The organism is Pseudovibrio exalbescens, from assembly GCF_028737195.1.
Lineage (GTDB): Bacteria > Pseudomonadota > Alphaproteobacteria > Rhizobiales > Stappiaceae > Pseudovibrio > Pseudovibrio zosterae.
The window spans coordinates 114,558-172,228 of sequence record NZ_JAQZAJ010000007.1 but is presented as its reverse complement, the minus strand read 5'-3'; the positions used below and the strand labels follow the sequence as shown (position 1 = coordinate 172,228).

Sequence of the window (57,671 nt, the reverse complement as noted above, 5' to 3'; positions counted from 1 at the left end):
GCCCCTTGTGCCGGTTCTTGAGGAGGCGATCCGAACCGCCCTGTCCGCGCAGATCGTAGGTTAGAACGAAAAAACCTCGAGAACGCAGCTCTTCAATTGTTTCAAAGTACTTCTCAATGAACTCTGCACGGCCCTGAACAAGGGTCACCGTTCCCTTAATGCCGTTGCCGGTGGGTGCCCACCTGGCCCATCGCAGCTGGATGCCATCATCCATCTTCAAAAGGCCCGAAGTCGCCCCTTCCGGCACTGCAATGCCGTCAATCGAGTAAAGCTGCATAAATGCCCCGCCACACCACACGTGAAGTTTAGGTGATAGCCCCGCTACGAGCGCAGGTGCAACCCATAATCAATAGGGATGCACCCTCTTTAGCGCATACATCCATGGGTTTCAGCGCCACCGCCCGCGTACCTTGTAGCGCAGAATTTCGCCATGGTAGGCACTCACGACAAGGCGGACTTTTTGACGGTGGTGGTTACGCGCAAAAAACACATACCTGTCTCCGCGATCGCGGACGAACTCAATTTTCCGAAACCCTTTATGGCGTAGGCTGCGGCGTACTTCCTTCCGGCTCATCCGGCATCCGTAGGGGTTATGCACCTTGTGTACCTGATGGATCAGGTGCTGCGGCGCTGCATATCCGGCCGGGCCGTTCCCCGTGGTGACAACCCAGTTTCCTGCCTGTGCTGAGGCGCCAGAAAAAGCCAGCCCCATCAAGAGTGCACCAGCAGCTACGGTCATTTTGGTCTTAAGCATGGCGATCCTCCGATCCGTTGTTGATCAATGATGGAATCACCATAGCCAGGTCCGCCTGAACCCGTTCCGAAGCGCTTGTTCATGGATCATTCACCTAATTGGCAAGGCGCGTTCACTACGAATCTGAAAGGTATGAAGTCCCCCTCTTGAAACCCAATTGTGCCTAACTATCTCTAGTTCACAGGCGCCAATACGGGCCTGCATTAAACCGCAGTCATCGCCATAACGGGTTGATTGCAAATATGAAACGCGGATCGTGCGCGCATGCGGCGACCCATGTCCGTTGCTCGAAAGAGGACAAGATTATGCGTCATTTTGATTTGAGCCCACTCTATCGTTCCACCGTCGGTTTTGACCGCCTGTTTTCCATGCTGGACACAGCGACAGGTGAACAGAGCTCAGCCTATCCCCCATACAACATTGAGCGCACCGGCGAGAACGCCTACCGGATTACTATGGCCGTCGCGGGCTTCACTGAGGAAGAACTCAGCATCGAAGCCAAGGAGCACGCACTCACCATCTCTGGTGAAAAAGCACCAGAAGCTGATGATCGGGAAGTTCTATATCGGGGCATCGCCTCGCGCGCTTTTGAACGTCGCTTCCAAATTGCTGAGTATGTGAAAGTAGTCGGCGCTTCTTTGGAACACGGCCTTTTGCATATCGATCTTGTTCGTGAGCTCCCAGAGGCGATGAAGCCACGAAAGATCGACATCAAGACAGCTCCGCGCGATGAAGTGAAGCAGATCGAAGGCAGTCCTGCGAACACATCGCACTAACAACCGTTCCCAAGTCTGACTTCCTCCCCCAATTGGTCAGACCTCTCCGAAGCGCCCCGTATTCTCCCCTGCGGGGCGCTTTCCCCCTCCCGACTTTCCAACAAAAAACGGCCCCATAAGGGACCGTTTTTTTGCGTAACGAATGCAATCCGCTACAGCAAGCTGATGAACTCGTCGACCATACCGGTCGTTGTCGCAAAGCTTGTTACCAGGCGGATCATCTGGCGGTCCTCCGGCAAGCCTTCCGCTGGCCACTCATAGAATCCCGCGCCAGCCTTTTGAAGCTCAGCGGCTTTGGCTCGGCTTATGATTGGGAACACCTCGTTCGCTTGTGGCCAAACCGGCAGATCAACACCGTCTGCAGCCTTCAGGCCTTCAGCAAGACGCGCGGCCATAGCGTTGGCATGGCGCGCTGTTTGTAACCAGTTGTCGTCCTCGAAATAACCTTCAAACTGTGCGGAGATAAAGCGGCTCTTTGAGAAAAGCTGGGCCGACCGCTTACGCAGATACTCAAAACCTGCGCCATCCTGCGGATTGAAAAACACCACCGCTTCAGCGCACCAACACCCGTTCTTGGTTGCGCCGAAAGAGAGCACATCCACGCCCTGCTTCCAGGTCATTTCCGCTGGGCTGATGTCCAATGACACCAGTGCATTGGCAAAGCGGGCACCATCCATGTGTAAAGGCAGACCGCGGCTCTTGGCCACTTCATTAATCGCAGCGATTTCCGACGGGGTATATAGCGTTCCGATTTCGGTCGCCTGGGTAATGGAAACCGCAGAGGCCTGACCGTGGTGCACCACGCCCTCAGGAATGGCTGTCAGCGCCTTTGCTAAAGAGGCCGCATTGATCTTGCCATGTTCACCTGCAATGCCGAACAGCTTGTTGCCACCAGTCGTGAACTCAGGGGCCCCGCACTCATCCACCACGATATGCGATTCCTCGTGGCAGAAAACGGCTCCACCCGGCTTGGCATAATTAGCCAAGGCAAGAGAGTTGGCTGCTGTTCCGGTGGAAACCAGAAAAACGGCCACTTCGCGCTCAAAAACCTCGTTGAACTTCGCTTCAATGGAGCGGCTCAGCGGATCCACACCGTAAGCAGGCGCAAATCCACTCGTATGGCGGGCCAAAGCCGCCATCACGGCGTCCGTGGCACCAGCCCAGTTATCACTCGAAAAGATCATGACCTACGCATACCAGCGTTGGTGCGCGAGGCAAGCCAAATCTTGCACTCTGAGGCCATCATTAGGCCAGTTTTTCAGTAGGTTGCGTCCGTTTGCCCAGTAGGCCATCAACAGACAACAAACCCGGGCCGCGAATGACGAGATAAAGCAGCAGGAAGCCCCACATGACACGCTGATCGGCAATCACGCTGTTTGGCGCGTTGTCAAAGAAACCGCCAATGGTGCCCATGTCCACATGATGGCCCGTGATGTCCACATAGGTCATCACAATAAGGAACCCGATCATGGCCAGACTGGCTCCGCGCGTGAAGAGCCCGATCACCACCAGCACTGGCAGGACAAACTCGGCCCACGTTCCCATGAGGACGATCAGACCATATGGAAAGAAAGCAATCTGGCTCACATCATATCCGGCTGCTTCGGTGATTTGAGGCAGGATCTGCGCATAAGCCCCCGTTGTGGGAGTGAGAAACCCGAGAAGACCATCACTGATCTTGGTCAGTGCAGAGTTCCAGAAGTAGCCAAACAGCACACTGGCAAACACCACACGCGCCAAAAGCCCAAGGAACCAATCGCCTGCAGCGCGCTCAATCGCACCAAAAATACCCGTGTAGATGCTCACCAAGGGTGAGATGATTCCAGACATAATGCCCTCCTGCGATTATGCGTTAAGTATCAGCCATCAGGACCTGAGCGAGCGCGCCCGTCTGAAGTAGTGACGACAGACAACTTCCGAGATCAAACCCCGGAAACTGTGAGAGACCGGCTTCTGCGGCTGCACCAAGGGAAACGCCTTGTTTCAACTGCTCAAAAAGAAAGAGGGTCTCAGGTGAAACCTGCTCAACAACAACATGCATGCCGGGGCGCACCACAAGCACGCCTTGGCCGCCGCCCGCCACCGGGGTGGCAGCAGCCCCATCACGGTTCACCTTGAAGATTTCATAGATTGGAAACTGTGAGATCACCGAGGACGCGGTTGGATGCACCTTAAATCTCACTTCATTGAGGCGTTCACCTGCCACCTCTTTCAACTGCTCGGCAGCGGTCACCGCCAGTTCTGCGCCATGGTAGGCCTTCAGCCATACCCACTCCAAAGAGGCAACATCACCAAGATAGGGGTAGTCAGCCAAAGGCGGGAAACTCCGCACGAACTCTGGAAAGTCTGCTCCATACTCAGAAAGAACAGGCTGGGTGGGCGGCGATTGCCGAACAAACTCCACCGCAAGTGCCTTGAAGTATTCCTCACCTAGCAAACGTTGAATCGCGGGGAAATTAGCGGCAAGCGCGGCACTCAGGCTGCTCAAGACGTTGTTTCTGTAAACCTCAAACCGGCGTTGCGACGTTTCACCGTCCCGTCCAACAAGGCCGGTTGGCACCAAGAAGTCTGAACGCGTCAAATTTCCGGAGAAGGACGCAAGCACCTGCTCAGCTGACCTGGGCATAGGACGCTCCCTGCTTCTGGCGCTGGGTCAAAATGGCTTGAGCCCGTTGGGCTTCGGCATAAAGCACTTCCCAAGCGGGCACCTCGGCATCCCACTCGATCAAGGTCGGCACGGCACCAACGCGGTCGATCACAGCACGGTAGAGATGCCAAACCGGATCGGCAACTTCGCGGTCATGTGCATCTATGAGCAGAGGATGGCCTTGCTCATCTTCATCCGGGGCGTGACCGCCCAGATGTATTTCGCCCACATGTTCAACGGGAAACGACGCCAGATACTCCGAAGCGGATCGGCCCGAGTTGGTGGCCGACACAAAAACATTGTTTACATCAAGCAGCAAACCGCAGCCGGTCTTGTCGACCACGCGCATCAGGAAGTCGGTTTCCTCTATGACGCTGTCTTCAAAAAGGACATAGGTGGATGGATTTTCCAGCAGCATTTGTCGGCCCAGCACCTGCTGTACCTCATCAATGTGGTCAGCAACACGCTGAAAGGTCTCTTCCGTGTAAGGCAGCGGCAACAAGTCATTGTAATAGGCTGGCTGATGCGAAGACCAAGCCAGATGCTCACTGAACAAGCCCGGCTGATAACGGTCGTGAACCTGCTTCACCCGTTGCAAATGGTCTTTGTTGAGGGGCTGCATGCCGCCAATGGACAGACCAACACCGTGAAGCGAGATCGGGTAGCGCGCACGGATGGCCTCCAGATAGGCGTGCGGAGGTCCGCCAGCCCCCATGTAGTTCTCGGCATGGACCTCAAAGAAACCCAGGGCCGGTTTCGTCTCCAGAATCTGGGCATAGTGGTCGGCTTTCAAGCCGAGCCCCGCGCCCGCAGGAACTGTCGCGCTGATTCTTTCGCTCTGAGACATGAGACCCTCCGGTGTTCAAAGAGGCTCCGGAGGCAGCCGCCCATCATCACGACAACCGCCTCGAAGCATCGCTAGTGACTATGCCTCTGGATTATCGCGATCCAACTCGGTCAGTGACCCCTGGCGGCCGCCCGGCAGTTCCATGGTTTCGCAAGTGCCCTTTGGAACCAGCGTCCATGCATTGCCTTGGTAGTCAACGGTGGATGTCCCTGCGCAGGTGGTACCAGCACCGGCCTTACAGTCGTTTTCGCCAGCCAAAGAAACGCCGTAGCACTTTTCTTTTGCCTGAGCATACGCCGCAGTCGGCGCGTTTACGGAAATGACGGCAGCAGCAACCGCGCCAGCCAGAACTGCTGCGGATACACCTTTATTGCTCATGGGGGTTCTCCTAGTTAATCTTGTCGGATCGCAGGAAGATCTTTCCCGCTCGCAACTGGACTGTGACGAAGTTCCCGCTCAACAGGAAATCAAAGGCCCGTTACAATCACTTGAGCGGACGCAGAAAAGAAAGTTCTTCGCACGCGTGAGCAGCCTTTAGAAAGATTGTTGCGATTATCTTTAGCCGCCAATGCGAATTCGACAAATTCGGCAAAAACATTGAAAGAACTGCAACCTTTGGGCAGAACTTCTTGCTTGCTCTAGATTAAGAAATCTGGCATCTTTCGCCAGCTTCGGATAGGACAGGACTACTGTCCCTTATAATGTAGCGTCACACGCTGCTCACGTTTTCTTGAGAAAACTGAATGCGCTATATTTAATGAAGCATAAAACCAGAGAGGGAACTGAGAAAAAGTTCCTGCAGGCCGACATATCGCAATGCGTTATAGTTGGCTAAGCGTTAAGAGGTCGGAGGCAACTCCGTATCAGGGTGTCCCTACAACAGCGTAGAGGAACGCTCTTCATTCGACAGATCCGTGGCACAAGTGCCTGGGCTTCGAACGAGCCGCGTCATTGGAGTACGCGACCCGAACGATAGACCTGACTCTGCTTGCGCAGAGAGTGACTGAAAGTGAGGCCGATTATGGCGAGGACAGGAGGACAGACGGTGCATATTAGTGGGGGCCAGAAAACAGTGACCCGTGCCACAACAGGCACAGTTAAGGACACTCTCCGCACTGCCGCCGAGAAGGGCCTTTATAACCCAGCCAAGGAACACGACGCCTGCGGTGTTGGCTTCATTGCCAACATGAAGGGTGTGAAGTCCCATCACGTTGTAAAGAGCGGTCTTCAGATCGTTGAGAACTTGACCCACCGTGGCGCTGTAGGTGCCGATCCGCTCATGGGCGACGGTGCAGGTATGCTCACACAGATCCCGCACGACTTTTTCAAGGAAGAAGCAGAAAAGCTCGGCTTCAAGCTACCAGACGCAGATAAATACGGCGTTGGCTTCTTCTTCCTGCCGCAAGATGATGCTCTGCGCGCCAAGTGCGAGGGAATTATTGCCGACTGCGCAGCCAAGGAAGGACTGACGATCCTCGGGTGGCGCGATGTTCCGGTCGACAACTCTTCTCTTTCCAAAGCGCCAGACATTGCCGCAACAGAGCCGGTCTCCCGCCAGCTGTTCGTCACCTCCGAGGATGTTGACACAGACGACATGGCTCTGGAGCGTCGCCTGTTCATTGCCCGAAAGGTGATCTCCAACCAGGTGCGCGCCCAATCCGATGCTGTAGACAAAGGCTTCTACATTGTGTCGTTCTCTAGCCGCACCATCGTTTATAAGGGCATGTTCCTGGCCTACCAGCTGGGCGCTTACTATGATGACCTGCGCGATGAGCGTTTCACGTCTGCTCTCGCACTGGTGCACCAACGTTTTTCAACCAATACCTTCCCGTCTTGGGATCTGGCCCACCCATACCGGATGGTTGCCCACAACGGTGAAATCAACACCTTGCGTGGCAACGTAAACTGGATGGCAGCGCGTCAGGCTTCCGTGTCATCGCCCAAGTTCGGTGACGACATTTCCAAGCTCTGGCCGATCTCCTACGAGGGTCAGTCCGATACGGCGTGCTTTGACAACGCGCTCGAGTTCCTCGTGATGGGTGGCTACTCCCTGTCTCATGCAGCGATGATGCTGATCCCTGAGGCTTGGGCTGGCAATCCGTTGATGGACGAGAACCGCCGCTCGTTCTACCAGTACCACGCGGCACTGATGGAGCCATGGGATGGCCCTGCCGCTGTTGCATTTACCGATGGCCGCCAGATCGGCGCCATGCTGGACCGTAACGGCCTGCGCCCTGCTCGCTATATCGTGACTGATGACGATTTTGTTGTGATGTCCTCAGAGGTTGGCGTACTGGACATTCCTGAAGAAAAGGTCGTTCAGAAATGGCGGCTTCAGCCAGGCAAGATGCTGCTGATCGACCTTGAAAAAGGTTGCATCATCTCTGATGAAGACATCAAGCGCGAGCTTTCTACGGCGAACCCGTATAAAGACTGGGTTCACCGCACGCAGATCGTACTAGAGGACCTGCCAGCAGTACGCGAACGCGCCCCTGTCGCGGGTGAAACCCTGCTCGATCGTCAGCAAGCTTTCGGCTACACGCAGGAAGACATCAAGCTGCTCATGCAGCCGATGGCGACAGTCGGTCAGGAAGCGCTTGGCTCCATGGGCACGGACACACCCGTCTCTGTGCTCTCTGACAAGTCAAAACTGCTTTACACCTATTTCAAGCAGAACTTCGCGCAGGTGACCAACCCGCCGATCGACCCGATCCGTGAAGAACTGGTGATGAGCCTAGTCTCGTTCATTGGCCCGCGCCCGAATCTGTTCGATCTGGAAGGCCTTGCCACCTCCAAGCGCTTGGAAGTGCGTCAGCCGATCCTCACCAATGCAGATCTTGAAAAGATCCGTGCCATTGGCGACATGGCCGACAATCAGTTCCAAACCAAAACGCTGGACATCACCTACTCCACCGACAACGGTGCGGAAGGGATGGAAAAGGCGCTGGAGCGCCTTTGTGAGCGCGCTGAAGAAGCCGTTCACAACGGCTACAACATCATCATTCTGTCAGACCGTGTGGTTTCACGCGCGCGTCTGGCAATCCCAGCCCTGCTCGCAACCGCAGCGGTTCATAACCACCTGATCCGCAAGGGTCTGCGCACTTCCGTTGGCATTGTGGTGGAAACCGGTGAAGCACGTGAAGTACACCACTTCTGCGTTCTGGCTGGCTACGGTGCAGAGGCAATCAACCCTTACCTCGCCTTCGAAACTCTGCGCTCCATGCACTCCGAGATGCATTTCCCGGAAGAGGTGGACGAGTTCGAAGTCGTTGAACGCTATATCAAGTCCATCAACAAAGGCATGCTGAAAGTCATGTCGAAGATGGGCATCTCCACCTATCAGTCCTACTGCGGCGCGCAGATCTTTGACGCCGTTGGCCTGAACTCTGCTTTCGTCGAAAAGTACTTCTTCGGCACCGCCACCACCATCGAAGGCATCGGCCTTCAGGAAGTGGCTGAAGAAACCGTCATGCGTCAGCGCGCTGCGTTCGATGACATTCCGGTTCTGCGCCGTTCTCTGGACGTTGGCGGGGACTACAACTATCGCGTTCGCGGTGAAAACCACATGTGGACCCCAGACAGCATCGCAACGTTGCAGCATGCGGTTCGCAACAACTTGCCGGAAAAGTACCTCGAGTTTGCAAAGCAGATTAACGAGGAAACCGGCCGCTACACCATTCGCGGCATGTTCCGCATCAAGACCGCTGAGGAGCTGGGCCGTCGCCCAATCAACGTTGACGAGGTGGAAGCTGCCCACGACATCGTTAAGCGTTTCTCCACCGGTGCCATGTCGTTCGGCTCCATCTCCCGCGAAGCACACAGCTCGCTGGCAGTGGCCATGAACAGGCTAGGCGGCAAGTCAAACACCGGTGAAGGCGGCGAAGAGCCTGAGCGCTTCACCCCACTGCCGGACGGCTCTCCAAACCCAGAGCGCTCTGCCATCAAGCAGGTCGCTTCCGGCCGCTTTGGCGTGACCGCCGAATATCTGGTCAACTCCGACATGATCCAGATCAAGGTGGCGCAAGGCGCGAAGCCGGGTGAAGGTGGGCAGTTGCCGGGCCACAAGGTCGATGCTGTCATTGCGAAGGTGCGTCACTCAACACCTGGCGTTGGTCTGATTTCCCCACCACCGCACCACGACATTTATTCGATCGAAGATCTGGCTCAGCTGATTTACGACCTCAAGAACGTGAATCCGACTGCAGACATCTCGGTCAAGCTGGTTTCAGAAGTGGGTGTCGGCACCGTTGCAGCAGGTGTGGCAAAGGCACGTGCGGACCACATCACCGTTTCCGGTTATGACGGCGGTACAGGAGCATCCCCGCTGACCTCCATCAAACATGCCGGTTCGCCATGGGAAATGGGCCTTGCAGAAACCCAGCAGACACTGGTTCTGAACGGCCTGCGCTCTCGTGTGGCCCTTCAGGTGGATGGCGGTCTGCGCACTGGCCGAGACGTTCTCATTGGTGCTCTTCTCGGTGCTGATGAGTACGGTTTCTCCACGGCACCGCTTATCGCAGCAGGCTGCTTGATGATGCGCAAGTGTCATCTCAACACCTGTCCGGTCGGCATTGCAACGCAGGACCCCGTTCTGCGCAAGCGCTTCAAGGGCACTCCAGAGCACGTGATCAATTACTTCTTCTACGTTGCAGAAGAGTTGCGTTCCCTGCTTGCTGCCCTCGGCTATCGCTCGCTCGACGAGATCATCGGTCGTTCCGATATTCTCGACAAGCGCGATGCCATTGACCATTGGAAGGCAAAGGGCCTCGACTTCTCACGCCTGTTCTACCGTCCTGATGCGACACCGGAACAGAGCCGTTGGAGCGAAACCCAGAGCCACCCGATTGAGGACATTCTGGACCGCAAGCTGATCGCCAATGCAGCCGCGGCGCTGGAAACAAAGGAAGCCGTCAGCTTCCCGGCCGAAATCCGCAGTGTAGACCGCTCAGCTGGCGCAATGCTCTCCGGTGAAGTGGCCAAGCGCTATGGTGCGAAGGGTCTGAAGGACGACACCATTCACATTTCCCTGTCAGGTACGGCTGGCCAGGCATTTGGTGCATTCCTGTCTAAAGGCATAACCATGGATCTGCAGGGCGATGCCAATGACTACGTTGGCAAGGGCCTGTGTGGTGGCCGCATCATTGTACGCCCACCAGAAGATACACGCATCATTCCTGAAAACTCCATCATCGTGGGCAACACTGTGCTCTACGGTGCAACTGGAGGCGAGGTATACTTCCGGGGTGTTGCCGGTGAGCGTTTTGCGGTTCGAAACTCCGGCGCGACCGCCGTTGTGGAGGGCGTTGGCGACCACGGCTGTGAGTACATGACCGGCGGTGTGGTTGTCGTTCTTGGTCAGACCGGCCGCAACTTCGCTGCGGGCATGTCCGGCGGCGTGGCCTATGTTCTGGACGAAGACAACGCCTTCGCTTCGCGCTGTAATCTGGCGATGGTCGACATCGAACCAGTGACAGAGGAAGACGACCTGCTTGAAAAACTCCACCATCACGGCGGTGACATCGAGCACAAGGGCCGGGTGGACATTTCAGCGGACATGACGCGTCACGACGATGAGCGTCTGCGCGGCGTCCTTGAGAACCACGTGAAGTACACCGGTTCATCCAAAGCCAAGGAGATCCTCGACAACTGGCAGGAATGGCGTCCAAAATTTGTGAAGGTCATGCCTGTTGAATACCGCCGCGCGCTCAAGGAAATGGAAGCAGCGCGTATGGGTCTGGCAGCAGCGGAATAAGGGAAGACAATGGGAAAAGTAACTGGCTTTTTGGAGATCGATCGGCAGGAGCAAAAGTACCAGCCGGCATCGGACCGCATTCGTCACTTCCGCGAATTCACCGTTCCACTTCCTGAACAGGAAGTGGGCCGTCAGGCTGCGCGCTGCATGGATTGCGGTATTCCGTTCTGTCACGGCCCCACCGGCTGCCCTGTAAACAACCAGATTCCGGACTGGAACGACCTTGTTTACAACGGTGAGTGGGAAGAGGCAGCTCGCAACCTGCATTCCACCAACAACTTCCCGGAGTTCACCGGTCGCATCTGTCCGGCACCTTGCGAAGAAGCGTGCACCTTGAACCTTGAAGACGTCCCGGTCTCAATCAAGACCGTGGAACAGGCCATCGCCGACCGTGCCTACAAGGAAGGCTGGATCAAGCCAGAACCGGCAGCCCACAAGACCGGCAAGACTGTCGCCATCATCGGCTCCGGTCCTGCAGGTATGGCCGCAGGTCAACAGCTTGCACGTGCAGGCCACACCGTGCACATTTATGAACGCGAGCCCCGCGCAGGCGGCCTGATGCGCTACGGTATTCCTGACTTCAAGATGGAAAAGCACTACATCGATCGCCGTGTCGAGCAGATGGAAGCGGAAGGCGTTGTCTTCCACTACAACTGCGAGATCGGCAAGGATGTAACGCTCGAAGAACTCCACGACCGTCATGATGCAACCTTGCTGTGTGCCGGTGCAGAGCGCCCACGTGACCCACAGATTCCTGGAATGGATCTGAACGGGGCCATGTACGCAATGCCATTCCTCGTTCAGCAGAACCGCCGTGTTGGTGGTGAGGACGTCTCCCACGAGACCCCGTACTGGGCTGGCGGCAAGCATGTGGTGGTTGTCGGTGGTGGTGATACCGCATCAGACTGTGTGGGCACCTCTTTCCGACAGGGCGCCCTGTCAGTAACGCAAATGGACATCCGCCCGGTTCCTCCGGTCAAGGAAGACAAGTTTGCGTTCTGGCCGTACTGGCCGACCAAGTTCCGCACCTCCTCCTCTCAGGCGGAAGGCGCAGAACGTGAGTTTCAGGCCGCAACGCTGGAGATCATCGGCGATGAGGATGGCAACGTCACCGGTGTAAAGTGCGCCCGCGTTGACGAAAAGCGCGCGCCAATTGAAGGCACTGAATTCATCCTCAAGGCAGACCTTGTGCTGGCAGCGATCGGCTTCTCAGGACCTGAGCTGAACACCTACATCAAGGAAGCCGGAGACAAGTTGGAGCTGGATGCACGCACCAACGTGAAAGCCAACACGGAAGACTACAAGACCAGCATTCCGGGTCTGTTCGCCGCTGGCGATGTCCGCAAAGGACAGTCTTTGGTGGTTTGGGCGATCCGCGAAGGCCGCCAGGCTGCTCGCTCCATCGACGAGTTCCTGACAGGATCATCCGATCTGCCGCGCTGAGCACGGCACCAGACCAGACATGCAAAAAAGGGCGCTTGGGTTCTTCCCAGCGCCCTTTTCAATTGCCGAAGCGTCGACGACTGTCAGACCGCCTAAGCCGCCTTCACTGTTTGCAAAAAGTTTGAGACCGCGCCGCGCAGCTCCTGCGAAACAGAGCCGAGCTGGCCTGCAACGACATGCAGATCAGAAGACGCACTCTTGGTGCCATTGTAGCTTTCACCCAAGCCATCCATGTCATGGGCGACACGGCGCGCGGTATCGTGAGCGCTGCCAAGGTTGCGAGAAATGTCTTCCGTCGCCTGCCGTTGGCCATGAACAGATGCGTTGATGTTCTCGGAAATGCGGCTGATCTTCTTGATCGTCTCACCAATGGAACCAATAGCCCCAACGGCCTGATCTGCCACCGCTTGGACAGATTCCACCTGGCTCGCAATTTCTTCCGTCGCCTTTGAGGTTTGACCAGCAAGCGTTTTCACCTCACTGGCGACCACGGCAAAGCCTCGTCCAGCCTCTCCGGCTCGAGCAGCCTCTATGGTCGCGTTCAAGGCAAGAAGATTGGTCTGCCCTGCGATCTGATCGATCAACGCGATCACTTCGCCAATCGCTTTCCCGCTTTCTGCAAGTCGGCGTACAATTTCGTCAGTCGCTTCCACATGGTTCACCGCTTCGCGGGCAAAGCCTGCTGCCTGCTCCATCTCGGTACCGATGCTGTTCGACGAAGTGGAGATCTCACTTGCGGCTTCAACGATGTCACTCACTGAGTCCTGCGTTGTCTTTGCGGCCACCCGAGACGAAGACATGATCTCTGCTGCATGATGAACGCTTTCATCGAGTTCCTTGGAGCGCTGCTCCACAGTGGTGCTGATCTCGAGCAGCTCAGAGATGACCCCGCCAACCGTCTGCTCGAAGTTTACCGCAACGGACGCCAACGCCTGCTGACGCTCTTCGGCAACTTTCAGCTCGTGCTCCATATGTGCTTTGGCATCCGCCTCAGCCTTTTCACGCAGGATCACGCGGAAAGTTGCCACAGAGCGCGCGATATCGCCAATCTCATCACCGCGCTTGGTGCCCGAGATCGGCGTGTCCAGCTTGCCATCAGCCAACCCGTCCAGATCATGTTGCAGCTGATTGAGCGAGGTCATGATACCTCGGCCCAGCCAGACAGCCAGCGCCATGAACGCAAGTCCAACAGGCGTACAGGCAGCTGCAATGAACAACAGCTGGTCGATGATGAGAGCACTTGCCTCATCGGGCCCACCAAGGCCTCTTCCATCACTCGAAAATTCAGTCAGCGCACTGTAGATGTTGTGAAAGGAAAACAGAGTACCACCCGCCATAATGGCCAGAGCAAGCAGTACGATCAAAACGAACTTTCCAACAATCGAAAACTGAAAAACGCTCGATTCTTCGGCCGGCATTTCGCGCATTCCTGATATTTTAAGATCACTGCCCCGGATCATGCGCGAAATAACGTAAACGCTCCATTTATTTAGGTTGGTAAAATGGACTTACGTACAACTACTTTTGGATTAATTCCAATCAGCAATCTTAGAAAATGGGCCAACGGTTCTCGTCAACACGTCCCGGAACGTTAGGAAGGTCGGCACCAGATACCGTCAGCTTGTGTTGCGCTGTTCCGGGAACAGGTTTCTGTTTTTCATCAGAATTGGAAATTAGCTTTGTTTCCGGGGAAGTTAGCCGACCCGTAAGCACCATGAAGTTGGGGTCATCCTTGACCCCCTCGAAGATGAAGGCACTCGCGCTGCCGAACACCCGCGCAATCTCCCGCTCCACGAAGAAGGCCATCTTCCGGTAGCCGTCCCATGTAAAAAATACACCATCGCGGGAACGGAGCCGGGTCCGCTTGCCGTTAATATCCGGCCCGTGGCTCGTGTAGACCCCATTTTCATCCAGATATGCATCCCAGATATCCACAAAGATACCACCGGACGGCTCAACCTGTTCCATGTAAAGGTCATTTATGAGGCTGTAATTCGCTGTTTTTAAATAGTCTTCGGCTGGAGCGAGTCCCACCCAGATCATGGGAAGCTGCTCGTTGCGAATTGAAGCGACCAGCGAAGCAACGCGAAAGCGATACTGCTTCATCCACTCGGGAGACTGGAAAGCAACCTCCTGCTCACCAAAGCGAATACCCGCGTCGTCCTTGGCACCAAGCGAGACAACAACCAGCCCCACATCTTCCAGCGCCAATGTCTTGGAAACATCCTCCGGCCAATCTGGCGACTTGTCTTGCACAAGTCCGGTGCTGGGATAAACCAGCTTCTTGACGCGAATGGACGGCGTCTTGGCGTATACAGCCCGCAGGCCATCTGCCAACCCTCCCGCCAGATCATCTCCGACAACAAGCAACACCTTGGCGTCGTCGTTTTTCGGTTCCTCATTGATCTGAGGGGCAACCGGGGCCGCCCTTTGGGTTGGCCGGGTGCTGCGCCGTTTGGTTGTTCGGGAAGGTGAGCGCTGTTTTATCTTGCGCTCTCTGGTCTGCTGCTTCGGCTTGAAGATCCCGCCAAACAGCTTGGAGAAGAAGCCCCCACCCGAAGACCCGCGTTCGCGGCTTTGAGCGTAGGCGTGATGCGCCTCGGTTATCAAAATGGGTTCTGCAACGGCAAAGCACAGGGCCAATGCAAGAACTTTAAACACCACGCTATGACGCATCACAACAAATCCAGCCAACTTCTACAGGTTCCTTCGGCCCCGCCGAAACGGTGGCCGGAGCAAGTCCTATCAGAAGTCTCGTTTCAAGCGACTTAACAAGTCAAGCGAAACGTATCCATCCGGGGTCATGCCCCGCGACTTTTGGTAGGCCATCACACCTCTCTTGGTGTTGGGGCCAATTTTGCCATCAACTTTTCCAACAGAGTAGCCGCCACGGTTCAAAAGGCGTTGCACTTCCGAGCGTTCTTGAAGATTCAGCGGGCGATCTCCGCGTGGCCAAGAAGAGGAGAACTCCCCAAAGCCCATCAGTCGGTCACTCAAGTGGCCCACTGCCAAAGCATAGGCATTGGCGTTGTTGTAGCGCTTGATGACCCGGAAGTTATCCAGCATCAAGAAGGCTGGCCCCTTGGCGCCTGCAGGCAGATACAACATCGCCTTGTCAGACGGCCGAGGAAAGGCTCGGCCACCAACACGTTGCACGCCAAGTTGGGACCACTGTGCCAGTGTCCGCTTGGTCTTCATATCCGCCAGCGTGTAGTTGAAGCCGCGAGCAAGCTTGACCTCATAGCCCCATGTTTTACCTGTGTTCCATCCTGAATCGCGCAGATAAGCCGCCGTCGATCCCAAAGCATCGGGAATGGTATTCCAGATGTCGCGGCGTCCATCACCTGTCACATCTACAGCATGCGCAAGATAAGTGGTTGGAATGAACTGGGTGTGCCCCATCGCACCGGCCCAGGAACCCACCATATCGCCGTGGGTGACATCCCCATTCTGCAAGATCTTGAGCGCAGCAATCAGCTGGGTACGGCCAAAGCGGGAGCGTTTGCCGCCCTTGTAGGCCAGTGTCGCCAACGAGCGGATCGTATGCTTGACGATTTTCGGGTTATCAAGCACCTGACCGTAGGAGCTTTCCATGCCCCAAATGGCCACCACAACGTAACGGCTGACACCATACCGAGCTTCGATCTGATCAAGCCATCCGCCCCACTCGTCGAGCATACGCTGGCCGTTTTCGATACGCTTGTCGGATACGGCTGAGTCCAGATACTGCCAAATGGCGCGGGTAAACTCGGGCTGGTCTTCCGCCTTGCGGATCACGTCCGGATCAGGCGTCATGCCACGGAACACGTCCACATAGAGGTTCTGGGAAATCCCGGCCTTGCGGGCCTCCGGCCAGAAGCCCTGAACCCAGCGATCAAAACCCGCATCAGCCCAGGCTGACCCGGCGTTTACAGTGAATAGCAGTGTTAGGCCGATCAGCGCCTTGCGAATTAGTCGCCTCACTAAAGTCTCCGTTTTGGTTTCATCAGATTTAAGCGAAACTTTACGCCAAACTCGTGTCGAAAATTGGCCCATAAAGCTTGGCTAAAACATGTCACCGCATATTTGTTTAAGTGGAAAACCTCTGGTTTTCAGAGTTTTCATGGAACAACCAGAAGAATAAGAGACAGATCTTCAGGCAAAACTACCGCCTTAATCTCAAGCCCGCCTCAATGGTGCTGCTGTCATAATCGCGCCCCGGTTCAGAGCTTCGAAACGCTTCGAAGGTGTACCGGGTTTCAAGCGCTGCAAAATCCGAGAACGCCCAGGTCAGTCCAACGGTGGAACTGAAATCTCGCTCATCAAGAGCAATGCCCTCGTACTCACGATAGGAAAATGCCGCACCGACGTCCCCTACCAGATCCTCCGTGAACTGATGGGCATAGGCCAGAGATCCGGAGTAGAGCAATGATCCCGTCGCGCCATCAAGACTGGAGGCTTCAAAGCCTGTTTGGGCGCCAAAGGTGACTGTATCGCGTCGGCTCGGCGACCAAACCAGAGAGCCATCTACCAGCAGCCCCTTCAAATCACTTAGCTGATCGTCCTCCGGCGTCTCCCGTCGCCACCCGAGACCGAGTTCTCCGGCAAGCTTTGGGCCGCGGTCAATCATGATGCCGCCTCGGATCTGGTAGCCATGAGCGTCACGGTCCACACAATCGATTGAACCCGGTGCGCACTCATCGTCATAGCGGCGCAGGAGCCCGCCCGCTTCAACAAAGGTTCCCAGAACCCCTCCGCCCTGACTTTCCAGCCTCAAGGTGCTGCTGAAAACGGTGTTGTTTCGGGTGCTGTCATCAGAGCTCGCCTCGGCACCATACAAAGTGCGGTCCACTTCAATTGAGGCGGTAGCACCAACAACGCCAACACGGCGCTGCACACCAATTGAACCGCCAAACTCCTGCCGACTGGCTGTTCGTCCAGTCGTCACCGTGTTTTCTGCTGAGGAACGGGCCTCACGTGTGAAACTGTAAGTGCCTCGCGTCAGGATCTGTGTCTGTTCCGAAAGATCCGCCCTGCCATCCGTAGCAGCATAAAATTGCGGCGTGTTGTTATCACCATCCTCGAAAAACGCCTGATAACTTCCGCGCAGGCTCAAGGCCAACTCATGGCGTGACCAGTCTGACCGAGCATCCAAACCGCCCTCAACAGAGTAGAAGCCGTCGGCCTCCCCTCCTGCGGTCTTGGCGGCGTTGTCGGTCCAGCCCGTCCCTGAGGTCAGGTTCGGAACCACGACAAATCGTCCGACTCGCTGGCGCTCCGGCCGGTCCCGCTGTGTTTCGCCATCAAATATCCCAGACTGTGGATCTTCTGTGGCACCACCACCTGCACGTGCTTGCGCTGCAGAAAGCCGCTCGGAGAATCGGGGAGCACGGGCGCCAACGCGAGCCTTGGCCAGCGCACCCTCCCGGGAAGTCGGGCGCAGAGCGCTGACATCCCCTTGAGCGCCACCCGCTGCTGCCGCCGGATTCAATTCCTGTTCAGAACCAATGACCTCAGCATCGGCAGAAAGTGAACCGCGCAGCGGATCGCTCGCACTCTGCGCCAAAGCCGCAGGCGTTGAAACACCAAAACAGAGAGTATAGATCAACGCGACCCAGCACCGATGCATTCAAACCATCCACAGCCGCAGCTGCGCTTCCTAAAAAACCACATACAACTTTTGCGGCATTATGGTTAACGCTCCCTTGAAAACTCAGTAGTCACTCCATTTGTTTTCCCGTTTATTTTTTGGTAATGAAACTCCGGCCTTGAACATATCAGCGCGAAGGTGCGATATTTCAGGCCTTGCTGCACGTTCCCAAAATTTCGATGCCTAAGCGTTTGCCTGAGGGGCCTATAAACCATGCACATGCCTTCTTTTCAAAAGCACGAAGAGCGAATTGTAACGCCCTCCGAAGACTGGCTGCTCTCCGCTGAGCGCACCATCCAAACCGAAATCACAGGACTGCAGGCGCTAAGCGCTGCACTTGGCAATGGTCTGTCCGCGCCTTTTACGCGCGCCATTGAGACCATCGCCAAGTCCACCGGTCGCGTCATCATTTCAGGCATCGGCAAGAGCGGGATTATCGGCACCAAAATTGCCGCCACACTGGCATCCACTGGCACACCAGCCTTTTTTGTGCATGCCAGCGAAGCCAGCCACGGCGACCTCGGCATGATTACTGAGGATGATGTGGTCATCGCCATCTCCTGGTCGGGCGAGACACAGGAATTGGCAAGCCTCATTGCCTTTACACGCCGCTTCCGCGTGCCGCTGATCTCCATCACGTCGAAGAAGGACAGTGCGCTCGGCAAGGCAAGCGACATTGTTCTGGCGCTTCCAAGAGTTGAAGAAGCCTGCCCGCATGGGCTCGCACCAACCACATCCACGCTGCTGCAGCTTGCCATTGGCGATGCCCTGTCCATCGCTCTGCTCGAAGCACGTGGCTTCACCGCACAGGACTTCAAGGTCTACCATCCAGGTGGCCGCCTAGGGGCCAGCCTGCAGCATGCACGCGATGTCATGCATGGCGGCGACACCATGCCACTAGCCAAGCTCGGCACCTCCATGCGTGAAGCGATTGTGCTCATGACGCAAAAAGGCTTCGGCGTGCTTGGCATCGTCAATGAACTTGGTCAGCTCAAGGGCATCATCACAGATGGTGACTTGCGCCGCCACATCTCCTCTGACTTCCTCGACAAGGCCGTAGAGGAAATCATGACAGAAGATCCCAAGACCATCACGGGTGATCTGCTGGTGGCCTCTGCCGTGGAGATGATCAACTCCATGGCCATCACCGCCTTGTTTGTGGTCGAGGATTCTCGCCCGGTGGGCATCGTCCACTTGCACGATTTGCTGCGCATTGGCGCTGCGTGATCACAATGAGTGTTCGAAAGGCCGGGACATGTTCCCGGCTTTTTTTTGTGCGCACAACAGCGCTATCCAACAGGGCGCGCCCCTCTTTCCGACCTTCTACACAGATGTGAATTGGTAAACTTCGCAAGCAATAATTCTAGTTTCATTAGGAATTGATTAGTCATAAATCGCGTAGTCTGAGCCGAAGTAGACAAGCACAGGTCTCAACAGGGCTCACGAATGGATCTCGCAACCATAATCGGCATCATTGCTGCAGGCGCGGTTATTGCTATCGCGATCTTTATCGGCGGCAGTTTTTCCCAGTTCATTGACCTGCCCTCGATCCTCATCGTGATTGGTGGCGGCATGGCAGCGACACTGGTGCGTTTTCCGCTGTCCGGCATCGCCCGTGCCTTCGTGCTTGGCGGCAAGGAAGCGTTCACGCACAAGAACGTGCAGCCCCGCGACCTGATCGAAGAAATTGCCAATCTGGCGGATATCGTGCGCAAGCAAGGCCCACTCGGTCTTGAAACCGCTGAAGTTTCAGATCCCTATCTCACCAAAGGCATTCAGTTCATCGCGGATGGCTATGAGCATGATCACATTCGCAGCTCCATGGAACGAGAGCGCGATCTGTACCTGACACGTCTTCAAGAAGGCAAACGCGTTTACAAGGCACTCGGGGAAGCCGCCCCAGCCTTTGGCATGATCGGCACCCTGGTTGGCCTCGTGCAGATGCTGGCAACCATGGACGATCCGTCGACCATTGGCCCATCCATGGCAATCGCGCTTCTTACAACACTTTATGGCTCCGTGATCGCAAACGTCTTCTGCTTGCCAATCGTGGACAAGCTGGACGCGAAGTTCGATATGGAAGAGCTGAACCAGACGCTCATCATAGACGGTGTACTGCAGATCCGGGACAACAAGAGCCCAACCCTGATCCGCGAAATGCTGCTGGCCTACATGCCAGAACATCACCGCGAAGAGTTTATGGAACAGGCCGCCTAACGCGGGAAGGATCAGGCTTTCATGGCACGCAGAAAGAAAGCAGAAGACGGCGGCGCCCCTTCATGGTTGCTTACCTTTGCTGACCTCATGTCCCTGCTTGTCTGCTTCTTCGTGCTTATCATCTCATTCTCGGTGCAGGACCAACAAAAGCTGCAAGTGGTTGCTGGCTCCATCCGCGATGCCTTCGGCATCAAGCAGGAGTCCAAGCGTACCGGCATCATCGAACTCGATGGTGTTCCGCTTCGTGATTACATGAAGGACGCCTCTCTTCTGGAAGAGCTGCGTGATGCGGATTTTGCCACGGTCTCCCACATGCAACGCAGAAAGCAGGGGCCGGAAGCGAACACCCACAGTGTAGAAGAAACGGACGTGGAAAAGCCGCGCCAGTTTGCTACCGCGGCGGTTTCACTGCGCCAAGCATTTCAGGAAATGCCTGAAATCACTGAGCTTTCCAGCAATATTATCATGGAAGAGACCGAAGAAGGCTTGAACATCCTGATTGTCGATCAGGAAGGCCGCTCCATGTTCCCGGAGGGCTCCAAGTACCCCTATGAGATCACGCGCCGTCTGCTTGCCAAGATGGCCCCGGTCCTGTCGCAGATGCCAAACCGCATCCGCGTCACAGGTCACACCACGTCCGGCTACACCGCCCGCTCCAACGCGGCAAGCCTTTGGGATCTGTCCACTGGTCGCGCCAATGCGGCTCAGCACATCTTGACTGAGAGTGGTCTGCCATCAGATCGCATTCACTCGGTCGTTGGCAAAGCGGATACCGAGCCCCTCTTTCCCAACGACCCCTTTCTGGCCGCAAACCGTCGTATTTCCGTGCTGTTGATGGCAGAAGAACCGCCTTTGCCTCAGGATTATCAGCCCTGATCAGACCTCAGGTCGCTTTGGGTTCCTCCACGACCAGAGAAACGCCTTCAATGCGCACCACCTTGACCAAGGTGCCCTCTGGCAAGTCCGGTCCGCGCACCCGCCACACCGTATCATCGATGTTGAGTGAGCCTTGCCCCTGCTCGATCGGCGCGCGCAAGATGAAGGTGCGCCCAATATAGCGGCTGCCCCTTTGATTGAGCATCTCATCGCCTTCATTCTTGGAGCGGCTTGAAGCCCACTTACGGCCGACAATCAACGTTGTCAGCGAAAGAACGCCGAACAGAAACACCATCCACTGCCAGGTCAGGTCCACGAACATGGCGAGCACGCCAACCATCATGGCAGCAATGGCGAACCACAAGAACACGAACCCCGGGGCTATGATTTCCAGCCCCAGGAGGATCAACCCAAGAACCCACCAAGTGTAGGGTCCAAGATAGTCAACGATATCACGCATGAGCTTCTTTATTCCTCGGAGGAACCGACATTCGGCACAGAGCGTGCGCGGCGGCGTTCCTCACGTGCTTGCTCATTAAAGATGTCCTTGCTGATCTCTGCAATACCGCCAAGAGAACCAATCAGCGAAGAGGCCTCCATTGGCATCATGATGGTCTTTTGGTTTGGAGACTTGGCAAGTTCACCAAAGGCTTCAACATACTTGGTGGCAATGAAGTAGTTCACGGCACCCATGTCACCCTCGGCAATCGCCTTGGATACCAGCTCTGTTGCCTTTGCTTCGGCTTCCGCAAGACGTTCACGCGCTTCAGCATCCCGGAACGCAGCTTGCTGGCGACCTTCAGCTTCAAGGATGAGTGACTGCTTCACACCTTCCGCCTTGTTGATCTCGGCCTGACGGTCACCTTCAGCTTCCAGAATAGCCGCGCGTTTTTCACGTTCGGCCTTCATTTGGCGTCCCATCGCTTCCACGAGATCAGCAGGCGGATTGATATCCTTGATCTCGATGCGCGTCACCTTAACGCCCCATGGCTCAGCCGCAGCGTCTACAACGCGCAAAAGCTGAGCGTTGATCGTGTCACGGTTGGACAACAGCTCATCAAGATCCATGGATCCCATAACGCTACGGATATTGGTCATGGTCAGGTTCAAGATTGCATTCTGCAGACCAAGAACCTCGTAGGCCGCGCGCGCTGCGTCCACAACCTGATAGAATGTCACGCCATCTGCCGTGATCGTAGCATTGTCCCTTGTGATGACTTCCTGTGCAGGCACGTCCAGCACCTGTTCCATCATGTTCAGCTTGTGACCGATGCGATCCAGGAACGGGATGATCAGGTTTAGGCCGGGCTTCAACGTCGTGCGATACTTACCAAAACGCTCAACTGTATAGTTGAAGCCCTGCGGCACAGTCTTCACACCCGCCAAAATTACGAGGATGATCAACCCAACCAGAATAAGGAGGGTTATGTTAATTCCAAGAACGTCCATTGTAGCTTGCCCCTAACGCAGCGTATTTTTCCGGAGGCACCCTACACGCAATTCAAGACAAAAAAAACGCCTGCAACCGCTTTCCGATTGCAGACGCCACAACTTGGTAAATACGCTGGTTCAGGCCCAGCCTTGCAGCTCCCGCCGCACAACTGTCTCGATCACCTTCATGCCCAAATCGCTGTCATTGAGGCATGGGATATGGGTGAATTCCTCACCGCCATTTTCCTCAAAGATTTCCGCAGCCTCGCCGGCAATTTCCTCAAGCGTTTCCAAACAATCGGAGACGAAACCCGGCTCCATCACCGCAATGCGCTTGACGCCATCCTGGGCCAGCTTCTCGACCGTCTTGTCCGTGTAAGGCTGCAACCACTCTTCCGGCCCAAAACGGGACTGGAATGTCACTCGAAGTTTGTCCTTGTCCCAGCCCAGCTTCTCACGCATCAACCGCGTGGTCTTCATGCAGTGGCAGTGATAGGGGTCGCCCTTCTTGAAATAGCTCTGCGGAATGCCGTGGTACGAAGTCAGAACCACATCCGGCTCGTGTTCCAGCTCAGAAAGCTTGCGCTTCACCGATTCCGCTAGGGCATCCACATAGGTTTCGTCGTCATGGTACGGCGGCACCGTGCGGATCGCGGGTTGCCAGCGCATTTCCATAAGCGCGCGGAACACTTCGTCGTTCACCGTCGCCGTTGTGGACGCTGCATACTGCGGGTAAAGCGGAAACACCAGAATGCGGTCACAGCCCTGTTCTTTCAGGTTGGCAAGCCGTGATTTGATGGAGGGGTTGCCATAGCGCATGGCCCAATCCACAACCACATTGGGAAACTCTTTTCCAAAGCTCTCAGCCAGTTGGTCAGATTGGCTGCGTGTGATGGTTCGCAGCGGACTTTCGTCCAGCTCCTTGTTCCAGATTTCCTCATAGGCCTTACCGGACTTTTGCGGCCTCTTGGACAGCACGATCCCGTAAAGGATTGGGTACCACAGCAGCTTGGGCCACTCGATGACGCGTTTGTCGGTCAAAAACTCGGCCAGATAGCGCCGCATCGGCCAATAGGAAGTCCCGTCAGGAGTACCCAAATTCACCAGCAGCACACCAACCTGGCCGAACTTTACAGGCGGATGGTCCTTCACATGCGGAATTTGCCCCTCAGCGGGCCGTTCTTTTTCTAATGCTTCCATCTCAGCGACCATTGTGCACCCATCATCATAAAAACACGTAGCTTACATAGGCTTAAATGCTTTTTTGACGAGAGCACAACCGGTCGCAAGTCAGAAAAACTTATTGGTAACCCGCTAAAACTAATGACTGGTGTAAAACGGAGCAGCGCTCCGCCTCACCAACTCAGTTGTCTATGGGGCGCTCGTCTGCAATCACTTTGCCATCGTTGGGCAAAGACCCGACGTCAACCAGCTTCACGCTGCCAGAAAGGCCGGTATGCTCACGCAGCGACGCCTGAATGCGCGCATCCAGCCCGCCATCAGCCTGTTCTGTTTCCACGGAAAGCTCCATGTGGTCCTGTTCCCCTTGGCGCAACACCGTAAGGCGCACCCTGCGAATCTCCGCATGGGCGTTTTTCACCCGCGCCACCTGTGCCGGGTCAACAAACATGCCCTTCACCTTGGTGCGTTGGTCGGCCCGGCCCATCCAGCCTTTGATACGCATGTTGGTGCGCCCACAAGATGATACGCCCGGCAGCACGGCGGAAAGATCTCCGGTCGCAAACCGGATCAAGGGGTAGTCCTTGTTGAGCGTGGTCACAACCAGTTCCCCCACTTCCCCTTGTGCGACAGGATCGTCTGTTCCCGGACGCACGATTTCAACGATGTAATCCTCGTTGATCACCATGCCTTCCATGGCCTCACTTTCATAGGCAATCACTCCAAGATCTGCGGTCGCGTAGCACTGGCTCACCTTAACGCCGCGGCGGGCATACTCCTCACGTAAGGATGGATAAAGCGCACCACCGGACACCAGGCCCAGCTTCAAAAAGCCAAGCTCAACACCCAGCTCCTCAGCTCGGTCCATGATGACCTTCAGATAGTCCGGTGTGCCCGTGTAGGCTTTTGGCTTCAGCGCTGCCATGGCCTGCACCTGCAAATCCGTGTTGCCAATGCCCGCTGGAAACACGGTGCAGCCCATCGCGCGGGCGCTGTAATCCAGAATGAACCCGCCGGGCGTCATGTGATAGGACAGGGCGTTGTGGACCAGATCCCCCGGGCGCACACCTGCTGCAAAAAGCGCGCGGGCGCCAGCCCATGGGTCGCTCCCGCCCGCTTGCGGCTCCCAAATCGGGCCGGGCGACATGAAAACACGCTCAAAGGCGGTTGGCGCAACGGTGGTATACCCTCCGAGCGGCGGACGCTTTTCCTGCGCTTCAAGGAGCGACGACTTGCGCAAAACCGGCAGGCTTCCAAGCGCTTCACGGCTCGTTACAGAAGCAGGGTCAATGCCTGCCAAATGCTCTTGCCAACCCTCTGCCGTTTCCAAGGCATGGGCGATCAATTCAGGTAACCGCGCGAAAAGCTCGGCTTCTCGTGCCTCGGGACTGCGTGTTTCACGCTCATCGAAGTGCTGTGGGTTCATCATCCCCTCCTGGCCTTTTCAGTCTCATCGGGGGCAGAAAGCTCCGCCCCCAGGGGATGATGAGAAGAGCTGTTTTACTGCAGCCCCACGACGTCGACCACGCCGCCATCACATCCCGGTTTTGCCTTTGGCGCCGCTTTCAGCAAGTCTCTCAGCGGCATGCCGAACTCCAGATCACCAGCAAGGTTGACCCGCAGTTCCGTGATCAAGGTGCGCCCACCATCTTCAGCGCAGACCAGAGACACGCGGTCTCCAGCCCCCGGACCAAAGGCGGTGTCAAACGCCCGGCGGACTTCATCTCCGCCCACATAGTCACCCAGATTGCGAACAAACAAATCCCGCACACCGGACAGGTTCACCTGCGCCAGCAAGTTGATGGACTCGCGATAGTAAGCTTCCGCATCCGGACCGAAACAGGTGCCGTGCTTTACCCACTCATACCGATCGAGATGAGAGGCAACACCGGGCATGATGTGGCCAAGGGTGCGCGCTGTATCCTCACTCAGCTCCAGTGAGGGCAGCTCATCCCAATGGCCTTGTTCTGCCAACCGACGATAGCCTCTTGGCACATCGCAGTAGACGTTGCTGCGTGGCTGTGGCCACAAGCCATGCAGCGAGAAATTCTCCGCATCAATCCGCATGCTTGTCTGCGTCTGACACTCCAGTTTGTCAGGCCGTGTTTCGCAAAAACCCGGCTGCCAGCTCACCGCCAGCACATAGTCCGATTTCCCGGTTGCCGGGCCGGAGATCGGCGTAAACCGTCCGTCATCCTCAACAACCACCGTTCGAATGCCACAGGCCACCGGAACCCAGCGCTGTTCGGGGTCAGCGCCCTCGATGCGCACCAGAAAATGGGTCGCCTCAGCCTTGTTCTTGGCCACCACATGGTAGGCCCGTCCCTGCTCCACATAAACGGAACCCGGATTGGTTTCCTTGCGAAGCGATTGGTAAGCAGGACACACATCTTCCGCGATGAAATAGCCATCCAACGGGATTTGTGCCCCGGCCTGTGCGGCCATCAGACTCGTGCTTGTCGCCATTGCGATCTGCGTGAGTATTTTCATCGAAATCTCCGATCTGTCCCTCTGCCAGAGAGTCTCTGAGCTTTCCGATTGAACCTCAATACAGACACAAGCGTCATCCGGTTTAAAACGTGGATTACTTCCCTTAGGCGAGCCAGCGCTTGCGGCGTTTATAGTGCTTCACATCGCGGAAAGACCTGCGCCCTTCCCCGCCGACACCAAGGTAAAACTCCTTCACGTCCTCGTTTTCCCGCAAGGCTGATGCCTCACCGTCCAGCACGATCCGACCGGCCTCCATGATGTAGCCGTAGGTGGCGTACTTCAGCGCCACGTTGGTGTTCTGCTCCGCCAGAAGGAAGGACACACCCTCGTTCTTGTTGAGCTTCTTCACAATCTCGAAGATTTCCTCCACCAGCTGCGGTGCCAACCCCATGGAAGGCTCGTCCAGAAGGATCATCTCCGGGCGGCTCATCAGGGCACGGCCCACCGCACACATTTGCTGCTCGCCGCCGGATGTGTAGCCCGCCTGCGAAGATCGGCGCTCTTTCAAGCGCGGGAAGTACTCATAGACCATCTCCAGATCACGGCGCACCTCGTGGTAACCGTCTTTTCGGGTGTAAGCTCCGGTCAATAGATTGTCTTCAATGGAGAGGTGGCCAAAACAGTGGCGTCCTTCCATCACCTGAATGCAGCCCCGCCGCACCAGCGCGTTGGGCGAAAGCGCCTGCACCTGTTCGCCATGGAACTCGATGGAGCCTTTGGTCACTTCACCGCGTTCGGCCTGCAACAGGTTGGAAATGGCTTTCAGTGTCGTCGTCTTGCCCGCGCCGTTGGCACCCAGCAGCGCCACGATGCCGCCTTTGGGCACTGTCAGGGAAACGCCTTTGAGCACCAGAACCACGTGATCATAAATCACTTCGATGTTGTTCACGGACAGAATGGTCTCTGTCACATCCTGTTGTCCCGCCGGTGTCTGCGTCGCGTGTGCGCTTGCTGTCATCTTCCTGTTCCCGACCTGCCCTGTGTTGCTTTGGGTTATGGGCACCGGGTGAAAACCACCCGGTGCAGCTGTCGCTAAGTGTGCCTTATTCGCAAGGCAGACTGTCACGCGTCGGCCAAGGCGCGTTGTTCTGCGCGTATTCAGCGGCCTTTTCCTTTTCAAGAGGCTCAATGGAGGCCCGGTCAGGCTTCAGGAGATCACTCGCCTGAACGAACTTCGCGCCATCCCACTCAAGCATCCAAGCACCGCCGTGACCGGTATGGTTGGTGCAGCTCATCTGGAATGGAGCAACCATGCCACTCATGCCAATCTCACTGAGCAGCTCCTCAGTGATGTTGAGGTTCTCAAGACCCCAACGCAGCTGCTCGGCGTTGACGGCACCCACATCGAAATGCTTCTGCGCCGTCTTGATCGCTTCAGTCAGGAACATCGACATCACAACACCGCGTTGATAGAAGATCTTGTCCATGTCAGACGCGTCTTCGATCATGGAGTTACCGGCATCAACCACATGGGTTTTGATCTCGTCGATGACAGGGAAATTGCCCGGTGCATTCCAGCTGATGGACTTGTACCCCTTGGCCTTGTCGCCCAGCGCAAGCAGGTCATCATCAGAGCCGGACCACCACACGCCCACGAACTTATCCATCGGGAAGCGGGTTTTCGCTGCCTCTGTCAGAGCGCCGGCATTCATTGCGCCCCAGCCCCACATAACAACCCAATCCGGGCGTTCGCGGCGGATCTGCAGCCATTGGGCTGACTGGTTCTGCATTTCCTTCAGACCAACCGGCACCGGCACCAGCTCAAAGCCGTACTGCTCAGCGTACTTCTCAAGCAGCGGCAGCGGCTCTTTGCCGAATGGATGGTCCAGGTGCAGCAGCACGATCTTCTGGCCTTCCAGCGAGTTCATGTCACCATCGCTGATGTAGTTCATGATCATGGACGCCCCGTCCCAATAGGACACCGGCGGATTGAAGGCCCATGCAAAGGTCTCACCGTCAGACATTGGCGAGAAGCCATAGCCCGGAGCCAGAATTGGAATACGATCCACATTGGTACGCGGCAGCACCTGCAGAGTGATACCGGTAGACCATGGTTGGGTCACAATGGCGTTTGCCTTGGTCTTCTCGTAGCACTCAACACCCTTGTTGGTGTTGTAGCCGGTCTCGCACTCTTCAAAGTCAACCATGACACCGCCAACACCACCGTCTCGGGCGTTGAGCATGTTCACATAGTCCCGCTGGCCGTTCATCAGCGGAATGCCAGTCGCTGCAAACGGTCCGGTGCGATAGGACATGTTCGGGGTATACATGGTCTCTGCAGCGACGCTTGTCACGCCAACGCCAAGAGCCAGACCTCCAGCGGCGAGCATGGCGCCGATTTTGGAAAATTTAGTCATTCTCTCCTCCACTTTTCCGATCCTCCAACCGGAGATGCCATTCCGTCAGATCCTGCGTTTTCGCGTTTTAGATCAGTGCGGATAAGGCCAAATGATGAGCTTCTCGCGGATCAGCGCCCAGAAGCGCGCCAGCCCGTGCGGCTCAACAATCAAGAACATGATGATCAGCGCGCCCACGATCATGTCGTTCACATGTTCCATGGTCGCAGAGTTGATGCTGATGCCGAGGGTCTCCGGCAGCACGTTCAACACCACCGGCAGCGCCACAATCAGGATCGCTCCGAGGAAGTTGCCCAGAATGCTGCCCAGGCCGCCAATGATGGCGATGAACAGGATCTGGAAGCTCAGCGGAATATCGAAAAGGTTTGGTTCCGCCGCGCCTTTCCAGAAGAACACCAGCAGTGCGCCCGCAATGCCAACCACATAGGAGCTCACGGCAAAGGCGGTCAGCTTGGCGCGCATCAGGTTGATACCCACCAGTTCCGCTGCAATGTCCATGTCACGCACAGCCTTCCACATGCGGCCATAGCGGCCCCGCGTCAGGTTGATCATGGCAAAGCAGATGATGGTCACCACAGCCAGCACGAAGTAGTACTGCGTCACGGGTGAAGCGGTAGGGCCGGTCACCACGATCCCGAAGAACTCCATGGTCCGCACTTCAATGGCGCCGGAGGCGTTGTAGTTGTAAAGCCATGCCCACTTCTCGAAGAGCCACACCAGAAAGAACTGCGAGGCCAGCGTGGCAATCGCCAGATAGAAGCCTTTGATCCGTAGCGATGGAAGCCCAAACGCGACCCCCACCGCGGCCGAGAACAAACCCGACAGCGCCAGTGCCACAAGCACGTTCATCTCCGGAAAGATGGTTGTAAGCTTGTAGCAAGCATAAGCACCAACCCCCATGAAGCCTGCAGTGCCCAATGAAAGCTGTCCCGCAAAGCCAGTGAGGATGTTGAGCCCCATGGCCGCGAGTGAGTAGATCAGCACCGGCACAAGCAGGGCCTTGAAAGTAAATTCCGAAGCGGTCAGCGGGAACACCACGTAGGCCGCCACCAGAATGACCATCAAGAGCCAGGCATCCTGTTTGACAGGAAACAGCGCCTGATCGCTTTCGTAAGAGGTCTTGAACTGCCCTGAAGTTCTGTAAAGCATTGTCAGCCCTCCTTACACGCGCTCAATGATGCGCTCGCCGAACAGCCCTTGCGGACGGAACAACAGCACAAGCAGCGCAAGAATGAAGGCAAACCAAGTCTCCGTGTTGCCACCAAGGAACGGCTGCCCCCAGTAGATCTCGAAGAGCTTTTCCAGAATGCCAATGGCCAAACCACCCACGATGGCACCTGCGACGGATTCCAGGCCTCCCAGCATGAGAACCGGCAGAGCCTTGTAGGCAATCACTTCCAGTGCGAACGAGACCCCCGCACGGGCACCCCAGACCACCCCGGTCGCAAGCGCAATCACCCCGGCAATAAACCAGACAATTACCCAGATGGTTGAGAGGGAAATCCCGACGGAAAGGGCCGCCTGGTGGTCATCCCCCAGTGCACGGATCGCACGGCCCATAGACGAACGGTTCAGGAACGTGATCAGCGCAATCACCAGCAGAACTGCCATGATCACAGCCGTCAGGTCCTTTTGCTCAATCAGCAAGAAACCATCAAACGGGTAGAACTCGAAAGCACCTGTAGGAATGCCCAGCGCTTCGGTGATCATCACCTTGTTCTCACCGCCAAAGACGAATTCGCCAAAGCCGATCAGGAACAGGGTCACACCAATGGTCGCCATGAACAAGATGATGTCCGGCTGGCCCACCAGCGGGCGCAGCACAACGCGTTCCACGCCAACGGCAAGCACATACATCACCCCAAGGGTCAAGGGCACGGCCAACCACGCAGGCACACCATTTTCATGAAGGCCTACAAGGGTCAGCGCGGCGAACACCACCATGATGCCTTGGGCAAAGTTGAAGATGCGCGAGGATTTGAAGATCAACACGAAACCCAGTGCGATTAGGGCGTAAAGCACCCCTGAAACAAGTCCCTCCCACAAGACCTGCAACAGAAAATCCGGCGCTTCCACCATCTGCACGAACGGGTCAATCAGTACATCGTAAAAAATTTCCACGGTTCCCCCCAGGCCTCAGTGCGAAACGCCCAAATAGGCATCAATAACTTCTTGATTACTTTGAACTTCTTCCGGAGGTCCGTCGGCAATCTTGCGACCGTAGTCCAGCACCACAACGCGGTCGGAAAGATCCATCACCACGCCCATGTCATGCTCGATCAGCGCAATCGTGGTGCCAAGCTGGTCATTCACATCCAGAATGAAGCGGCTCATGTCCTCCTTCTCTTCCAGGTTCATGCCCGCCATGGGCTCATCCAGAAGCAGAAGGTCCGGCTCCATTGCCAGCGCACGCGCCAGCTCCACCCGCTTTTGCAGGCCATAGGGCAGCTTGCCCACGGGCGTGCGGCGAATATGCTGGATTTCGAGGAAGTCGATGATTTCCTCCACCTTCTTGCGGTGCTCAATCTCTTCGTTGCGCGCCGGACCGTAGTAGAGGATCTGCCAGAACATGCTGCTCTTCATGCGCGTCGCGCGACCGGCCATGATGTTGTCCAGCGTCGACATGCCCTTGAACAGCGCCACGTTTTGGAACGTGCGTGCAATGCCCTGAGACACTGCCAGATGCGGCTTCATGGACCGGCGGGTCTTGCCGTTGAAGGTGATTTTGCCTTCCTGTGGCTGGTAGAACCCGTTGATCACGTTGAGCATTGAGGTCTTGCCAGCACCGTTCGGGCCAATGATGGCGCGGATTTCCCCCTTCATGATGTTGAAGGAGATGTTTGTGATCGCCTTCACACCGCCGAAGGACAAGGACACGTTCTCAAGGTCGAGAAGAACCTCAGGTTCTTTTGCCGTGGTCGCCGCGTTGGAACGTGTTTCAGGTGTTACGAGCATGTTCATTCTGCTGCCTCCTGATAGGCTCCAGCGCCCTCTGGCGGATAAACGGCCAGATCCCGGATCTCCACATCCGCCTTGATCGTGCCTTTGCGGCCGTCTTCAAAGCTCATTTCCGTCACCACGTGCTTGTGAGTGGAGCCGTCGTAGAACGCTTCGATAAGCGGCGCATAGCGGTCAGCGATGAAAGTGCGGCGCACTTTCTGTGTCCGGGTCAGTTCGCCATCGTCCGCATCCAGCTCTTTGTGCAGCACAAGGAAACGGGAGATCTGCGATCCGGCCATCATGGGCTCTTTCGCCAAATCCCGGTTCACCTGCTCCACATTCTCCTTGATCATGTCATAGACCTTGGGGTGGGCGGCCAGCTCCTGATAGGAGGCATAGGCAATGTTGTTGCGCTCCGCCCAGTTGCCAACGGCAATCAGGTCGATGTTGATGAACGCACACACGAAGTCGCGCTCATGACCAAAGGCCACCGCTTCCTTGATGTTTGGGAAAAACTTGAGCTTGTTCTCCAGGTACTTGGGCGCAAACATCGCCCCATTGGTCAGTTTGCCAACATCCTTCGCACGGTCGATGATCTTCAGGTGACCGTTCTCAAGAAAGATGCCCGCGTCCCCGGTCTTCACCCAGCCCTCGGCATCCTTTGTGCTGGCGGTTGCTTCCTCATTCTTGAAGTACGCCTTGAACGAGCCCGGCGACCGGTAAAGCACCTCGCCATTTTCGGCGATCTTGATCTCCACATCCTTGAACGGCACGCCCACCGTGTCCGGATAGATCTCCCCATCCGGCTGGCTGGTGATGTAAACAGACGATTCCGTCTGGCCGTAAAGCTGCTTCAGATTAAGGCCCATGGAACGGTAGAACTTGAAGATCTCCGGCCCAATCGCCTCACCGGCCGTGTAAGCCACCTTGATGCGCGAAAAGCCCATCTGGTTCTTCAGCGGCCCATAGACGAAGAACTCACCCAGCACATAAAGCAGGCGATCCTTTAAGCTCACCTTCTCGCCGTTCAAGATGTCTTCACCCACCCGGTTTGCAACGCCAAGGAAGTACTCGAACATCTTTTTCTTGGTCTTGCTGGCATCTTCCATGCGCACCATCACGTGGGTCAAAAGCCCCTCAAAAACGCGAGGTGGCGCGAAGAAGTATGTCGGTGAGATTTCCTTGCGGTCCGTCAGCACGGTTTCCATGCTTTCCGGACAGTTCACGCAATAGCCAGCACAATAAGCCTGCGCCAACGAGAACACGTGGTCGCCTACCCATGCCATCGGCAGATACGCCAGCACATCTTCAGTATGGTCCAGATGGTCGAACTCGTTGGCATTCCGCGCGGAAATGATGAGATTGTCATAGGTCAGCATCACGCCCTTCGGGCGACCGGTGGTCCCGGAGGTGTAAAGCATGACGCCCACATCCCCGCCAGCGACCTGTTCTGCCTCCTCACGCCACCTTTGTTCCAGCAGCGGGTCTGCTGCCAGCATCTGAGCGCCGATTTCTTGAACATGCTTGATGGAACTCAGGCGTTTGCGGTCATAGTCACGCAGGCCCTTTGGATCATCGTAGAGGATGTGCTCCATCTGGTTCAGTTCGCCGGAGATTTCCAGAACCTTGTCGACCTGTTCCTGATCCTCGACGACGGCAAATCTGGCCTCAGCGTGGTTGAGCACATACGCCATCTCTTCAGCGATCGAGTCCGCATAAAGCGGAACAGGCACCCCTCCCAGGGCCTGCACGGCCACCATGGACCAATAGAGCTGCGGCCGGTTGGCGCCGATCACGGCAACCTTGTCGCCCGCAACGCAGCCCAATTGCTTCAACCCTAAGGACAGGGCGCGCACTTCCTCCAGCACATCAGCCCAAGTCCAGGTTTGCCAGATGCCGAAGTCCTTCTCACGCACGGCAGGGCGTTGGCCATACACGCGGGCGTTGTAGAACAAGATCTTCGGAAAGGTGTCCCCACCATTGACAGGCGGCTCAGCCATCGTTCCTCCCAGAATGCTTCAGCTGTTTGCCAGCTTTTCAGTTCTTCTAATCCTCTAGGGAAGCCGCCGCCCATTGGCGTTTTTTGCAAGTCTCCCTCTTGCAAAGTGGCCTCCGATCAAATGTTTAGCATAAAGGCTAGTAGTCTTTCATTTCGCCAATATGAGAAGATTATTACGAATTGTTTCAGCTGCACCGCAACAACCAAAGAATGCAATAACTTAATTCATCCGCCGGTAGACTAACGTATGACGAATTCTAGAAGAGTGAGCGACTGCACAACGGAAGTCTCGCAGTTAGACCTGCTTCAGGCATCTCTGGACCACATCAACCAGGGTTTCAGTGTGTTTGATGCAGATCTGCGCCTCGTGGCCGCAAACAGCATCCTCTTCGAGATGCTGGACTTCCCCGACAGGCTTCAAGCAAGAGGAACGCATCTCTCTGAATTCCTAAGGGTAAATGCGGAGAGAGGCGAATACGGTGACGGCGATATCGAAGCGCAAATCTCGCGGCGTGTCGAACGAGCTGCCCGGTTCGAGCCCCATGCGTTTGAACGCAAACGCCCCAGCGGGCAGATCATTTCGATTCGGGGCGGCCCGCTTCCTAATGGTGGGTTCGTCACCACCTACACCGACGTCACGCGCGAACGACAGCACCAGCAGCAACTGGAACGCACCGTTCAAGAGCGCACCCGCGCCTTGCAGCAGAGTGAGGACTGGCTGCGCCTCGTCACAGACAACATCCCCGCGCTGGTTTGTTACATCGCGCCCGGACCGGTTTACCGCTTCGCCAACGCCCCCTACGCCGTGTGGTTTGACCACACCCCCGCTTCAATCATGGGCAAGTCCGTCGAAACTGTCGTTGGTACCGATCTTTTTGCCCGCATGGGCCCGATCATCGAAAAGGCCCTGTCCGGTCAGGTGGTCAACTTCGAGTACGCCCGCACCAACCGCAAGGGCGAGCATATCACCATGCGCTCCACCTTGGTGCCGGACCGCACAGCGGATGGCCGTTGCCTGGGCTGTTTTGTGCTGTCCATTGATGCTTCAGAACAAAAGGAAAGCGAAAACCGGCTGTTGCAATCCCAGCGCATGGAAGCCGTTGGCCAGCTTACGGGCGGGCTCTCTCATGACTTCAACAATCTGCTTTCCATCATCATCGGCAACGGCCTCAGTTTGAACCGCAAGGCGGCGCAAGGTCCGTTGGCCCATGACGAGGTCGAGCGCTATACACGGCCCATCCTGCAAGCGGCCAACCGGGGGGCCGACCTCACCAAGCGCTTGCTTGCCTTCGCCCGCGGCGGTTCCCAAGAACATCAACCCACGCAGCTGTGCAGGGCCTTGCAGCACGCTCAACAACTGGTAGAGGGCTCTCTGCCCAAAGGCATCAAGGTGCAGTTCAACCTGCCTTCTGAGCCGCTGATGGCTGCTGTCGACCCGACACTCTTCGACAACGCTGTGGTCAACTTGGCCCTCAACGCACGGGATGCCATGCCCGGCGGCGGAGCGCTGACGGTCACCTTAAGCGCGGTTAATCTGAGCGGCGAAACAGCGAAAGTCCTCAACCTCCCCGCCGGCGACTATGCGGAGCTGGAGGTTCTGGATGAAGGCGCGGGCCTTTCCGACGGCGCGCTGAAGCAGGCCTTCGAGCCGTTTTTCACCACCAAGACCTTCGGCAACTCCAGCGGCCTTGGGCTCTCCATGGTCTATGGCTTTGCAAAACAGGCAGGCGGCACTGTTCGCATCAGCAACCGGGAGGATCGCAGCGGCGCCCGCGTCCAGATCCTGTTGCCCCTTCTTGCCAAGACCACCGACCAACCGCTCCCCCGGCCCACCGGCACGACAGCCCGGCGTGTGGGGCATGGCGAGCTTATCATCATCGTGGAGGACGAGCCGGATCTCGCCGCCATTCTCACCGAGCAAGTCTCAGCCCTCGGTTTTTCTGCGATCCTTGCAGAAGATGGCCGGGATGCCTTGGAACTGGTGCGCACCCTTCCAGAAGTGCGCGGCCTTCTTTCCGATATCATCATGCCCGAAGGCTTGAACGGAATTGAACTGGCTAACCAGATAGCCAACGAGAAGTCAGGCATAGGAATCATACTGATGACCGGGTACAATACTGAAACACCAGTAAAAATTCCCCGCAACCTCAGAATTTTGAGAAAGCCTTTTGATGAGGCCACTTTGAGCTCAGCCCTTTTGGAGATCCTGTCATGATGGCCGAAGACGCCGCAAAGACCCGCCAGCTCTCAAGGGGCCAGCCGCTCGTCTACCTGGTGGATGACGAGGTAGAGATTTGCGCCCTTCTCAGCGACACCTTGCAATCCTATGGGTTCCAGACGGCCATCTTCCATGCGGGGCATGAGGCTTACAACGCCATTGCGGACACCCCCCCGGCAATGCTCATCATTGACCTGGGTCTGCCCGATATTGATGGCATGGCGCTGATCGAGCGCATCCGCGAAAAGACCTCTGTCCCGATCCTCGTCCTGTCTGCCCGCACCCATGCGTCTGACCGCGTCATAGGCCTGGAACTCGGCGCAGATGACTATGTGTGCAAGCCTTTCGACCCACGGGAGATTGTCGCCAGAGCCCGGTCCTTGCTGCGCCGCGCAACCCCGACCGCGCCCAAAACGGAGGCTGGCAAACGCCGGGCGCAATTTGCAGGCTGGCAGTTTGAGCCAGACTCCCACCTGCTCCGCACCCCGCAGGGCGAAGAGAGCTTTCTCTCCACCGGTGAGTCCGTTCTCCTGCAGGCGCTGCTCTCCGCTCCCCGCCGGGTCCTTTCCCGGGATCAACTGCTGGAATACGGCGGCAACGATGAAAGCATGGACCGCTCTATCGACGTCCGCATCTCCCGCATCCGAAAAAAACTCAACAGCAGTGACACCGGCGCACTCATTCGCACCGTTTACGGTTCAGGATACATGCTTACCGCAGATGTGCGATGGATCACCTAGCTGATCTATGCACGTCCATCATGCCTGTCATACATAATAGAAGCTACTCACCCTCTTAAAAAGCAAGTAAACACACCCCATATACGCAGCGCTTCAAATCACCTGCGCGTGAAGACTTCGTTTCAGATCAATCCCTAAAATAAAAACCGGATTTATCGTGACACGGATCACAGCAGATGCCTGCGGTTTTCTTATTATGGTTCTCATAGCCCAGCAGAAAGGAGCGAACAATGAGACGGTCCAGCATCCCGCTCTTCAAAACAGCTCTCCCCTCTGCTGTCCGCACACTCGGTTCTCCCCTGATCGGTTGTGCACTGCTCCTCACTGCCGGGCTAGTTGTTGCGAAAGCAGGCACCGCCACCCCAGAGTTGCCTGTCCATAACGCCAAATACGAGCTGAAGGTCGAAAGCACTGCGCATTCCCCGTCCTCCCAAAAGCAGGATCGGCCTTTCAGCTTCAACCCAGCTTCTGGTGCCTCGGCTTCCGTTACCGAGGTGAGGCATGAAGCCAAACAACTCTCTGTCCTGCTGCAACAGGGCATGTAGAGGCAATCAAGAACAGACCTCCAAGTCTCCCAACCAAGCTGGGCCCCGTTTTTTCGGGGCCCTTTTCTTTTGTCCGCACTGATCAGAAGAAATCGGGCACCAGACAAGCCAATGCGCCAAGCAAAAGCACTGTAAATGTGCCCACCATTCCAAGCACACGAAAGGCATTAACGTCTTTCTCCCGGCTCAAGCCGATGAAATGCAGCGTTCGGGACACGATCAGCAATCCGCCCAGCGCATGAACGTTCCAATCTGGCATCTCGCTCAACTCCACCAGCAAGATCAAAAGCAACGCAAAGGGCACGTATTCCGCGAAATTCCCGTGAATGCGCAGCCGCCTTAGAAGCTGCTTGCTGTTGCCCTCCCCCAGAGATACCCGCGCCTTCTGGCGCATTTGAATGACGCGCATGGAAAGCCACACATAAAACAGGGCCAGTATTGCAGCATATATCGGTGTAATCATCACAAGGCCTCCTCTGGAAGCACAAGCCCTCGCGCATTATCGGCTTAGGGCAGATATGAAAAAGGCGCGGAGCTACCCCCACGCCTTTTCTCAGGTATTTCGGCGGCTCGCGCTACCCATAGATAACCTGTGGCAACCACGTGGCAATCGCAGGCACAAACCACAGCAGAACCAGCATCAGGATCTGAATGAACACGAATGGGATGATACCCCAATAGATGTCCGAGGTCTTCACCGTCGCCGGAGCCACACCGCGCAGATAAAACAACGCAAACCCGAACGGCGGCGTCAAAAACGACGTCTGCAGGTTCACAGCCATCATCACCCCAAGCCATGCAGGGCTCATGGGATCGCCGTTTGGCATTGGCAACTGCAACAGCACCGGCGCCACAAGCGGCACCACCACGAACACAATTTCAAGAAAGTCCAGGAAGAAGCCAAGAACAAACATCATCAGCATGACAGCGATGATCGCCCCCAGTGAGCCCCCTGGAATGCCCGTGAGCAGCTCGTGCACCATTTCCTCACCGCCAAGATCACGGAAGATCAGGGAGAAGAAAGTGGCACCAATCAGGATGACAAAAACCATGCAGGTAATCTGCGTGGTGGATTGCATGACGGGGACCAGAACCTTGTCCCGAAGCACGCGTGCAAGGGAGACGACCACGCCGAAGGTCAGCGTCGCCGTCAAAATGCCTGCCACCACGATGCCCACCATGTCAGTCGTCGGAATCTGGTTCCGGGCAATGCGAAGGTCCATTGTGCTCGTCAAGACGAGCAGCGCAATCAGTGCCAGAACGGCAGCATAAATTGGCCATGGCTTTTCCTCGTGCAAACGATACCCGGCGAGCAGAATTGAACCGATAGCGCCCACCGCTGCGGCTTCGGTCGGCGTGGCGATACCCGCCAGAATAGAGCCGAGCACGGCAACGATCAGGCCGATCGGCGGGATCAGGGCGTGCAGAACCTGACTGAGTGACGGCGCATTGTCCGCATCCACCTTCATAGGCGGTGACTTGTGCGGCTGGGTAAACGCAACAAAAAGCTGGTAGGTGATGTAAAGGCCCACGAGCGCAAGACCCGGCAAGAGCGCCCCTGCGAACAGGTCACCCACGGAAAAGGGTTCCGGAGACCAGTTGCCCATTTCGCGCTGCGCGGTCTGATAGGCGTTGGAAAGCTGATCAGCCAGAAAAACAAGCACGATTGAAGGCGGGATGATCTGCCCCAAGGTGCCTGAAGCCGCAATGGACCCACAGGCAAGACGCGGGCTGTAGCCGTTGCGCAACATGGTAGGCAGCGACAAAAGCCCCATCGTTACCACGGTCGCGCCAACGATACCGGTGGAAGCGGCAAGCAACGCGCCCACCACCGACACTGCAATACCAAGACCACCCGGCATGCGGCCAAACAAACGCCCCATGGTCTCCAGCAGTTCTTCCGCAACCTTAGACCGCTCCAGCATCACGCCCATGAAAATGAACAGGGGAACCGCGATCAGCGTTTCATTGGTCATCGTGCCGAAGATGCGGCTCGGAATGGCACCAAGCGTCATCGAACCGCCGAACATGGTGCCGATCAGGCCAAATACCAGTGCAACACCGGCTAGCGTGAACGCGACCGGAAAACCCGCCATGAGCAAGATACAGGCGGCAGCAAACATGAAAATATCAAGAGTGTGCAGCAAACCGTCCATTATGTTTTATTCCACTCCCACACTCTTGAAACTCTTGAGCGCGACCTTGTCGCCTCCAATGGCCAGTAAAGATCGGCAGATAATTGCAATACCCTGCAACCCCATCATCACCGCAAACGCAATGATGGCGCTCTTCAAGAGATAGCGCCCTTGAATTCCGGAGGTTTCCTGCGAGCCTTCAAGGATCGCCCAGGATGCAGCAACATAGTCCCAAGAAACAAAGATGATCGTTGCGCACACCGGCAACAACAGAAACAGCGACCCGAGCAGGTCCACCCACGCCTTCTTGCGCGGGTCGGCCTCGCGATAAAAGATGTCCACCCGCACATGGCCATCCACGCTCAAGGTGTAGGCCGCAGCCAGCATGAACATGAAGCCGTGCATGTAAGTAATGGATTCCTGCATCCAGATGGAGCCGATGCCAAACACATACCGCATCACCACAACGGTGAACTGGACCAGCACAATACCCAAGGTCAGCCAGGCGCTTGCCCGGCCAATGCCACTATTTAATGAGGTAATTATATTGAGTAGGGCGCGCATTTCCGCCTCTTGTTAGCCGCTGCCCATGGAATGCGTCCGACCCGTCCCCGAACGTGCCCCCGGACAACTCGTGAATTGTTAGGGCCTCCCCCCTGGAGGACAAGGCTCCCCACCCTGCGGCGGGAAGCCTCAAATTCAACAGAAGCTGAAGGAACTAGCCAGTCACGCGCTCGCGGGCATCAAGGTAAGAACCTTCAGAGATCTTCACCCAGCCACCAATGTCCTTGCGGGCCTTGATGTAGCTGTCGTAAATGCGCTGAGACAGCTCATCTTCCTTAGCCACTTCAGCAACCACTTCTTCACAGACACCGGCAATGGCGTCAAACACTTCTGGTGTAAACTGCTTGAGCTGCACGTTGTGCTTGTTGATGAGCGTGTCGAGAGCCGCACCGTTGTTGTAGTTGAACTCGGAGAACATGTAGTTGTTCTCTGCAAGACACGCATCGCGTACCAGTGCCTGATCTGCTTCAGAGAAGCTGTTCCAGACATCGCCGTTGATGCCGCAGGACAAACCAGAGCCTGGCTCGTGGAAGCCTGGGTAGTAGTAGAACTTGGCAATCTTGTAGAAGCCGAATGCCAGATCGTTCCATGGACCCACCCATTCGGTTGCGTCAATCGCACCAGACTGAAGCGCTGGGAAGATTTCACCACCTGGCAATGCAACAGCAGTGGCACCCAGACGACGAAGCACTTCGCCTCCAAGACCCGGCATACGCATCTTCAGACCCTTCAGGTCTTCCAGTGTGTTGATTTCCTTGTTGAACCAGCCGCCCATCTGGAGGCCGGTGTTGCCTGCCATGAATGGCTTCACATTGAAGCGACCAGCAAGCTCATCCCACAGAGCCTGACCATCGCCAATGTTGATCCAGGCATCCAGTTCGTTCGCTGTCAGTCCCATAGGAACGGCAGTGAAGAAATTGAAAGCCTTGTGCTTGCCTTGCCAGTAGTAGTCGGCGCCGTGATACATGTCGGCAGTGCCACTGGAAACGGCGTCAAAGCTCTCGAATGCCGGAACCAACTCACCAGCTGCAAACAGCTTTACGGTAAGGCGGCCGTCGGATGCGGCGGTGATGCGGTCAGCCACGCGCTGTGCCCCGGTTCCCAGACCTGGAAAGTTCTTTGGCCAGGTGGTGACCATGGTCAGCTCACGCTTGTCCTGTGCAAGTGCTGGAGCGGCTAGTGTAGCAGCACCAGCGGTTGCACCGGCGGCAAGACCTGCATTTTTAAGAAAACTACGGCGGTCCATAAATACTCCTCCCACGAAGTCAATCAAACAGTTCGTTCGATAGTTGACGCGTGCCCACCTCCCTCAAGCGACCCGGTTAGGCACTATGTCATTTTCCTTATAAACCCCATGATGCAGGGCGGCACAAGGAAAACCAATCCCCATTGGCCAAATTAATTACTCATCCGGGCGCACTTCCCCCACCCAACTTTGGTCGCATTAAAGTATCATAACTAATTGATATTTATAGGCTACGCAGGAGGAAGACAATAGTTAACGCTACGGCATCAATTGTAATTATTGAAATGATAAATTCGATTTTTCGTTATTATTGTTTCAATCAGCAAAATGAAAAGCCTAACAATATGATCGTCTTCACCCTACTTCGCGCAACTATCAAAAACATTCCACTACGGTAAAAATATGATATATTTCAGATAGATGACCCAGCCACACGGAAGACCTAAACAGTGATCCGGCTAAAGCAAGGGCAAAAATCGACCAACCTCAGGCGGCGTGGAAAAGTCAAAACAAAATGACAAACACAACCCAGCCCCTTATCTGATATATTAATCCTAGTTTTTCTCGGTTTTCTTAGCGTTTCATCTATGAATTGTTCCGAGTTATAGTTTTCGCATCAAGTTGATCGTCGCTTCTGCTCATTCCATTTTACTAGGGCAAAAAATAAAGCCGCGCAGAAATCTACGCGGCTCCATGTTTTGATGATTCTGCAAAGCGCCCCTGAAACAATGAGTACTTCAGAGTACGGGCCGGCCAACCGGCGTCAATACCACCCCACGCTTGCAAAGAACAATGCCCCGCCAATACCGCAGACAAACAGCGAACCAGCCACCTCGAAACTGCGTCGCACCACCGCGCCGGAACGCGAAGAGCTGCCCCAGATCCGATAGGCCGTATCTCTTGCAAGTACCGCGAGGCTGGCGATCACAGCAACGGTAATGCCGGTCCCCACACCCATTACAAGCGTGGAAGCAATACCAGCCCAGATCATGCCTTGTGACAGCGCAAAGGCCAGCACGATCAAGGCACCGGTGCATGGGCGCAGCCCGATGGCTACGATAATGGACCAGGCACTCCAAATGTTCAGCTTCACGTCTTTCAACTCGGAAGGATCCGCCGCATGGGAATGGCCGCAACAGTCATCACCGTGATCGTGGTGATGATGTGCATGATGATGATCATGGTGGTGGTGCTCATGCCCACAACTGTGAGGCTTGTGATCATGGCTATGGCCTTGCCCATGGTGATGGGTGTGCCCATGGTCAGGGGCAGCATGAGACTGTTCCGCACCTTCCAGTTCCAGCTCCTTGGTGGCCGTGGTGGCCTGCGCCGGCTTGGCATGGCTACGGCGGTATTCCTCGTAGTCGAAGTCTTTGGTTTCAAACTGGCCGCAACCGCAGCTCGTCTCTGTCAGGGCCTGGCGGACATCCGCAGGGATCAAGGGGCGCAAGATGCGGGTCCACACCATCCATAGGCCCAGACCAAACACCAGCGCGTATGAGCCAACTTCGAACCATCTGGTGGTTTGCGTCATGGCGATACTGGTCAGGCTCAAGGCGACACCTGCGCCGCCCACCAGCACAATCGCGGTAACGGCCTGCGCCATGGAAGAAAGGAACGACAGGATGATGCCCTTCTTCAACGTCTGCTCATCCGCCACCACATAAGAAGAGATGATGGCCTTGCCATGCCCGGGGCCTGCTGCATGGAACACGCCATAGGCAAAGCTGATCAGCATCAGCCACAAGCCCGCCTCAGGTGAAGACCGGAACTGACGCAGGTAGCTTGTAAGCTCGCGATAAAAAACGTTCTGCCAATGGGCAATCGCCCCCATGGCCTGTGACCACAACCCAGTGCCGTGGCCATTGACACCCGGCGCTGTGCCATCCGCTACAGCCGCATCAACGTTGGCCTCGGAAGGGGCTGTGGGCGTGGCCGCCTCAGCCTCCGCTGCAAGTTCGGTGAGAGAAACGGAAGGGCTGCCGGACATCATGGAGGAGATCGCCTCCTGTCCGTCAAGCAGCTCGGTCGCGGTCTTTGGCGCTTCAGCCACCGCCGCTGCGGCATCACCACAGGTAACGATCACCTGGTTCACCAGCGTTTCCGTCAGGCTGCGCAGCTCCGGCGGAACGTTTCGCACATCCGCGCCGATGGCAGCCAGTTGGGCCGCCGCCGCCATGTCCAGCTCAGGTGGATGCACCAGCTCCACATCACATGCGCCCGGAGCGTTCTTCAGTGTCACCGCAGTGCCCGGCGCCCATTGGTAGTCGACGTAGTATGTCGGATCATACACATCAATCGTCAGCACGTTTTCGGAGGACAGGGGCTCTTTCAGGGGCAGTGTGAAATTCAACTCCACCATGGAAACCGTGTCCGGCACCTGCACATCGCGCCCGGCGGCAATGTCTTCGGCAATCGCCCGCTTTTCTTCCTCGGAGATCAGCCAATAGGTGTCAAAGGCCTCTGTTTGCATGCGCATCCATTCCGAATGCGGCTGCACAAAGTCCATCTCCACCTTGGTGTCATCGCCAAACGTGAAGTAACCAAACTCTTCCAGACCCTGCACATTGACCGAAGCAAGTTCGCTCAGTTCATCCTGGTCCAGTTTGCCATCGCCATTGGCATCAAGCCCTTGAATGGCAAAGGCTGTGTAGAGGTCATCAAAGAGCCATTTGTGATTGATTGCCGTCAGATAGCCCGCATCGTCAAACACGAGTTCGGATTTGGCCTGCACAAACACGTGCGGGTGCGCCAGAGCCACCCCCGGCGCCACCAAACAGGAGGAAACAAGCGCGGGCAGTGCCCATCGCAGCAGTGAGTTCACGGTACCGTTGCCCCAAGTATTTTCGTTACAACATTACTCACTCAAAAACGCGGCAAGAACAAGACGCGTCTTCTCGCAAACAGGAAGATATATAATTCCCCTTACGCGTAAACACGGGAATCTTTTATTCGACCAAATCTAAACAAAGCGGAAATTCGACCGAATTTTGCTAGTCGCTTGCATTACCATTCTCACATAGCATTCCAGTTCATTTTCGGGAGGAAAAAATGAACGCCCCTTTGGCACAATCTGTAACACTGGACGAGTCATCAACCACCTTTGATCACCCGGAGTTTTCCGGCCATGAGCAGGTGGTTTTCGCGCATGATGCCGCCTCAGGCCTGCGCGCCATCATCGCTGTTCACGACACCCGCCTCGGCCCGGCACTGGGAGGCTGCCGCATGTGGGGGTATCATTCGAACCGTGAAGCCCTGACCGATGCGCTCCGCCTTTCCAAAGGCATGACGTATAAGAACGCGCTTGCCGGTCTGCCGCTGGGGGGCGGCAAGTCGGTCATCATCGCAGATCCAAAGACGCAAAAAACGCCGGAACTGCTCAGCGCGTTTGGCAAGCATGTCGACCGCCTTGCAGGTGGTTACATCACCGCTGAAGATGTGGGCATTACAGCAAGCGACATGGAAATCATCGCCGCCGAGACAGACCATGCCCGCGGCACCAAGGCAAGAGGCCTTGGCGATCCCTCCCCTTACACCGCTCTTGGTGTTTTCGTCGGCCTTCAAGCGGCGGTCCGGCACCAGCTGAAAACCGACAGTCTCAAAGGTCTGCGCGTCTCTGTTCAGGGCCTTGGCAACGTCGGCTACGGTCTGTGCCGCCACCTGCATGCCCACGGTGCCCAGCTCATTGTCTCCGACATTCACAAACCCAATGTGGAGCGCGCTGTTGCTGAGTTTGGCGCAACCCCCATCGACCCGCGCCATGCCCATTCCGCTGACGCAGATGTGTATGCACCCTGCGCATTAGGTGCCACGCTCAACGTGCTCACCATTCCGGAGCTCAAGGCGACCGTCATCGCTGGCGCGGCCAACAACCAGCTCAAGACACCGACTGATGGCATCGCGCTCATGGACCGTGGGGTGCTCTACGCGCCCGACTACGTCATCAATGCAGGCGGTGTCATTTCCGTTGCAATCGCCAAAGCCGGGGACGACGATACCGAGGTCCGTGCCAAGACGCTTGCCATTGGCGACACGTTGACAGCCATCTTCAATCGCGCCGATGAGGAACAGCGCCCAACCAGCGTTGTTGCGGATGAGATCGCACTGGAGCGCTTGAACGCAGCTGGCTAACCTCCGGCATCACGCCGTGGTCTGCTCCTCAGCCGCTACCGGTTGGGGAGCATTTTTCTTGTCGTAGTCCTTGAACCACTTCACCAGATAATCCACGAAGGCCCGCACTTTGCCGGAAAGGTGACGTCGGTGCGGATACACCGCGTAGATGCCCAGATCGCCGCGCAGGTAGTCTTCAAGCACCGGAACAAGTTCCCCAGTCTGCAGCTGCTTGCCAACGAACAGCTCCGGCGTGCGCAAGAACCCAAGCCCCGCCAGCGCTGCTTGACGGGCAGTCACGGCGCTGTTCACCTCGATCGGCCCTTTCACCGCAACTGACAGTTTCCCGTCCGGCCCCTCAAAGCCCCAGTTTGACTTGTTGCGGTAGTTGGTGTCGATGACACATGGCACCTTGGCAAGCTCAGAGGGGTGCTGCGGCTCGCCATACCTTTCCAAAAGGTCAGGACGCACACACACCACTGTCTTGAAGTCACGCACCTTACGGGCGATCAGACTGGAATCTGTCAGCTCCGTCACGCGAATGGCAACATCAAAGCCCTCTTCCACGATGTCCACGAAGCGGTCATCCAGATGCAGCTCCACGCGAACCTCCGGGTGTTCAGCAAGGAAGTCGATCATCGCTTGCGTCACCAGAAAGTCACCCATGGAGCGCGGGGCAGATACGCGCAGCAAGCCACGCGCCTCTTGATGGTCCTGCTGAATGGAGTTCTTCAGGTCATCAAACCGCTGCAATAACTCGCCCGCCTCGCGGTAGTAGGCCTGCCCCACTTCGGTCAGAGAAATCTGGCGCGTTGTGCGGTTCAAAAGGCGGGCACCCAGTTCATCTTCCAGCTCACCAACGTACTTGGAAACCAGCGCTTTCGACCGCCCCATGTCACGCGCTGCCGAAGAGAAGCCTCCCTTTTCGACAACCTTCAAGAAGCAACGAATGCGGGTAATCGAGTCCATTCCAATCTCCAAGTGTCCCCTGGGCTTTCGCCTCAGGCTGCAACTGCGGCGCCGTCAGACCGCGGGTCATGTGCGCCCCGCATCTCACCATTGGCCCCACGCAGGATCAAGCCCGCATGTCCCATCACGTCAGAATACGGCTCTTCAAGAATTTCAATGTCATGCCCCAAACGCCGCAGCGCAAGCAGAACATCTTCATCAAACCGCTTTTCAACTCTTACCGAGGTCACATCCGAGCCCCAGGTGCGCCCCAACAACCAACGGGGTGCGTCCAGCGCCTCAGCCGGATCCATTTTGCCGTGGATCGCGCGGGTAAAGATAGCAGCTTGCGTTTGCGGCTGGCCGTCGCCGCCCATGGTGCCATAAACAAGCGTTCGGCCGTCATCAAGCCGGGCCATGGCCGGGTTCAGCGTGTGGAATGGCAAGCGACCCGGTTTCAACGCCCGCAGCGCTTCCGGATGAAGGCTGAAGCTCGCCCCCCTGTTTTGCCAGAGGATGCCCGTTTGCGGCAGCACGCAGCCAGACCCGAACTCCCAGAACACAGACTGGATGTAGGAGACACTGCGCCCCTTGGCATCCATCGCCCCAAGCCAGACCGTATCTCCCGCCCCCGCTTCATGTGGCCAGTGCAACGCGCGTTTGCGGTCAATCTCGAAGGCCGTTTTGTCCAGCCACTCCGGCTTGAGGTAGTCCTTCGGATCAGCAGACATTATCCACGGATCCGCTATGTGTTCATCACGCACAATGAAGGCCCGTTTTGTCGCCTCGATCAAGGCATGAAAATACTCCGGGCTCTCCAGACGATCCACATTCATGCGCTCATAAAGGCCCAGGATCAAAAGCGAAGCCAATCCCTGCGTGGGCGGCGGCGCGTTAAACAGCGTGCCGTCTTTTGTCTTCAGAGAAAGCGGGCTCTTCAGACGCGCCTCATAGCTGCGCAGGTCGTCATGCACCACGGGCGATCCAATTTTCTCGAGGTCCGCCGCGATAGCCTGTCCAACGTCTCCTTTGTAGAACTCATGCAATCCACTGTTGGCCAGATAGTCCAGCGTCTGCGCCAGTTGCCGCTGTTTCTGCAAGGAACCCACTTCAGGCGGCTTGCCGTCCTCCAGGAACACATCGGCAAAACCGGGCTGATCTTTAAGCTCTCCAAGCTTTTCTCGGGTCAGCGCCGCTTGAGATTTGGAAACCGCATAGCCGGACTTGGCGTGATCAATGGCAAAGGCCAGCAGATCGCGCAGCGGCAACCCGCCGCCCAGTTCAGCCGCGATTTCATGCGCCAGCTGCCAACCGCCTACAGCGCCCGCAACGGTAAGGGCGGCATGGGGGCCACGCGCCGGTATCTCGCCATAGCCCTTGGCGTTGTAGGCTGCAATGGTTGCCCGGCTACCTGCAGCACCGCATGCCTCGATGATCTTCGGCGGGCGGCCCGGCTCGGCAATCAGCCAGAACCCGTCCCCTCCAAGGTGGTTCATATGCGGGTAGACAACAGCAATGGTGGAAGCGGCGGCAATCATGGCATCCAGTGCCGTGCCTCCAGCCTTCAAGACTTCACTGCCCGCTTCCGACGCCAGTTTGTGGGGGGCCGTCACCATCCCATGCATTGATGCAACTGTTTCCAACATACTCGTTCCAACTTTCGCGGCTGCTCCGCCCGGTGCTTAAACTCACGCCGCCTGTTTCACCTTGCGGCGCTTCAAGCGTTTGCGGCCTGCCTTGCCAAGGCCAACGCCGCCATAAAACAGGCTATAGCCTATGAGAAATCCAAAACCACCAATGATAAGCGCTTCTTGAGTGACGGGGATAGCCGGCTCGAAATCAGACCAGGCCGAGGAGGATAACTCGGGATCGTGGGAACGGACCAAAACCAGAATGCGTTGCAAGCTCCCAGCTTCCTGCATGGCCGCCTGTTGTGCTTTCAGGCTCTCGAGCCGGTCAAAGGCCTGCTCCATGCTCTGCGCCCGCGCCACCACAAACGCATCGCCGTTTTCGCGCATCTGCGCCAAGGCTGCTTGAACCGTCATCCCAAATGCGTTGGCATCTTCATAAAATGACAGTTTTATTCGTTCCAACGCATCGATCGCGCCACCCAAACGCTGGCGGTATTGCTGAGAAAATTCTGGCAATTGGGAGGTAGCGGTCGCGCTGAACAACGCCACCGCAAGTGCCATTGTTCGAGCTATCCCCATCTATCCCCCTTCGCCAGAATGTTCTGGCACTAGTCGTTGATCGTGATGACCCCGGCAGCGCCCTCTTCCGTGCCAAATGCCAGACGCAGACCTGCCTTGTCCCAGCTCAGCGCCGAAATTGCCCCTTGGCCGGGGCGGCGGAGCAACACTTCCGCGCCATCAGAAAACCGGACCGCCAGCACCATGCCGTCCTTGTAGCCAATCGCCAGCATGTCTTCCTTGGGATGGCAACACACCACCGACACCGCCGTGTCCGCTCGCGCGCCAAGCTGCAAAGGCTGCTGACCCATTGGGCCATTCTTGCCCGTAAACGGCCACAGGATCGCAGCAGACGCACCGGAAGACGCCAGGTATTTTGTCTTGGCGGACCAACTTATGCTTTTGATCTTATTCGGATATCCGCTCATGCGCATATCCTGATTATCACTAAGCCGCCACCCGTGCAGGGCGTTCTCTTGCATGGTGGTTACGATGTACTTGCCATCCGGCGAATAGCAAACCCCGCTATGCGCCCCCTTCCAGAACAGCTCTTGCGGATCACCTTGTGCGTTCACCCACCACAGCGTAACGCCATCATAGCGGGCCGTGGCCAACCGCATGCCCTTCGGTGCAAAGGCCAATCCGCCCACCGCACGTTGGTGGACGAACTCCTTCTCCTCACCGTTCTTGAGGCGCACCCACGCCGTCCGGCCAGAGGCAAAGGCCACCGCATCCTGCGGACCGGTGGCAATCATGTCTATCCACTTGCGCGGCCGCTCGGTCAGCTGTTCCACAGCGCCATCTGCGGTCACACGGCAGATCTTGCCATCACCGCCACCGGTAACCAGCGCTTTGCCGTCCTGCGTCAGCGCAGCACACAGCAAACCATCCTTGTGAACCGGGGAGGCGGTTTCGGCCCCGCCTTGAAAATAAACAGTACCGTCACCAGCGGCGAACAGCGCAACATCCCCGATGAAAGCCGTTGAAACAACAAAGCTTTCCAAATCAACAGGAGCAATTACAGGCACATCTCACCTCATGCCTTGCAAGAGAGGAAGCTCTCTTCAAGAGCCTTTTCATCAAGATCTCGCCCAATGAACACAAGCCGGCTTTCGCGCGCCTCGTCCTCTTTCCAGTCCCGCTGGTGGTTGCCCTCAATGATCATGTGCACACCCTGCACCACATAGCGCTGCGGGTCATCCTTAAACGCCAGAATGCCTTTCAAACGCAGGATCTTGGGTCCTTCGATCTGCGTCACGTCACCAATCCAGCGCAGGAACGTCTGCGCATTCAGCTCCCCGGCGCGCAGCGAAATGGAACGCACAGAGTGAGTGTCTTCTTCATTGTGGTGGTGGTGGTGGTGTTGATGATGATCGTGATCGCAGTCCGGGCCGCACTCATGGTCATGGTGGTGGTGCTCGTGGTCGCAATCCGGGCCACACTCATGGTCATGAGCGTGGTGATGGCTGTCCTTCAAGAACTCTGGTTCCAACTCCAGAATTCGGTCCAGATCAAAGGAGCCACGGTTCAGCACGTCGGTCAGCTCGACAGAGCAACGCTCGGTCTTGTGCAGCTTTGCATAAGGATTGATCTTGCGAACCCGGCGCTCGACCTTGGCCAGCTGCTCTTCATTCACCAGGTCCGTCTTGTTCAGCAAAATGACATCTGCAAAAGCAATCTGATCCTCCGCCTCATCGGTGTCCTTCAGCCGGTCCAGCACATGGCGAGCATCCACCACGGCCACGACGGCATCAAGCTGGGCGGCAGCCTGCACGTCCTCGTCCATGAAGAAGGTCTGCGCGACAGGAGCCGGATCTGCAATGCCGGTTGTCTCAACGATGATTGCGTCAAACGAGCCCTTGCGCTTCATCAGGTTTTCAACCGTGCGGATCAGGTCACCACGCACCGTGCAGCAGATGCAGCCGTTGTTCATCTCAAACACTTCTTCGTCGGACTCAACGAGAAGGTCATTGTCGATGCCGATCTCACCAAACTCATTCACGATCACCGCGTAGCGGGTGCCATGGTTTTCAGTGAGGATGCGGTTGAGCAAGGTGGTCTTGCCCGCGCCGAGATAACCTGTAAGCACGGTCACCGGAATGCGGGTGTCAGCAGCTTCTGACATTATTATTCTCCTAGGAAACGGGCCTGAGGCCATGGGCCCCTGCCCAAAAGGGCCCCAAACAGGAGCCCTCGCAGTGTCTTCAAGTATTGCCCCCAATATAATGGGTTATGCGTGTGACGAAAGGGGCCATGCAGTTATCCCGGCCCAACAATCACAGATCAGCCCTTTGCCCACTTGGCGCACGCCCCTGAAATGTCTTAGAGATCAGAAAACACGGGAGGATTTACAGCATGCAGCCAGTAGCAGCACTCGACAGACTGGGGGACGAGAACGCCTTTGCCGTTCTGGCGCGCGCCACAGAGCTTCAGCAGCAAGGCCGCTCCATCATCAATCTGGGCATCGGACAACCGGACTTCCGCACCCCGGAACACATTGTTGAAGCTGCCGTTGAAGCGTTGCGCGGCGGGGCCCATGGCTACACACAGGCTGGCGGTGTTCTGCCCTTGCGCGAAGCCGTTGCAGCAGACCTCTTTGCCCGTCACGGGGCATCCGTGTCACCAGACAACATCCTCGTGGTGCCGGGCGGCAAGGTTACCATGTTCATGGCCATCACCATGTTCGGAGAACCGGGCACCGAGATCCTCTATCCAGACCCCGGATTTCCCATCTATCGCAGCATGATCGAGTATACTGGCGCAACACCTATCCCCGTCCCGATCCGTGAAGAAAACGACTTCGCCTTTTCTGCTGATGAAACGCTTTCATTAATCAACGAGCGCACACGGCTTCTGATCCTCAACTCCCCGGCCAATCCCACAGGCGGCGTCACGCAAAGAGACGAAATCACTAAACTTGTCAATGGCTTAGAAAATCATCCCAATCTAGCTATCCTCTCTGACGAGATCTACGCGCGCATGACCTATGAGGGCCTGCCTCACACCTCACTGATCGAGTACCCACAGATCCGGGAGCGACTTATCCTCCTCAACGGCTGGTCAAAGACCTGGGCAATGACAGGCTGGCGCATGGGCTATGGGGTCTGGCCGGACGCGCTTGTAGACTATGCCCGCAAGATCGCAGTCAACTGCTGGTCCTGCGTCAACACCGCCGCTCAGTATGCGGGGCTTGCGGCACTTAACGGTCCTCAGGATGAAGTAGATGCAATGATGGCAGCGTTCGATGAACGGCGACAGGTCATCACCGAACTGCTGAACCAACTGCCCGGCGTAACATGCCGTACGCCTCTTGGGGCTTTCTACGCCTTCCCGAACATCACGGGAACCGGCTGGAAATCCAAGGCCTTGGCTTCAGCTCTACTGGAAGAGGCCGGCGTCGCGACCATCGGCGGACCAGATTTCGGCGTACTGGGCGACGGCTATCTGCGGCTGTCCTATGCCAACTCAACGCAGAACATTAAAGAAGCCATTTCACGTGTCGAGGCTTTCTTGTCGGAGCACTCGCCCCGTTAACGCAGGCAGGCTGCCAGTGTCTCATCCAGCGCTGGCCCTGCACCGATCAGCGGCATCTGAACACTGTCCGTGGTGGTCACGGTAAGCGCGCGTCCTTCCCGCAGTTTTTCAATCAGATCAAGGTGTTGGTCGGGCAGATAGGGTGAAGTGTATTCAGCGGATTCTTCCACAACGGTCAACGGCATCCGCGCCACGGTTACGCCATCCACTTCTATGCTGAGGTCAGAATCCGGTTCAATGTAACCACCGGCGAGCATGACGAAAAATTCTGTCCCCGCCCCTTTGTCGCAGCGCAAGCCAAAGCAAAAGAAGTTGCCGGTGGTTTCATCGTCTTTGCAAACAGCAGCGCCGTTGCCAATAACTTCGTTCTCAACGCGCTGCCAAAACGGCGAGGCGGAGGCTGAAGCAACAGTTCCACAAAGAGTTAGAGCAACAACGGCGGACGCCAAAAAGCGACGATACATGATGATAACCCGAGCAACAGATTCTTTCGTCAAAGGCTACCCAACATAAGCGGCGAATAGCAATTGGTTTTTCTCGGGAAGACTTATCCTACCTCTGCGCCGTAATTGTGATCGCCTTCTTGATCAGGTCTGCCAGCTCAGTGCCGGTCTCGGGACGCATCACCAGAAAATGGGAAGCAGGGAAAACAGAGGCCAGTCCGTCAAGCTCCGCCAGGTCAAATTGCGCAATGGTTGAACCACCCTCATTCATGATGAGGAGGCCGCTGTCATGGCTCCAACGCCATGTGGTCGCAGCTTGAAGGCCAGCGCGCAGCGGCTCGCAGCCCCAGGCTGCAAACTCGTAGCCATGTCCATTGTCCGTAGGGTCTTTGCGCAGTTCCACCACACAGGCCGCCGAAGACAGCGCGTCCGAAACACGCCACACTCCGACAGGTTTTGTCGAATTCGTGCCCGCATTCGCAGCGGTCAGCGCCATAACGGCACCCACCAAACAGGTGGCCAATGATAGAATTGGAGTTCGCCCAACCATCGCAGCATTTCCCCGCAACTACGTTATTAAGGTAATACTCCGTCACTTATGGTTAATTCTAGATTAACCATGACTGCGCGCCAATACGTAAACGCGACTAACCCCAGCACGACGAAGTCATGCTTTGGTTTCGCAATAAAAAAAGGATAATTTAAGGCGTTTTATTAGGAATTCTGCGCAGTAATTGCGTGGAACCTAGGGAAAACTTTTGATTTGTTTGGCAGAGTTGTCACAGCCACGTTACGCAAGCTGTGTTGTCGGAGGTTTGATTTAACCGACCAACAGAACCATGCAGGCCATGGCCAGCGTGAAAAAACCAAACATCTTGAGGTCTTTGCGCTCTTCATGCGCTACCGCAACATCAATCATAACGCCACTCCCAGTACCTTTACTGGGTATCAGACTAGGCGATTCAGCTTAACAATCAGTAGATTTGTGACGCTTCCTTATAAAACCACAGATTCACCACAGTGTGCTCACAAAGCACTCACACCCCAACCACAGGCCCAAGACGGCACCCGATTGGCGGCGCACTTTCGCGAATCCGCAGTTCCGGCTTGATCAACTTGATACCGCTTGGAACTGGTTCTCCGTTGATTTGCTTGAGCATCATCTGAGCCGCCTCACGACCGATGGTCTCCGCGCCGTTCGCAACAGTCGTCAGTGCAGGAGTGCGGTTTTGCACACCCTCCGTGTCGTCATACCCCGTAATCGCCAGTTCCGGCCCCGGCTCAACCCCAGCGCGACGAACGGCTGTCAAGACACCAAGTGCGACCAGATCATTAAAGCACGCAACGGCAGTTGGACGCGGAATCGCCGACAGGATCCTCGGCACCACGGCCTGACCGTCGGCCTGTGTCATCAGCTCCGGAATATCGAGCTGTTCATCAGGATCAATCCCGGCATCCACCAGCGCAGCCCGCCACCCGTTGTTGCGGTCTCGGCCGGAAGAACTCTGGCGGCGTCCCCCAATCATGGCGATTTGGCGGTGCCCCTGATCAATCAGGTGCTTGGTCATCAGGTAGCTGCCATGATAGTCGTCCCCACGCACGCATGGCGTCTGAACGCCCGGCAGATCTCGGCAAACCAGCGTAATGGCCACACCCTGCTCAGAAATCTGATTGATCCGCTCCGGCGAGGTGCCAACAGAAGGACACAGGATCAACCCATCAACGCGGTGCTGAAGCAGCGTATCAATGAACTGATCTTGCCTTTTGAGCATGTCCCGGTGGTTGCAGATCAAGATGGTCTTGTCTTCTTCCGCCAGAACTTCCTCAAGACCGCGAAAAACCTCGGCAAAATAAGGGTTCAGGATGTCGTGGACGGCCACGCCAATCATGTCTGACTGGGACGTCCGCAACGAAGCGGCAGATCTGTTGTAGATGTAGCCAACTTCGGCAGCATAGTCCTTCACGCGCTGGCGCGTTTCCTTGGCCACCAAAGGCGAATCTCGAAGCGCGAGCGACACGGTCGCGGTCGAAATTCCCAGTTTTTCTGCAAGATCACCCAAGCGAAGGCGCTTACCTGCTGCACGCACGTCCTGATACTCCAAGCTGGCTCTGCTTTGGCTTCGTAACACGCCCTCCCCTGAAAGCAAACAGCTACTTCGGCGATAGATGAGCGCAGTGAAGGGCTCGGCCTCGCAGAGTTGGTTGGCACATCCCACGGCAACCGCCTGTCCTCACAGGCTAGGCGCATCGGCGAAGGCCAACAGAACCAACCATTAAAACCAGAACACAAATGAAGAAAGATCATTCAAATGCTTAGCGCCTCTAATTGATAAACCAGCTAACCTGCACGCCTTGATTTGTAAGGATAATTTCGAATGTGAGCAAAAAAGCGATTATATATCAATCAGTTCGTCATTGACGTGTAAGGAAACTGTCGTACTCGCGTAACATGTAACGATTAAGCAAGCGCTCATCGCGAAAGCAACCGCCATCGCAGCCTCACATACAAACAGGTAGCATCATGTCACTACGCAAACTCGTTCTGGCGCTCGGCCTTGCGTCTGTAGTCGCCACACCAGCTCTCTCCGAAGAAACCTTGGTTGTTTACACCAGCCAGCCAAATGCTGACGCACAACAAACTGTTGATGCTTTCATGGCTGCCAACCCGGACATCAAGGTAGACTGGGTTCGCGACGGCACCACCAAGATCATGGCGAAGCTGCGCGCTGAGTTCGCTGCAGGTAACCCAAAGCCAGACGTGCTGTTGATTGCTGACATCGTCACCATGGAAGGCCTGAAGCGTGAAGGTCGTCTGGCCCCAGTCGAAGGTCTGGACCTCAGCGCCTATGACAAGGCTCTTTATGACGCCGACAACCATTACTTCTCCACGAAGCTGATCACCACCGGCATCGTCTACAACACCAACTCTGACGTGAAGCCAACTTCCTGGAAAGATCTGGTGTCCCCAGAGCTGAAGGGCCTTGTTGCCATGCCATCTCCGCTCACCTCTGGTGCAGCGACCATCCACATGGAAGCTCTGACCCAGAACCCAGCTTTGGGTTGGGACTACTACTCCGCACTGGCCGCAAACGACGTGAAGCCACAAGGCGGCAACGGCGGCACCTTCAAGGCTGTTGCAGGCGGCGAGAAAATGGCCGGTGTTGTAGTAGACTTCCTGCCAATTCGTGAGAAGGCAAAAGGCTCACCAGTTGAGTTCGTATTCCCTGAAGAGGGCGTTTCTGCTGTAACCGAGCCAGTTGCTGTTCTGTCTACTGCAAACAACCCATCTGCCGCGGCCAAGTTCGTTGAGTTTCTGCTCTCCGAAGAAGGCCAGAAGCTCGCAGCAGCACAGGGCTACCTGCCGGCACATCCAGGTGTTGACGCTCCAGCTGGCTTCCCTTCCCGCGACAAGATCAAGCTGATGGACTTTGACGCTGGTGAAGCTTTGGAAACTGCTGAGCAGGACAAGATGAAGTTCATCGAGATCTTCGGGGAATAATCTTGTCTCTCAACATTGCGAATGAACGTGGCGCGTCGGCAGGTTTCCTCCGGCGCGTCCTTCCTTTCAAGCCGCGGCTCTCCGCGCAATGGCTGGCAGAAAACACCACACTTTGGGTGATTGTTCTGGCCATCACCGTTCTGGCTGGCTGGCCCTTGCTGCGCCTTGCCACGGAAGCAGTCTTCACCAACGGCGCATTTGACATCAGTCCAGTGGAACGGGCTCTGAGCTCCCGCTCCACATGGCGTGCAACCATGCACTCCCTGGAAACCAGCTTTTTCGGCATGCTGTTTGCCATCGTCCTCGGCGGCTTTTTCGCCTTTTTGGTTGCCCTGACGGACATACGTCTGAAGCTGCCGCTGGTGTTTTGCTTCATGCTGCCCATGATGATCCCGCCGCAGGTCACCGCGCTTTCCTGGATACAGGTTTTTGGCCCTTCCTCTGCACTGCTCAACACCCTTGGCATTGCCCCGGAACCCGGCTCCACCAATCCGGTCTATTCCAGAGAAGGCATCATTCTTCTGCTTGGCATTCAGCACGCGCCTCTGGCGTTCTTGCTGCTGCGCGCGGCCTTCCGTCAAATCCCGCGGGAACTGATCGAGGCAGCCCGGATGGCAGGCGCAGGAGCCCAGCGCATCGCGTTTCAGATCATCGTACCGCTGCTCACCCCTTCTCTGGTCGCAGCAGCAGGCCTCACCTTTGTATCGGCTCTGGGCAACTTCGGCATTCCGGCCATGCTGGGCATTCCGGAGAGTTATTATGTGCTGCCAACCCTGATCTACCGCCGCTTGACCTCATTCGGTCCATCAATCATCTCGGATGTCGCGATCCTCGCCATATTGGTGGGATTGATTGGACTTGCAGCGGTCCTGTTACAGAATTGGGTAAAGGGGCGCATCGAAGCCCGGCTCATGTCCAAACCCGGTGCCCCGCTGTTCATACCTCTCAAAGGCCTGCGCCCCCTTGTGGAGGCACTGCTTTGGCTCATCATTCTCATGATTCTCGTTTTGCCACTGTCCGCTCTGCTTGCGACGGCCCTGGTACCAGCCTACGGCGTTGGCCTCACCTTTGAGACAGCCAGCTTAGAGAACTTCCGCGAGATCTTGTTCCGTCAGAGCGCAACCTTGCGGGCATTCGCCAACTCTGGCGGTCTGGCACTCGTCAGCGCCATTGCCTTGGCGATTGTGGCAATTCCTCTTGGCTTCTTCATGGTCTGGCAAAAAAGCCGCGCGGCAAAATTCGCAGCAACACTCTCCGAAATGCCCTACGCCCTTCCCGGTGTCGTGTTGTCCATCGCCATGATCCTCGTGTTCCTCAAGCCGCTGCCAATCATCGGCATCAGCCTCTATGGCACTCTGGGCATCATTCTCGTGGCCTACCTTGCCCGCTTCCTGTCACTTGCCATCAAGCCTGTGATCGCTGGGTTTGAACAGCTTGACCCGAAGCTGGATGAAGCGGCACGCATTGTCGGCGCATCATTCTTTGACCGGTTGTTCCGCATCGCGGCCCCTCTGCTGGGGCCGGTGGCAGCCGCAGGTGGCATCCTCGTGTTCATGACAGCCATGAACGAGTTGACGGTTTCCGCCTTGCTCTGGTCAGCTGGCAACGAAACACTTGGTGTGCTGGTGTTCAATCTGGATGATGGTGGTTACACGGTGCTGTCAAGCGCCTTGGCGGTAGTGACTGTCGTGGTGATCTTCCTGATCATGCTGATTGCCCAGTCACTAAGCAGGGTGCTGCCACGCGGTGTGTTGCCTTGGACTGATGACCAACCGCACACGAAGCGCTAGTCACTGAGAAATGACCAACTGAAAAAACCTCTCTCCCGTGCCATAGTTCGCCGAGCAATGACATGGGAGAGATGAATGCCGACGCCTCACAACCTCGCCCTGATGGCACGCTATAACCGCTGGATGAACGAAAAGATCTACACAGCGGCGAACACACTGACTGCTGAAGAGATCGAAAAAGATCGCGGAGCCTACTTCAAGTCCATTCTTGGCACGCTGAACCACGTTTACGTGGCAGACATCATATGGCTTCAACGCTTTTCAGAGCACCCGGCACATTTTTCAGCGCTCGCTCCCCTTGCGAAGCGCGCCAAGCCCTCATCTTTGGACATGGCCCTCTACCATCGGCTGCCAGACCTTTGGGAAGCTCGGG

The 57,671-nt window shown here is 56.4% G+C and carries 49 protein-coding genes (2 of these 49 cut by a window edge); 14 read left to right on the top strand and 35 right to left on the bottom strand.

The genetic code is table 11. From position 1 onward, the window contains the following. Together PUV47_RS18110 and PUV47_RS18105 are read right to left on the bottom strand one after the other, a co-directional pair. Positions 1-277: the 5' end (the start) of an alpha/beta fold hydrolase gene (locus PUV47_RS18110; protein WP_274220005.1), read on the bottom strand. It extends 662 nt beyond the left edge of the window; only the first 277 of its 939 coding nucleotides appear in the window; it begins with the start codon at positions 275-277; the stop codon falls past the left edge of the window. A gap of 111 nt (positions 278-388) precedes the next feature. Then, positions 389-754 (bottom strand): hypothetical protein, encoded by a 366-nt coding sequence (locus PUV47_RS18105; protein WP_274220004.1) that lies wholly within the window; start codon positions 752-754, stop codon positions 389-391. 305 nt (positions 755-1,059) lie between these two features. Between PUV47_RS18105 and PUV47_RS18100 the strand changes: the two genes are divergently transcribed. Beyond that, a complete protein-coding gene (locus PUV47_RS18100; protein ID WP_274220003.1) occupies positions 1,060-1,530 on the top strand; it encodes an Hsp20 family protein in 471 nt (156 codons plus the stop codon). 152 nt (positions 1,531-1,682) lie between these two features. Here the strand turns inward: PUV47_RS18100 and PUV47_RS18095 are convergent, their stop codons facing one another. The 5 genes from PUV47_RS18095 to PUV47_RS18075 all read right to left on the bottom strand — a co-directional run bounded on the left by PUV47_RS18095 (position 1,683) and on the right by PUV47_RS18075 (position 5,402). Further along, positions 1,683-2,714, bottom strand: coding sequence for a threonine aldolase family protein (locus tag PUV47_RS18095; protein WP_274220002.1), 1,032 nt, complete (start codon positions 2,712-2,714; stop codon positions 1,683-1,685). Between the two features lie 61 nt (positions 2,715-2,775). Beyond that, positions 2,776-3,360 (bottom strand): DoxX family protein, encoded by a 585-nt coding sequence (locus PUV47_RS18090; RefSeq protein WP_274220001.1) that lies wholly within the window; start codon positions 3,358-3,360, stop codon positions 2,776-2,778. Between the two features lie 22 nt (positions 3,361-3,382). Continuing rightward, positions 3,383-4,156 carry a DNA-binding domain-containing protein gene (locus PUV47_RS18085; RefSeq protein WP_274220000.1) on the bottom strand — a complete coding sequence of 258 codons (774 nt, stop codon included), beginning with the start codon at positions 4,154-4,156 and terminating at the stop codon, positions 3,383-3,385. Beyond that, positions 4,140-5,024: a DUF692 domain-containing protein gene (locus tag PUV47_RS18080; protein WP_274219999.1), complete on the bottom strand. Its 885-nt coding sequence runs from the start codon at positions 5,022-5,024 to the stop codon at positions 4,140-4,142. The genes PUV47_RS18085 and PUV47_RS18080 overlap by 17 nt, the downstream gene beginning before the upstream one ends. A gap of 78 nt (positions 5,025-5,102) precedes the next feature. Beyond that, positions 5,103-5,402, bottom strand: coding sequence for a DUF2282 domain-containing protein (locus PUV47_RS18075; RefSeq protein ID WP_274219998.1), 300 nt, complete (start codon positions 5,400-5,402; stop codon positions 5,103-5,105). A gap of 643 nt (positions 5,403-6,045) precedes the next feature. Between PUV47_RS18075 and gltB the strand changes: the two genes are divergently transcribed. Continuing rightward, the gene (gene gltB, locus PUV47_RS18070) at positions 6,046-10,776 is read left to right on the top strand and encodes a glutamate synthase large subunit (RefSeq protein ID WP_274219997.1); all 4,731 of its coding nucleotides are present in this window, start codon (positions 6,046-6,048) and stop codon (positions 10,774-10,776) included. Between the two features lie 9 nt (positions 10,777-10,785). After that, positions 10,786-12,219, top strand: a complete 1,434-nt coding sequence (locus PUV47_RS18065; RefSeq protein ID WP_274219996.1) for a glutamate synthase subunit beta — start codon at positions 10,786-10,788, stop codon at positions 12,217-12,219. A gap of 92 nt (positions 12,220-12,311) precedes the next feature. Here the strand turns inward: PUV47_RS18065 and PUV47_RS18060 are convergent, their stop codons facing one another. The 4 genes from PUV47_RS18060 to PUV47_RS18045 form a co-directional block, all read right to left on the bottom strand. Next, positions 12,312-13,637, bottom strand: coding sequence for a methyl-accepting chemotaxis protein (locus PUV47_RS18060; RefSeq protein ID WP_274219995.1), 1,326 nt, complete (start codon positions 13,635-13,637; stop codon positions 12,312-12,314). Positions 13,638-13,767: 130 nt separating this feature from the next. Then, a complete protein-coding gene (locus tag PUV47_RS18055; protein ID WP_274219994.1) occupies positions 13,768-14,913 on the bottom strand; it encodes an SGNH/GDSL hydrolase family protein in 1,146 nt (381 codons plus the stop codon). 51 nt (positions 14,914-14,964) lie between these two features. Then, positions 14,965-16,182, bottom strand: a complete 1,218-nt coding sequence (locus tag PUV47_RS18050) for a lytic murein transglycosylase (protein WP_274219993.1) — start codon at positions 16,180-16,182, stop codon at positions 14,965-14,967. 181 nt (positions 16,183-16,363) lie between these two features. Continuing rightward, positions 16,364-17,827, bottom strand: coding sequence for an outer membrane beta-barrel protein (locus PUV47_RS18045; protein ID WP_274219992.1), 1,464 nt, complete (start codon positions 17,825-17,827; stop codon positions 16,364-16,366). A 234-nt stretch (positions 17,828-18,061) separates the two neighbouring features. Between PUV47_RS18045 and PUV47_RS18040 the strand changes: the two genes are divergently transcribed. From PUV47_RS18040 to PUV47_RS18030, 3 genes are all read left to right on the top strand, one after another. Continuing rightward, positions 18,062-19,075: a KpsF/GutQ family sugar-phosphate isomerase gene (locus PUV47_RS18040; protein ID WP_274219991.1), complete on the top strand. Its 1,014-nt coding sequence runs from the start codon at positions 18,062-18,064 to the stop codon at positions 19,073-19,075. Between the two features lie 219 nt (positions 19,076-19,294). Further along, the gene (locus PUV47_RS18035; protein WP_274219990.1) at positions 19,295-20,065 is read left to right on the top strand and encodes a motility protein A; all 771 of its coding nucleotides are present in this window, start codon (positions 19,295-19,297) and stop codon (positions 20,063-20,065) included. Positions 20,066-20,086: 21 nt separating this feature from the next. Continuing rightward, positions 20,087-20,941 (top strand): OmpA/MotB family protein, encoded by an 855-nt coding sequence (locus tag PUV47_RS18030; RefSeq protein ID WP_274219989.1) that lies wholly within the window; start codon positions 20,087-20,089, stop codon positions 20,939-20,941. 7 nt (positions 20,942-20,948) lie between these two features. Here PUV47_RS18030 and PUV47_RS18025 read toward each other — a convergent pair whose 3' ends face one another. The 11 genes from PUV47_RS18025 to PUV47_RS17975 form a co-directional block, all read right to left on the bottom strand. Next, positions 20,949-21,401 carry an NfeD family protein gene (locus PUV47_RS18025; protein ID WP_274219988.1) on the bottom strand — a complete coding sequence of 151 codons (453 nt, stop codon included), beginning with the start codon at positions 21,399-21,401 and terminating at the stop codon, positions 20,949-20,951. An 8-nt stretch (positions 21,402-21,409) separates the two neighbouring features. Continuing rightward, on the bottom strand, positions 21,410-22,390 hold the full coding sequence (locus tag PUV47_RS18020) for an SPFH domain-containing protein (protein ID WP_274219987.1): 981 nt from the start codon (positions 22,388-22,390) through the stop codon (positions 21,410-21,412). A 120-nt stretch (positions 22,391-22,510) separates the two neighbouring features. Beyond that, positions 22,511-23,572, bottom strand: a complete 1,062-nt coding sequence (gene hemH / locus PUV47_RS18015) for a ferrochelatase (RefSeq protein ID WP_274220118.1) — start codon at positions 23,570-23,572, stop codon at positions 22,511-22,513. A gap of 163 nt (positions 23,573-23,735) precedes the next feature. Continuing rightward, positions 23,736-24,977 (bottom strand): phenylacetate--CoA ligase family protein, encoded by a 1,242-nt coding sequence (locus tag PUV47_RS18010; RefSeq protein ID WP_274219986.1) that lies wholly within the window; start codon positions 24,975-24,977, stop codon positions 23,736-23,738. 74 nt (positions 24,978-25,051) lie between these two features. Then, positions 25,052-26,041 (bottom strand): ribonuclease T2 family protein, encoded by a 990-nt coding sequence (locus tag PUV47_RS18005; RefSeq protein WP_274219985.1) that lies wholly within the window; start codon positions 26,039-26,041, stop codon positions 25,052-25,054. 103 nt (positions 26,042-26,144) lie between these two features. After that, positions 26,145-26,999 (bottom strand): ABC transporter ATP-binding protein, encoded by an 855-nt coding sequence (locus PUV47_RS18000; protein ID WP_274219984.1) that lies wholly within the window; start codon positions 26,997-26,999, stop codon positions 26,145-26,147. 85 nt (positions 27,000-27,084) lie between these two features. Beyond that, positions 27,085-28,398 (bottom strand): ABC transporter substrate-binding protein, encoded by a 1,314-nt coding sequence (locus PUV47_RS17995; RefSeq protein WP_274219983.1) that lies wholly within the window; start codon positions 28,396-28,398, stop codon positions 27,085-27,087. Positions 28,399-28,470: 72 nt separating this feature from the next. Further along, positions 28,471-29,547, bottom strand: coding sequence for a branched-chain amino acid ABC transporter permease (locus tag PUV47_RS17990; RefSeq protein ID WP_274219982.1), 1,077 nt, complete (start codon positions 29,545-29,547; stop codon positions 28,471-28,473). A gap of 12 nt (positions 29,548-29,559) precedes the next feature. Continuing rightward, positions 29,560-30,519: a branched-chain amino acid ABC transporter permease gene (locus tag PUV47_RS17985; RefSeq protein WP_274219981.1), complete on the bottom strand. Its 960-nt coding sequence runs from the start codon at positions 30,517-30,519 to the stop codon at positions 29,560-29,562. A 15-nt stretch (positions 30,520-30,534) separates the two neighbouring features. After that, a complete protein-coding gene (locus tag PUV47_RS17980) occupies positions 30,535-31,359 on the bottom strand; it encodes an ABC transporter ATP-binding protein (RefSeq protein WP_274219980.1) in 825 nt (274 codons plus the stop codon). Further along, on the bottom strand, positions 31,356-33,338 hold the full coding sequence (locus PUV47_RS17975) for an AMP-binding protein (protein ID WP_274219979.1): 1,983 nt from the start codon (positions 33,336-33,338) through the stop codon (positions 31,356-31,358). Before PUV47_RS17975 ends, PUV47_RS17980 begins: the two co-directional genes overlap by 4 nt. A gap of 264 nt (positions 33,339-33,602) precedes the next feature. Here PUV47_RS17975 and PUV47_RS17970 point away from each other — a divergent pair, with 264 nt between their 5' ends. The 3 genes from PUV47_RS17970 (at position 33,603) to PUV47_RS17960 (ending at position 36,840) form a co-directional block, all read left to right on the top strand. Beyond that, on the top strand, positions 33,603-35,552 hold the full coding sequence (locus PUV47_RS17970) for a PAS-domain containing protein (RefSeq protein ID WP_274219978.1): 1,950 nt from the start codon (positions 33,603-33,605) through the stop codon (positions 35,550-35,552). Then, on the top strand, positions 35,549-36,295 hold the full coding sequence (locus PUV47_RS17965) for a response regulator transcription factor (protein WP_274219977.1): 747 nt from the start codon (positions 35,549-35,551) through the stop codon (positions 36,293-36,295). The genes PUV47_RS17970 and PUV47_RS17965 overlap by 4 nt, the downstream gene beginning before the upstream one ends. A gap of 230 nt (positions 36,296-36,525) precedes the next feature. Next, positions 36,526-36,840: a hypothetical protein gene (locus PUV47_RS17960; protein WP_274219976.1), complete on the top strand. Its 315-nt coding sequence runs from the start codon at positions 36,526-36,528 to the stop codon at positions 36,838-36,840. Positions 36,841-36,922: 82 nt separating this feature from the next. On the opposite strand, the gene PUV47_RS17955 is transcribed toward PUV47_RS17960, so the two are convergent. From PUV47_RS17955 to PUV47_RS17935, 5 genes are all read right to left on the bottom strand, one after another. Beyond that, positions 36,923-37,303, bottom strand: a complete 381-nt coding sequence (locus PUV47_RS17955; protein ID WP_274219975.1) for an MAPEG family protein — start codon at positions 37,301-37,303, stop codon at positions 36,923-36,925. Between the two features lie 112 nt (positions 37,304-37,415). Continuing rightward, complete coding sequence (locus PUV47_RS17950; RefSeq protein ID WP_274219974.1) at positions 37,416-38,996, bottom strand: TRAP transporter large permease; 1,581 nt, start codon at positions 38,994-38,996, stop codon at positions 37,416-37,418. A gap of 6 nt (positions 38,997-39,002) precedes the next feature. After that, positions 39,003-39,539, bottom strand: coding sequence for a TRAP transporter small permease subunit (locus PUV47_RS17945; protein ID WP_274219973.1), 537 nt, complete (start codon positions 39,537-39,539; stop codon positions 39,003-39,005). Positions 39,540-39,693: 154 nt separating this feature from the next. Further along, a complete protein-coding gene (locus PUV47_RS17940) occupies positions 39,694-40,785 on the bottom strand; it encodes a TRAP transporter substrate-binding protein (protein ID WP_274219972.1) in 1,092 nt (363 codons plus the stop codon). Between the two features lie 763 nt (positions 40,786-41,548). Continuing rightward, positions 41,549-43,609, bottom strand: coding sequence for a DUF1007 family protein (locus PUV47_RS17935; RefSeq protein WP_274219971.1), 2,061 nt, complete (start codon positions 43,607-43,609; stop codon positions 41,549-41,551). 227 nt (positions 43,610-43,836) lie between these two features. Between PUV47_RS17935 and PUV47_RS17930 the strand changes: the two genes are divergently transcribed. After that, positions 43,837-44,916: a Glu/Leu/Phe/Val family dehydrogenase gene (locus PUV47_RS17930; protein WP_274219970.1), complete on the top strand. Its 1,080-nt coding sequence runs from the start codon at positions 43,837-43,839 to the stop codon at positions 44,914-44,916. A 9-nt stretch (positions 44,917-44,925) separates the two neighbouring features. Here the strand turns inward: PUV47_RS17930 and PUV47_RS17925 are convergent, their stop codons facing one another. From PUV47_RS17925 to PUV47_RS17905, 5 genes are read right to left on the bottom strand one after another with little or no spacing between them, the layout of a single operon-like run. After that, positions 44,926-45,864 carry a LysR family transcriptional regulator gene (locus PUV47_RS17925; protein WP_274219969.1) on the bottom strand — a complete coding sequence of 313 codons (939 nt, stop codon included), beginning with the start codon at positions 45,862-45,864 and terminating at the stop codon, positions 44,926-44,928. A gap of 32 nt (positions 45,865-45,896) precedes the next feature. Then, on the bottom strand, positions 45,897-47,489 hold the full coding sequence (locus tag PUV47_RS17920; RefSeq protein WP_274219968.1) for a gamma-glutamyltransferase family protein: 1,593 nt from the start codon (positions 47,487-47,489) through the stop codon (positions 45,897-45,899). A 42-nt stretch (positions 47,490-47,531) separates the two neighbouring features. Next, positions 47,532-48,053: a DUF2937 family protein gene (locus tag PUV47_RS17915; RefSeq protein WP_274219967.1), complete on the bottom strand. Its 522-nt coding sequence runs from the start codon at positions 48,051-48,053 to the stop codon at positions 47,532-47,534. Between the two features lie 29 nt (positions 48,054-48,082). Then, entirely contained in the window at positions 48,083-49,060 is a 978-nt protein-coding gene (locus tag PUV47_RS17910; RefSeq protein WP_274219966.1) for a WD40 repeat domain-containing protein, read from the bottom strand. Between the two features lie 8 nt (positions 49,061-49,068). Continuing rightward, positions 49,069-50,157 carry a CobW family GTP-binding protein gene (locus PUV47_RS17905; protein WP_274219965.1) on the bottom strand — a complete coding sequence of 363 codons (1,089 nt, stop codon included), beginning with the start codon at positions 50,155-50,157 and terminating at the stop codon, positions 49,069-49,071. A 230-nt stretch (positions 50,158-50,387) separates the two neighbouring features. On the opposite strand from PUV47_RS17905, the gene PUV47_RS17900 reads away from it, so the two are divergent. After that, positions 50,388-51,566: a pyridoxal phosphate-dependent aminotransferase gene (locus PUV47_RS17900; RefSeq protein ID WP_274219964.1), complete on the top strand. Its 1,179-nt coding sequence runs from the start codon at positions 50,388-50,390 to the stop codon at positions 51,564-51,566. Here PUV47_RS17900 and PUV47_RS17895 read toward each other — a convergent pair. From PUV47_RS17895 to PUV47_RS17885, 3 genes are all read right to left on the bottom strand, one after another. After that, positions 51,563-52,063: a hypothetical protein gene (locus PUV47_RS17895; RefSeq protein WP_274219963.1), complete on the bottom strand. Its 501-nt coding sequence runs from the start codon at positions 52,061-52,063 to the stop codon at positions 51,563-51,565. The genes PUV47_RS17900 and PUV47_RS17895 overlap by 4 nt on opposite strands. 55 nt (positions 52,064-52,118) lie before the next feature. Continuing rightward, positions 52,119-52,559: an AprI/Inh family metalloprotease inhibitor gene (locus PUV47_RS17890; protein ID WP_274219962.1), complete on the bottom strand. Its 441-nt coding sequence runs from the start codon at positions 52,557-52,559 to the stop codon at positions 52,119-52,121. Positions 52,560-53,046: 487 nt separating this feature from the next. Then, entirely contained in the window at positions 53,047-54,138 is a 1,092-nt protein-coding gene (locus PUV47_RS17885; RefSeq protein WP_274219961.1) for a LacI family DNA-binding transcriptional regulator, read from the bottom strand. 389 nt (positions 54,139-54,527) lie between these two features. Between PUV47_RS17885 and PUV47_RS17880 the strand changes: the two genes are divergently transcribed. The 3 genes from PUV47_RS17880 to PUV47_RS17870 form a co-directional block, all read left to right on the top strand. Beyond that, positions 54,528-55,508 carry an ABC transporter substrate-binding protein gene (locus PUV47_RS17880; protein ID WP_413697828.1) on the top strand — a complete coding sequence of 327 codons (981 nt, stop codon included), beginning with the start codon at positions 54,528-54,530 and terminating at the stop codon, positions 55,506-55,508. Positions 55,509-55,510: 2 nt separating this feature from the next. After that, positions 55,511-57,298, top strand: a complete 1,788-nt coding sequence (locus PUV47_RS17875) for an ABC transporter permease (RefSeq protein ID WP_274219959.1) — start codon at positions 55,511-55,513, stop codon at positions 57,296-57,298. 75 nt (positions 57,299-57,373) lie between these two features. Further along, a protein-coding gene (locus PUV47_RS17870; RefSeq protein WP_274219958.1) for a DinB family protein crosses the window boundary here: on the top strand, positions 57,374-57,671 show its 5' portion. The gene runs 236 nt beyond the window's last position; 298 of the gene's 534 nt are visible here — the first part of the coding sequence; its start codon is at positions 57,374-57,376; its stop codon lies beyond the right edge, outside the window.

Excerpts from the sequence above, each read along its gene's own strand:
- PUV47_RS18105 (WP_274220004.1), bottom strand. The coding sequence starts at position 754 with ATGCTTAAGACCAAAATGACCGTAGCTGCTGGTGCACTCTTGATGGGG.
- PUV47_RS18100 (WP_274220003.1), top strand. The coding sequence starts at position 1,060 with ATGCGTCATTTTGATTTGAGCCCACTCTATCGTTCCACCGTCGGTTTT.
- PUV47_RS18095 (WP_274220002.1), bottom strand. The coding sequence starts at position 2,714 with ATGATCTTTTCGAGTGATAACTGGGCTGGTGCCACGGACGCCGTGATG.
- PUV47_RS18090 (WP_274220001.1), bottom strand. The coding sequence starts at position 3,360 with ATGTCTGGAATCATCTCACCCTTGGTGAGCATCTACACGGGTATTTTT.
- PUV47_RS18085 (WP_274220000.1), bottom strand. The coding sequence starts at position 4,156 with ATGCCCAGGTCAGCTGAGCAGGTGCTTGCGTCCTTCTCCGGAAATTTG.
- PUV47_RS18080 (WP_274219999.1), bottom strand. The coding sequence starts at position 5,024 with ATGTCTCAGAGCGAAAGAATCAGCGCGACAGTTCCTGCGGGCGCGGGG.
- PUV47_RS18075 (WP_274219998.1), bottom strand. The coding sequence starts at position 5,402 with ATGAGCAATAAAGGTGTATCCGCAGCAGTTCTGGCTGGCGCGGTTGCT.
- gltB (WP_274219997.1), top strand. The coding sequence starts at position 6,046 with ATGGCGAGGACAGGAGGACAGACGGTGCATATTAGTGGGGGCCAGAAA.
- PUV47_RS18065 (WP_274219996.1), top strand. The coding sequence starts at position 10,786 with ATGGGAAAAGTAACTGGCTTTTTGGAGATCGATCGGCAGGAGCAAAAG.
- PUV47_RS18060 (WP_274219995.1), bottom strand. The coding sequence starts at position 13,637 with ATGCCGGCCGAAGAATCGAGCGTTTTTCAGTTTTCGATTGTTGGAAAG.
- PUV47_RS18045 (WP_274219992.1), bottom strand. The coding sequence starts at position 17,827 with ATGCATCGGTGCTGGGTCGCGTTGATCTATACTCTCTGTTTTGGTGTT.
- PUV47_RS18040 (WP_274219991.1), top strand. The coding sequence starts at position 18,062 with ATGCACATGCCTTCTTTTCAAAAGCACGAAGAGCGAATTGTAACGCCC.
- PUV47_RS18035 (WP_274219990.1), top strand. The coding sequence starts at position 19,295 with ATGGATCTCGCAACCATAATCGGCATCATTGCTGCAGGCGCGGTTATT.
- PUV47_RS18030 (WP_274219989.1), top strand. The coding sequence starts at position 20,087 with ATGGCACGCAGAAAGAAAGCAGAAGACGGCGGCGCCCCTTCATGGTTG.
- PUV47_RS18025 (WP_274219988.1), bottom strand. The coding sequence starts at position 21,401 with ATGCGTGATATCGTTGACTATCTTGGACCCTACACTTGGTGGGTTCTT.
- PUV47_RS18020 (WP_274219987.1), bottom strand. The coding sequence starts at position 22,390 with ATGGACGTTCTTGGAATTAACATAACCCTCCTTATTCTGGTTGGGTTG.
- hemH (WP_274220118.1), bottom strand. The coding sequence starts at position 23,572 with ATGGAAGCATTAGAAAAAGAACGGCCCGCTGAGGGGCAAATTCCGCAT.
- PUV47_RS18010 (WP_274219986.1), bottom strand. The coding sequence starts at position 24,977 with ATGAACCCACAGCACTTCGATGAGCGTGAAACACGCAGTCCCGAGGCA.
- PUV47_RS18005 (WP_274219985.1), bottom strand. The coding sequence starts at position 26,041 with ATGAAAATACTCACGCAGATCGCAATGGCGACAAGCACGAGTCTGATG.
- PUV47_RS18000 (WP_274219984.1), bottom strand. The coding sequence starts at position 26,999 with ATGACAGCAAGCGCACACGCGACGCAGACACCGGCGGGACAACAGGAT.
- PUV47_RS17995 (WP_274219983.1), bottom strand. The coding sequence starts at position 28,398 with ATGACTAAATTTTCCAAAATCGGCGCCATGCTCGCCGCTGGAGGTCTG.
- PUV47_RS17990 (WP_274219982.1), bottom strand. The coding sequence starts at position 29,547 with ATGCTTTACAGAACTTCAGGGCAGTTCAAGACCTCTTACGAAAGCGAT.
- PUV47_RS17980 (WP_274219980.1), bottom strand. The coding sequence starts at position 31,359 with ATGAACATGCTCGTAACACCTGAAACACGTTCCAACGCGGCGACCACG.
- PUV47_RS17975 (WP_274219979.1), bottom strand. The coding sequence starts at position 33,338 with ATGGCTGAGCCGCCTGTCAATGGTGGGGACACCTTTCCGAAGATCTTG.
- PUV47_RS17965 (WP_274219977.1), top strand. The coding sequence starts at position 35,549 with ATGATGGCCGAAGACGCCGCAAAGACCCGCCAGCTCTCAAGGGGCCAG.
- PUV47_RS17960 (WP_274219976.1), top strand. The coding sequence starts at position 36,526 with ATGAGACGGTCCAGCATCCCGCTCTTCAAAACAGCTCTCCCCTCTGCT.
- PUV47_RS17955 (WP_274219975.1), bottom strand. The coding sequence starts at position 37,303 with ATGATTACACCGATATATGCTGCAATACTGGCCCTGTTTTATGTGTGG.
- PUV47_RS17950 (WP_274219974.1), bottom strand. The coding sequence starts at position 38,996 with ATGGACGGTTTGCTGCACACTCTTGATATTTTCATGTTTGCTGCCGCC.
- PUV47_RS17945 (WP_274219973.1), bottom strand. The coding sequence starts at position 39,539 with ATGCGCGCCCTACTCAATATAATTACCTCATTAAATAGTGGCATTGGC.
- PUV47_RS17940 (WP_274219972.1), bottom strand. The coding sequence starts at position 40,785 with ATGGACCGCCGTAGTTTTCTTAAAAATGCAGGTCTTGCCGCCGGTGCA.
- PUV47_RS17930 (WP_274219970.1), top strand. The coding sequence starts at position 43,837 with ATGAACGCCCCTTTGGCACAATCTGTAACACTGGACGAGTCATCAACC.
- PUV47_RS17925 (WP_274219969.1), bottom strand. The coding sequence starts at position 45,864 with ATGGACTCGATTACCCGCATTCGTTGCTTCTTGAAGGTTGTCGAAAAG.
- PUV47_RS17920 (WP_274219968.1), bottom strand. The coding sequence starts at position 47,489 with ATGTTGGAAACAGTTGCATCAATGCATGGGATGGTGACGGCCCCCCAC.
- PUV47_RS17915 (WP_274219967.1), bottom strand. The coding sequence starts at position 48,053 with ATGGGGATAGCTCGAACAATGGCACTTGCGGTGGCGTTGTTCAGCGCG.
- PUV47_RS17905 (WP_274219965.1), bottom strand. The coding sequence starts at position 50,157 with ATGTCAGAAGCTGCTGACACCCGCATTCCGGTGACCGTGCTTACAGGT.
- PUV47_RS17900 (WP_274219964.1), top strand. The coding sequence starts at position 50,388 with ATGCAGCCAGTAGCAGCACTCGACAGACTGGGGGACGAGAACGCCTTT.
- PUV47_RS17890 (WP_274219962.1), bottom strand. The coding sequence starts at position 52,559 with ATGGTTGGGCGAACTCCAATTCTATCATTGGCCACCTGTTTGGTGGGT.